At 71.1% G+C, this 57330-nt stretch carries 46 protein-coding genes and 3 pseudogenes (2 of these 49 running past the window's edge); 25 read left to right on the forward strand and 24 right to left on the reverse strand.

The genetic code is table 11. The annotated features are described in order from the left end of the window. Window positions 1-216 carry the 3' end of a CapA family protein gene (locus AB0I83_RS26465; RefSeq protein WP_363306387.1) on the forward strand. Its footprint begins 1005 nt before the window's first position, so only the last 216 of its 1221 coding nucleotides appear in the window; the start codon falls outside the window, past its left edge; its stop codon occupies window positions 214-216. 57 nt (window positions 217-273) lie between these two features. Here the strand turns inward: AB0I83_RS26465 and AB0I83_RS26470 are convergent, their stop codons facing one another. Beyond that, a complete protein-coding gene (locus tag AB0I83_RS26470; RefSeq protein ID WP_356839470.1) occupies window positions 274-735 on the reverse strand; it encodes a universal stress protein in 462 nt (153 codons plus the stop codon). A 165-nt stretch (window positions 736-900) separates the two neighbouring features. On the opposite strand from AB0I83_RS26470, the gene AB0I83_RS26475 reads away from it, so the two are divergent. Continuing rightward, window positions 901-1749: a polysaccharide deacetylase family protein gene (locus AB0I83_RS26475; protein WP_356529545.1), complete on the forward strand. Its 849-nt coding sequence runs from the start codon at window positions 901-903 to the stop codon at window positions 1747-1749. A 163-nt stretch (window positions 1750-1912) separates the two neighbouring features. On the opposite strand, the gene AB0I83_RS26480 is transcribed toward AB0I83_RS26475, so the two are convergent. Continuing rightward, the gene (locus AB0I83_RS26480) at window positions 1913-2575 is read right to left on the reverse strand and encodes a class F sortase (RefSeq protein ID WP_363306388.1); all 663 of its coding nucleotides are present in this window, start codon (window positions 2573-2575) and stop codon (window positions 1913-1915) included. Window positions 2576-2900: 325 nt separating this feature from the next. Here AB0I83_RS26480 and AB0I83_RS26485 point away from each other — a divergent pair, with 325 nt between their 5' ends. Continuing rightward, complete coding sequence (locus AB0I83_RS26485; protein ID WP_363306389.1) at window positions 2901-3569, forward strand: hypothetical protein; 669 nt, start codon at window positions 2901-2903, stop codon at window positions 3567-3569. A 98-nt stretch (window positions 3570-3667) separates the two neighbouring features. Here the strand turns inward: AB0I83_RS26485 and AB0I83_RS26490 are convergent, their stop codons facing one another. Together AB0I83_RS26490 and AB0I83_RS26495 are read right to left on the reverse strand one after the other, a co-directional pair. Beyond that, on the reverse strand, window positions 3668-4216 hold the full coding sequence (locus AB0I83_RS26490; RefSeq protein WP_356529548.1) for a hypothetical protein: 549 nt from the start codon (window positions 4214-4216) through the stop codon (window positions 3668-3670). Window positions 4217-4391: 175 nt separating this feature from the next. Then, on the reverse strand, window positions 4392-5159 hold the full coding sequence (locus AB0I83_RS26495) for a hypothetical protein (protein WP_356839468.1): 768 nt from the start codon (window positions 5157-5159) through the stop codon (window positions 4392-4394). 762 nt (window positions 5160-5921) lie between these two features. Between AB0I83_RS26495 and AB0I83_RS26500 the strand changes: the two genes are divergently transcribed. From AB0I83_RS26500 to AB0I83_RS26510, 3 genes are all read left to right on the forward strand, one after another. Further along, window positions 5922-6878 (forward strand): SCO0930 family lipoprotein, encoded by a 957-nt coding sequence (locus AB0I83_RS26500; RefSeq protein WP_363306390.1) that lies wholly within the window; start codon window positions 5922-5924, stop codon window positions 6876-6878. 204 nt (window positions 6879-7082) lie between these two features. Continuing rightward, window positions 7083-7901, forward strand: coding sequence for an SAM-dependent methyltransferase (locus AB0I83_RS26505; RefSeq protein ID WP_363306391.1), 819 nt, complete (start codon window positions 7083-7085; stop codon window positions 7899-7901). Continuing rightward, on the forward strand, window positions 7898-10072 hold the full coding sequence (locus AB0I83_RS26510; RefSeq protein WP_363306392.1) for an EAL domain-containing protein: 2175 nt from the start codon (window positions 7898-7900) through the stop codon (window positions 10070-10072). The genes AB0I83_RS26505 and AB0I83_RS26510 overlap by 4 nt, the downstream gene beginning before the upstream one ends. An 11-nt stretch (window positions 10073-10083) precedes the next feature. Here AB0I83_RS26510 and AB0I83_RS26515 read toward each other — a convergent pair whose 3' ends face one another. After that, window positions 10084-11016, reverse strand: coding sequence for a LysR substrate-binding domain-containing protein (locus AB0I83_RS26515; RefSeq protein ID WP_356529554.1), 933 nt, complete (start codon window positions 11014-11016; stop codon window positions 10084-10086). A 96-nt stretch (window positions 11017-11112) separates the two neighbouring features. On the opposite strand from AB0I83_RS26515, the gene AB0I83_RS26520 reads away from it, so the two are divergent. Genes AB0I83_RS26520 through AB0I83_RS26530 form a run of 3 tightly spaced genes read left to right on the forward strand, consistent with a single transcriptional unit; the run spans window position 11113 to window position 14514 of the window. Continuing rightward, complete coding sequence (locus AB0I83_RS26520) at window positions 11113-11820, forward strand: succinate dehydrogenase (protein ID WP_356529556.1); 708 nt, start codon at window positions 11113-11115, stop codon at window positions 11818-11820. 1 nt (window position 11821) lies between these two features. Then, window positions 11822-13771 carry a fumarate reductase/succinate dehydrogenase flavoprotein subunit gene (locus AB0I83_RS26525; protein WP_363306393.1) on the forward strand — a complete coding sequence of 650 codons (1950 nt, stop codon included), beginning with the start codon at window positions 11822-11824 and terminating at the stop codon, window positions 13769-13771. Then, window positions 13768-14514 (forward strand): succinate dehydrogenase/fumarate reductase iron-sulfur subunit, encoded by a 747-nt coding sequence (locus AB0I83_RS26530; RefSeq protein ID WP_356529559.1) that lies wholly within the window; start codon window positions 13768-13770, stop codon window positions 14512-14514. Before AB0I83_RS26525 ends, AB0I83_RS26530 begins: the two co-directional genes overlap by 4 nt. On the opposite strand, the gene AB0I83_RS26535 is transcribed toward AB0I83_RS26530, so the two are convergent. The 4 genes from AB0I83_RS26535 to AB0I83_RS26550 form a co-directional block, all read right to left on the reverse strand. Next, the gene (locus tag AB0I83_RS26535) at window positions 14485-16980 is read right to left on the reverse strand and encodes an excinuclease ABC subunit UvrA (protein WP_363306394.1); all 2496 of its coding nucleotides are present in this window, start codon (window positions 16978-16980) and stop codon (window positions 14485-14487) included. The two genes, AB0I83_RS26530 and AB0I83_RS26535, sit on opposite strands and share 30 nt — an antisense overlap. 144 nt (window positions 16981-17124) lie before the next feature. Next, entirely contained in the window at window positions 17125-17316 is a 192-nt protein-coding gene (locus tag AB0I83_RS26540) for a DUF6381 family protein (RefSeq protein ID WP_356529563.1), read from the reverse strand. Window positions 17317-17440: 124 nt separating this feature from the next. Beyond that, window positions 17441-18010, reverse strand: coding sequence for a type 1 glutamine amidotransferase domain-containing protein (locus tag AB0I83_RS26545; protein ID WP_356529564.1), 570 nt, complete (start codon window positions 18008-18010; stop codon window positions 17441-17443). A gap of 14 nt (window positions 18011-18024) precedes the next feature. Then, a complete protein-coding gene (locus AB0I83_RS26550) occupies window positions 18025-18240 on the reverse strand; it encodes a dodecin (RefSeq protein WP_356529565.1) in 216 nt (71 codons plus the stop codon). A 201-nt stretch (window positions 18241-18441) separates the two neighbouring features. On the opposite strand from AB0I83_RS26550, the gene AB0I83_RS26555 reads away from it, so the two are divergent. From AB0I83_RS26555 to AB0I83_RS26565, 3 genes are all read left to right on the forward strand, one after another. Then, complete coding sequence (locus tag AB0I83_RS26555; protein ID WP_363306395.1) at window positions 18442-19695, forward strand: extracellular solute-binding protein; 1254 nt, start codon at window positions 18442-18444, stop codon at window positions 19693-19695. Window positions 19696-19873: 178 nt separating this feature from the next. Next, on the forward strand, window positions 19874-20686 hold the full coding sequence (locus AB0I83_RS26560; protein ID WP_363306396.1) for a GNAT family N-acyltransferase: 813 nt from the start codon (window positions 19874-19876) through the stop codon (window positions 20684-20686). Continuing rightward, on the forward strand, window positions 20683-21522 hold the full coding sequence (locus tag AB0I83_RS26565; RefSeq protein ID WP_363306397.1) for a lysophospholipid acyltransferase family protein: 840 nt from the start codon (window positions 20683-20685) through the stop codon (window positions 21520-21522). The genes AB0I83_RS26560 and AB0I83_RS26565 overlap by 4 nt, the downstream gene beginning before the upstream one ends. Here AB0I83_RS26565 and egtD read toward each other — a convergent pair. Genes egtD through egtA form a run of 4 tightly spaced genes read right to left on the reverse strand, consistent with a single transcriptional unit; the run spans window position 21465 to window position 25814 of the window. Next, on the reverse strand, window positions 21465-22427 hold the full coding sequence (gene egtD / locus AB0I83_RS26570) for an L-histidine N(alpha)-methyltransferase (protein ID WP_363306398.1): 963 nt from the start codon (window positions 22425-22427) through the stop codon (window positions 21465-21467). The two genes, AB0I83_RS26565 and egtD, sit on opposite strands and share 58 nt — an antisense overlap. Next, the gene (gene egtC / locus AB0I83_RS26575; RefSeq protein ID WP_363306399.1) at window positions 22424-23179 is read right to left on the reverse strand and encodes an ergothioneine biosynthesis protein EgtC; all 756 of its coding nucleotides are present in this window, start codon (window positions 23177-23179) and stop codon (window positions 22424-22426) included. The genes egtD and egtC overlap by 4 nt, the downstream gene beginning before the upstream one ends. Beyond that, complete coding sequence (gene egtB / locus AB0I83_RS26580; RefSeq protein WP_363306400.1) at window positions 23179-24519, reverse strand: ergothioneine biosynthesis protein EgtB; 1341 nt, start codon at window positions 24517-24519, stop codon at window positions 23179-23181. Before egtB ends, egtC begins: the two co-directional genes overlap by 1 nt. After that, window positions 24516-25814: an ergothioneine biosynthesis glutamate--cysteine ligase EgtA gene (gene egtA / locus AB0I83_RS26585; protein WP_356529576.1), complete on the reverse strand. Its 1299-nt coding sequence runs from the start codon at window positions 25812-25814 to the stop codon at window positions 24516-24518. Before egtA ends, egtB begins: the two co-directional genes overlap by 4 nt. On the opposite strand from egtA, the pseudogene AB0I83_RS26590 reads away from it, so the two are divergent. Next, a pseudogene (locus AB0I83_RS26590) lies at window positions 25813-26336 on the forward strand (TIGR02452 family protein); the annotation flags it as partial. The gene egtA and the pseudogene AB0I83_RS26590 sit on opposite strands and share 2 nt — an antisense overlap. Window positions 26337-26374: 38 nt before the next feature. Here the strand turns inward: AB0I83_RS26590 and AB0I83_RS26595 are convergent. Next, complete coding sequence (locus tag AB0I83_RS26595) at window positions 26375-26845, reverse strand: type II toxin-antitoxin system PemK/MazF family toxin (protein WP_363306401.1); 471 nt, start codon at window positions 26843-26845, stop codon at window positions 26375-26377. A 408-nt stretch (window positions 26846-27253) separates the two neighbouring features. On the opposite strand from AB0I83_RS26595, the gene AB0I83_RS26600 reads away from it, so the two are divergent. Then, on the forward strand, window positions 27254-28282 hold the full coding sequence (locus tag AB0I83_RS26600; protein WP_363306403.1) for a LacI family DNA-binding transcriptional regulator: 1029 nt from the start codon (window positions 27254-27256) through the stop codon (window positions 28280-28282). A gap of 82 nt (window positions 28283-28364) precedes the next feature. After that, the gene (locus AB0I83_RS26605; RefSeq protein ID WP_356529582.1) at window positions 28365-28754 is read left to right on the forward strand and encodes a hypothetical protein; all 390 of its coding nucleotides are present in this window, start codon (window positions 28365-28367) and stop codon (window positions 28752-28754) included. 131 nt (window positions 28755-28885) lie between these two features. Here the strand turns inward: AB0I83_RS26605 and trxA are convergent, their stop codons facing one another. Beyond that, entirely contained in the window at window positions 28886-29278 is a 393-nt protein-coding gene (gene trxA / locus AB0I83_RS26610) for a thioredoxin (RefSeq protein ID WP_356529583.1), read from the reverse strand. A gap of 115 nt (window positions 29279-29393) precedes the next feature. Between trxA and AB0I83_RS26615 the strand changes: the two genes are divergently transcribed. After that, entirely contained in the window at window positions 29394-30851 is a 1458-nt protein-coding gene (locus tag AB0I83_RS26615; RefSeq protein WP_363306404.1) for an NAD(P)/FAD-dependent oxidoreductase, read from the forward strand. 815 nt (window positions 30852-31666) lie between these two features. Here AB0I83_RS26615 and AB0I83_RS26620 read toward each other — a convergent pair. Then, window positions 31667-31834 (reverse strand): annotated as a pseudogene (locus AB0I83_RS26620) (transposase family protein); the annotation flags it as partial. 80 nt (window positions 31835-31914) lie between these two features. Between AB0I83_RS26620 and AB0I83_RS26625 the strand changes: the two are divergent. Further along, the gene (locus tag AB0I83_RS26625) at window positions 31915-32784 is read left to right on the forward strand and encodes an aminoglycoside 3'-phosphotransferase (protein ID WP_363306405.1); all 870 of its coding nucleotides are present in this window, start codon (window positions 31915-31917) and stop codon (window positions 32782-32784) included. A 25-nt stretch (window positions 32785-32809) separates the two neighbouring features. On the opposite strand, the pseudogene AB0I83_RS26630 reads toward AB0I83_RS26625, so the two are convergent. The 5 genes and pseudogenes from AB0I83_RS26630 to AB0I83_RS26650 all read right to left on the reverse strand — a co-directional run. Next, window positions 32810-33564 (reverse strand): annotated as a pseudogene (locus tag AB0I83_RS26630) (transposase); the annotation flags it as partial. A gap of 384 nt (window positions 33565-33948) precedes the next feature. Then, window positions 33949-35181, reverse strand: a complete 1233-nt coding sequence (locus tag AB0I83_RS26635; protein WP_363306406.1) for a glycoside hydrolase family 64 protein — start codon at window positions 35179-35181, stop codon at window positions 33949-33951. Between the two features lie 322 nt (window positions 35182-35503). Further along, window positions 35504-36313: an SAM-dependent methyltransferase gene (locus AB0I83_RS26640; protein WP_363306407.1), complete on the reverse strand. Its 810-nt coding sequence runs from the start codon at window positions 36311-36313 to the stop codon at window positions 35504-35506. 140 nt (window positions 36314-36453) lie between these two features. Next, a complete protein-coding gene (locus AB0I83_RS26645; protein WP_363306408.1) occupies window positions 36454-38067 on the reverse strand; it encodes a SpoIIE family protein phosphatase in 1614 nt (537 codons plus the stop codon). A 777-nt stretch (window positions 38068-38844) separates the two neighbouring features. Continuing rightward, window positions 38845-39258, reverse strand: a complete 414-nt coding sequence (locus AB0I83_RS26650; RefSeq protein WP_363306409.1) for a MerR family transcriptional regulator — start codon at window positions 39256-39258, stop codon at window positions 38845-38847. 398 nt (window positions 39259-39656) lie between these two features. Between AB0I83_RS26650 and AB0I83_RS26655 the strand changes: the two genes are divergently transcribed. Further along, window positions 39657-41162 (forward strand): SulP family inorganic anion transporter, encoded by a 1506-nt coding sequence (locus tag AB0I83_RS26655; protein ID WP_363306410.1) that lies wholly within the window; start codon window positions 39657-39659, stop codon window positions 41160-41162. 127 nt (window positions 41163-41289) lie between these two features. On the opposite strand, the gene AB0I83_RS26660 is transcribed toward AB0I83_RS26655, so the two are convergent. Further along, complete coding sequence (locus AB0I83_RS26660; RefSeq protein ID WP_363306411.1) at window positions 41290-42720, reverse strand: endo-1,4-beta-xylanase; 1431 nt, start codon at window positions 42718-42720, stop codon at window positions 41290-41292. 960 nt (window positions 42721-43680) lie between these two features. On the opposite strand from AB0I83_RS26660, the gene AB0I83_RS26665 reads away from it, so the two are divergent. The 3 genes from AB0I83_RS26665 (at window position 43681) to AB0I83_RS26675 (ending at window position 48817) form a co-directional block, all read left to right on the forward strand. After that, window positions 43681-45105 carry a non-reducing end alpha-L-arabinofuranosidase family hydrolase gene (locus AB0I83_RS26665; RefSeq protein ID WP_363306412.1) on the forward strand — a complete coding sequence of 475 codons (1425 nt, stop codon included), beginning with the start codon at window positions 43681-43683 and terminating at the stop codon, window positions 45103-45105. A gap of 134 nt (window positions 45106-45239) precedes the next feature. Then, on the forward strand, window positions 45240-45629 hold the full coding sequence (locus AB0I83_RS26670; RefSeq protein ID WP_363306413.1) for a cupin domain-containing protein: 390 nt from the start codon (window positions 45240-45242) through the stop codon (window positions 45627-45629). Between the two features lie 119 nt (window positions 45630-45748). After that, a complete protein-coding gene (locus AB0I83_RS26675) occupies window positions 45749-48817 on the forward strand; it encodes an endo-alpha-N-acetylgalactosaminidase family protein (RefSeq protein ID WP_363306414.1) in 3069 nt (1022 codons plus the stop codon). A gap of 140 nt (window positions 48818-48957) precedes the next feature. Here AB0I83_RS26675 and AB0I83_RS26680 read toward each other — a convergent pair whose 3' ends face one another. Together AB0I83_RS26680 and AB0I83_RS26685 are read right to left on the reverse strand one after the other, a co-directional pair. Further along, window positions 48958-50187, reverse strand: coding sequence for a PP2C family protein-serine/threonine phosphatase (locus AB0I83_RS26680; protein ID WP_363306415.1), 1230 nt, complete (start codon window positions 50185-50187; stop codon window positions 48958-48960). A 654-nt stretch (window positions 50188-50841) separates the two neighbouring features. After that, a complete protein-coding gene (locus AB0I83_RS26685; protein WP_363306416.1) occupies window positions 50842-52608 on the reverse strand; it encodes a glycoside hydrolase family 35 protein in 1767 nt (588 codons plus the stop codon). 127 nt (window positions 52609-52735) lie between these two features. Between AB0I83_RS26685 and AB0I83_RS26690 the strand changes: the two genes are divergently transcribed. From AB0I83_RS26690 to AB0I83_RS26705, 4 genes are all read left to right on the forward strand, one after another. Then, window positions 52736-53632, forward strand: a complete 897-nt coding sequence (locus tag AB0I83_RS26690) for an AraC family transcriptional regulator (protein WP_363306417.1) — start codon at window positions 52736-52738, stop codon at window positions 53630-53632. A 425-nt stretch (window positions 53633-54057) separates the two neighbouring features. Further along, complete coding sequence (locus tag AB0I83_RS26695; protein ID WP_363306418.1) at window positions 54058-55431, forward strand: NtaA/DmoA family FMN-dependent monooxygenase; 1374 nt, start codon at window positions 54058-54060, stop codon at window positions 55429-55431. Beyond that, a complete protein-coding gene (locus AB0I83_RS26700) occupies window positions 55428-56666 on the forward strand; it encodes an LLM class flavin-dependent oxidoreductase (RefSeq protein ID WP_363306419.1) in 1239 nt (412 codons plus the stop codon). Before AB0I83_RS26695 ends, AB0I83_RS26700 begins: the two co-directional genes overlap by 4 nt. Window positions 56667-56957: 291 nt before the next feature. Further along, window positions 56958-57330 carry the start of a phosphocholine-specific phospholipase C gene (locus AB0I83_RS26705; protein ID WP_363306420.1) on the forward strand. 1688 nt of this gene lie beyond the right edge of the window, so the window shows 373 of its 2061 coding nt (coding positions 1-373); its start codon is at window positions 56958-56960; its stop codon lies off the right edge, out of view.

The following is a 57330-nucleotide window of genomic DNA, read 5'->3' on the forward strand; positions in this document are numbered from 1 at the left end:
TTCGCGCCCCCGGCGCGCCCCGGGGAGCGCTGGGCCGTGCGGAAGGCCGAGTTCCTGCCGCAGTGGTTCGACACACGGGCCGGCCGGATCGTCGTCCTCGGCCCGGACGGCACACCGGGCGGGAGCGACAGCCGTCCCCCCGGGATCCACGACCGGATCGCCAGGGCGGTCCTCAGCCGCGGCGCAGCCCAGGACGGGCTCGTCGAGGGGAAGTAGCGGGGCGGCCCGCCCAGGGGCCGGGCGGCGGCCCTCGGCGCCGCGCCCGCCGGGGACTTACGGCACCACGGTGACCGGCCAGCGCCCCGCCTTCACCAGGCGCACCGCCACCGAACCGACGAAGCGGTGCCCGGCGGACTCCGAGGCGCCCACCACGACGGCGTCCGCCTTCAGTTCGTCGGCCGCCGTCACGAGCCCGTTGTACGGATCGCCCGGGAACGTGTGGAACTCCCAGCGGACGTTCCAGGTGTCCTTGAGCCGCTCCGTCGCGGTTCTGATCTCGTTCACCAGCCCCTCGGCCACCTCACCCGTCGCTTCGGCGACCGGCGCGCCCATGGCGGCGCCGGCCGACAGCACGGGCTGGACGTAGACCAGGGCGAGCATCGCGTTCTGCCGACGTGCCAGGCCCGCTGCGTACGCCGCGGCCCGCATCGAGGACTCGGAACCGTCGAGGCCCGCGACGATCACCTTGGGGCCGTCCGTACCGCGTTCGAACCGGTGCTCCTGCTGCTCTGTCACGGCCACGAGGTTAGCCGCTCCTCCTTCGCGCACCCCCGCCGGCCTCCACCGGAGCTCGGTGCCCACCGAGGGTCACCGCGTGTGCACTGCATCCATCGGGTGCAATACGTCGTGTCCCCGGTGTCGCCGGTCCACGCGGGCGGAAGTACGTGCGAGCAGTTGGTCATGAAGCATGATCAGATTCCAGCGGACCGCCGCACGCTCCTGCGCCTCGGCCTCGCGCTCGGGGCGGCCACGGCGGTGCACATGATCGCAGCGGATCCGGCGGGTACGCCCGTGCGCCCGGGTGGTGAGCCGGTGCCGACACCGGCCGCAGGGCCCCCGGCGAGCGCCCGGGCGGCTGCCGGCGGCTACCGGCTGCGGCCCATGACCGCCGACACCCCGCCCCGCTTCCGGCCCGCCCCGCCGCCCGTACGCACCCGGCCGTTCGAGGAGCTGCCGGAGCTGGGGGACGACGCCATGGTCCTCAGCTTCGACGACGGACCCGACCCGCGGTACACCCCCGACATCCTGGCCACGCTGCGCAGGTACGACGTCCGGGCGATGTTCTTCGTCTGCGGCGAGATGGCGGCTGACAACCGTGATCTGCTCCGGAGGATGGCGGACGACGGACACGTGATCGGCAACCACTCGTGGTCGCACCCGCTGATCCCGAAGCTCTCCAGGGCCGGTATCCGCGACGAACTCGGCACCACCAGCGAGGTGATCGAGAAGACGCTCGGCGCCCCGCCGCTCTGGTACCGGGCCCCGTACGGCGCCTGGAACCGCAACTCCTTCGAGATCGGGGCCTCCATGGGCATGGAACCCATGGCCTGGACCGTCGACACCCTGGACTGGACCGAGCCGGGCACCGACACCATCGTGCGCAGGGTCAGGAAGGGCGCGGCGCCGGGCGTCGTGGTCCTCTCGCACGACGCGGGCGGCAACCGGTCCCAGAGTGTGGCCGCCCTGCGGCGGTACCTGCCCGCGCTCATCAGGAGGGGCTACCGGCCGACGGTCCCGCGTCGGGCCTGACCACGCCCGGGCGCGCCGGTGCGGGGACGCTGCGGCCGGTCGCAGCGTCCTACGGCGGTGGGGTGCGAGCGGCGGTACGGGCCTCGGGCCCGCTTACGTGCCGCACGCCCGGCGGCGGTGGTGCGGTCGGTGGCGGGCGTGTGCGGTCCCCTCCCGCCGCTGCTCAACGCGTCTCGACGAGCCTGGCGAAGACGACCACGTTGCCGTCGTACCCGTCGGTCCTGGTGTAGCCACCGCCGCAGGTGATGACCCGCAGCTCGGCGTGCCCGGTGTCGCCGTACACCCGGGCCCCGGGGAAGTCGTTCTTCGAGAACACCTCGACGCCGTAGATCTCGAACACCGCGGTCCGGCCGTCGTAGCGGGACACCTCGATGTGCTGGCCCTTGCTGAGCGAACCGAGCCCGTAGAAGACTGCCGGACCGGCCAGGTTGTCCACGTGGCCGACCATCACCGAGGTGCCGCGCTGGCCGGGGGCGATGCCGTTCTGGTACCAGCCGGCCAGATTCGGGTCCTGGGCGGGCGGAGCCTCGATCCAGCCGGCGGGGTCCAGGTTCACGTCCACCACGGGCGCGTCGACCTGGATGGAGGGGATCCGCACACGCTCGGCGGGCGCGTAGGCGAGCGGCTGGACCGGCTCACCCCCGACCGGTGCGGAAGCCGACGTGTCCCGCGGGCCGGCCACCGAGGCCGCCGCGGCGGGCTGCGGTGGTCCGGGCGAGGTCTCCACACCGTTGCGCATCAGTGCGAGCCCCGTGAGCATCACCAGGGCGATCGCTCCCCAAGGTGTGCGTCTCATCCGCTCGCCGCCCCACTGGTCCCGGCCCATGGTTCTCCCTTCGTCGCGACATCGCCACGCTAGGCGGGAGGCCGCTCGGCGGCGATCAGAGAAGGGCGAACGGGTGTCGGCCGACCGGGAGGGGACCCCGCCGTCTTCTCTTCGGAGTAATGAGCGGATAAAAGTTCTGACGGTCCGTGACCTGCGAGTCCGTCAGATCTGGTGCTCGGTGCACGGCGTGTCGGCTCACCGGGGTGGAGCAGCGCCGAAGTGCGGCCCGCGCGGTCTCTGGTGAGGGTTCGTCATGGGATGCGTTCTCTTCGACAGTTCCCGGAGGACAGGACTCCGGGGCGCGCTTCCCGCTGGAGGCTCAAAGATGCGTGCTTCACGCGCTCTCGCGGTGACCGCGACCGCATTCGCGGCGGTCGGACTCGCTGCCCCGCTGGCCGCCGCCGGAGGCGGCCCGGGCAGCAACCCGAGCAACTTCCCGACCAATGTCACCGTCAACCCGTCCTCGGTCCACCAGGGCGCCACGATGCAGGTCAGCGCGGAGGGTTGCGGCCGTTCCGGCGGCAAGGTGTGGTCGAACGCGTTCCCGACGGTGAACCTCTCATCGGGCCGGGTCGGATACGCCACGGCACACATCCGTCACGACGCGACCCCGGGCCAGTACAGCCTGTCCGTCAAGTGCAACGAGAGCGAGAACAACTTCGGCGGCGGCAACGGTGGGAACGGAGGCGACGGCGGGAACGGTGGCAACGGCAACGACCGCGGCAACCCCAACGACCGCGGCAACGGCAACGACCGTGGCAACGGCAACGGCAACGGCAACGGCGGTAACGGCGGCAACCGCGGTGACCAGAACGACCCGGTCGCCACGGCCCGCTTCACCGTGCTCCCGTCCCGGGGCGCGCAGGGCGGCCTCGGCGGCTCGATGGGCCCCAGCTCCGTCGAGATGCAGGTAGGCGGTGGCCTCGTCGCCGCGGCAGCCCTCGGTGGTGCGGCCTTCGTCGTCCGTCGCCGGATGAGCAATGCGGCGATCTGACGCTCCGAACCTCCCGCCCGGCCCGATACGCCCGTCGCCCCGAGTCCTGGACCAGGACCCGGGGCGACTGTCGTGTGTCGGGGAGCGGTGCCGTCCCGTCAGTGCTGACGGCCGGTGCGCCGCCTGCGAAGGACGTAGAAGGCGCCGGCCGAGGCGGCGGCCACCAGTGCCGAACCGCCGGCGATCGCCGCCGGGTCCATGGTGTCGACGCTGCCGCCGAGACCACCCAGGACCCCGCTGGGAGAGGCGGTGGAACTGGTGGTCGGGGCCGTGGTGGGAGAGGTCGTGGGGCTGCCGGTGGCGCCGGCCGCGATGGTCAGGTTCGCCGACCGGGTCGTCGTGCCGCAGCGGAAGGTCACCTCGTAGACCGCGCCTCGCCTCGCGTCCCAGTCGACCGTGGCGGTCGCCGACCTCCCCGTCGGGATGGTGGTTGTGTCGAACACGCCCGAGAACGCGGTCGCCTCGCTGGTGCAGCCCATGGCGCCGAGGGTGACCTGACCTCCCGGGGCGACCGTGGACGGGGTGATGGTCGGGGTGAACGAGGTGGACGTGCCGCCGGTGAGCGTGTGGGCCGAGGCGGCCGGTGCCAGCAGAAGGCAGGCGGCGGCGCCCAGCAGGGCGACGGGTGCGACACGTATCGAGCGCATGGTGAATCCTCCGGGTCCCGAGGAGCAGCCGCGGAACGGGTTTCCGCGAGGTATGGGAAATGCACCTCGATGTCCGGAACGCTAGAAGTGCCGCATACCACCCGCGATCGGGGTAAGGCGAATGGGGCAGCCATGTCCCCCGGCCGGCGGACCGGCCGGGGGACACGGGCTGCTCCTATCCCCCCGTGGCGTGGGGGAACAGATCGACGAACGGAGCCGTCGTCGCCGAGATGCCCCGGCCGAACGGGGCGTCGAAGTCCCAGATCAGGAAGAGCAGGAAGGCGATCAGGACGCTGAAGAGGCCCGCCAGCAGCAGTTCACGGAAGGTTCTGCGGATCTGGAGCGTGAAGATCAGGCCCACGGTGACCAGTGCCCCGGTGATCAGGCCGAACCAGACCACTCCCGGCATGGTCGCGCCCGCGTTCTGCCCCCGGGAGCCCCGCGCGTCGTCGACGGCGGCCACCTGGTCCACCAGCGGCTGGTAGGCCTGCCCCTCGTGGTCCGTCCGTGGTTCGTACTCCGTGACGTCGGCCCGCACCCGGTCGAGCAGTCTGGTGCCCTCCGCGGTGAGCGCCCCGTGATCGGTCATCGACCTCCACTCGTCGCCCACGACATGTGCCACGTAGGCGTCGACGTCACCGCGGATGCGGTCGCGCACCTCGGCCGGGTAGACGGCCGAGCGGGCGCTGACCTCGTGCAGCGCCTGGGCCTCGAGGCGTACGGACTCCTGGGCGGCGCTGCGGCCCTCCCAGACGCCGGCGATGGCGAGGCCGAGCACGATCGCGTAGACCACGCCGATCATCATCGTCATGTACTCGATGACGTCGGGTGTCTCGGAGGGGTCGTCGTCCTCGGCGAGGCGCCGGTTGCTGAGAACGGCGATGGTCAGGACGACGGCACAGGCCGAGGCCATGGCAATGGTCAGAACAAGCCATTCCGACATGGGGTCCCTTCATGGGTCAGCGGGAGGAGCGGGGCCGCAGAACGGCTACGGCGAAGACTGCGGGCGCGGTGATCAGAAGGGTGAGGGAGACCAGCGAGGGTCCCGACCGGGGTGTCTTGCGAGGTGGCTTGCGGTAGGTGGGCAGCGCGACAGGTGCCGGGCGCGGTGGGGTCGGACGTGCGCTCGGCGGCGGGGGAGCGGGTTCCGGTTCCGGAGGCTCCGGTACGGGCGGTGGCGGTGGCGGCGGCGGCGGTGCGGGCAGTACGGGAGGTGCCGGTGCCGGCACCGGTGGCTGGGGCGGTGGGGGTGGAGGCGGCGGCGGTGGCGGAGGTTCTGGTGGAGGGGGCGGCGGAGGTGGAGGCGGGGGCGCCGGTTCCGGCTCGGGCTCGGCGATCACCGCCGTGCACCGGCCCTCGCCCGAGACGGCGATGGACGAGCCGTCCTCCCCCTGCCCGATCGAGGCCACCGCGCAGTCGTCGCCGAACGCGGGCGGCGGAACGGCGAGCAGCACGAGCAGGGCGGCGGCTGTCAGCCGCCATATGCGTGATCCGTACACGCCGGGGAGCATGTTCCCCTCAGACGTCGTACACGCGGAGAGCGCGGATGATTCGCCTGATGGTGGGGACATCGGGCGATTCACGTTTGCGCCCGGCGAAACTTTCTCGGCGATGAGTTGAACACCTGCGCGCCACCCGCCCGTACCTAGGGCCACGAAAGGCGCGGACTCGCGTCCCGAACGGCAGAAGGACAACGGGAGTCGACATGGATACCTGGCGGAACGCCTCACTCGCGATGACGGCGGTGGCCCTGCTGGCGCTGACGACGGCGTGCGGTCAGGAGAAGGGCACCGCGTCTCCCGACGGCCAGGCCGTGGGGAACGCCGCCGCACAACAGCCGGCGGGCAGCGGATACGGCTCCGACGGCGGCTACGGATCCGACGCCGCAGCGGGCGGCGCACCCGAGGAGGCGGGCCAGCTCGCGGTGTGGGACAGCAAGAAGCTGGGCGAGGTGCTGACCGACAGCGAGGGCTTCACGCTCTACCGGTTCGACAAGGACACCGCCGAACCGCCCAGGTCGAATTGCGAGGGCGACTGTGCGAAGACGTGGCCCGTGGTGTCCGCGGAGAACGCCACGGCCGCCGCGGGAACCGACGCCGCGCTCATCGGGGAGGTCACGCGCGCCGACGGCACCAAGCAACTGACCGTCGGCGGCTGGCCGATGTACCGCTACGCGAAGGACACCGGGCCTGGAGAGGCCGACGGACAGGGCGTCGGCGGGACATGGTTCGCCTCGGCTCCGGACGGAAAGAAGGCGGTGGCCGACGCGGACGGAGCCTCCGCCGACCAGCCGGCGGACCTCGCCGGACTTTCGGTCCGGAAGGATCCGGAACTCGGAGACATCGTCGTCGACAAGCGCGGCATGACGGTTTACCGCTTCAAGAAGGACTCGGCGTGGCCGATGAAGTCCGCGTGCACGGGAGACTGCCTCAAGAAGTGGCCGGTGGTCAGCCCCGTGTCGAAGAATGACGTCGACGGTGTCACCACGAAGGGATTCGTCACCTTCGACCGTCCCGACGGCATCGAGCAGCAGTCGATCGACTGCTGGCCCGTCTACACCTTCTCCGGTGACGCGAAGCCGGGGGACACCAACGGCCAAGGTGTCGGGGGGACATGGTACGCGGTCTCGCCCGAGGCGAAGCTCGTCGGAGCGTCCAAGTAGGAGCCGGAAGTCCTTCCCGGTGCCGGTCCGTCGCCGAATGCGCACGCGCAGCGACGGACCGGCCGTACATGCCTGCGGTGTGTGACCAATAACGGATCTCTAATTTCCGTTTCCACTCGCTCTCCTGGCGGTCGATCAGTAGCCTCTGGTCAACACTGACCATGAACATGGCCGGATCGCCGTTGCGACTTGTTGGAGACATCGATGGAGCGTCCCTCCTGGGCACCGCAGGGCATTGACATCTCGGTGCCGAGCGTGTCTCGCATGTACGACTTCTATCTGGGCGGTTCGCACAATTTCGAGGTGGACAGGGAAGCGGCCCGCAAGGCCATGGAGTTCATGCCGGGTCTGCCCAAGGTCATGCAGGCGAATCGCGCCTTTATGCGGCGGGCCGTGCAGTTCGCCACGGCTTCGGGTGTGAACCAGTTCCTGGACATCGGCTCCGGTATCCCGACCTTCGGCAACGTGCACGAAGTCGCCCAGGCCAACGACCCGGAGGCCCGGGTCGTGTACGTCGACCACGATCCGGTCGCGGTCGCACACAGCCAGGCGGTCCTCGAGGGCAACGATCGGGCCGTGGTCGCGGCCGCGGACCTCCGCAAGCCCAGGGAGATCCTGGAGAACCCCGAGATCAACGCCCTCCTCGACCTGGACAGGCCGGTGGCACTGCTCCTGGTGGCGGTGCTCCACTTCATCGAGGACGCCGACGACCCGTACGGGGCGGTCGCGGAGCTGAGCGAGGCGCTCGCCCCCGGCAGCCTGCTCGTCCTGACCCACGCCTCGTACGAGGGGATCCCGCTCTCCGAGGAGGAGGCCGGCGGGACGGTCGGGGTCTACCGCAACATCCGCAGCCCGCTGATCATGCGGACCCGTCAGGAGGGCAGCCGCTTCTTCGACGGGTACGAGCTGGTCGAGCCCGGGCTGGTGTCCATGCCCGACTGGCGCCCCGAGTCCCCGGAGGCCCGCGGACAGGAGGACCCCTTCGCCTTCTCGGGCTTCGCCGGGGTTGGGCGCAAGGCGTGAGCATTCCCGCCCAGTCGTCCGGCGTGCCGGGCGCGGAACCCGACGGCCCCGAGGGCCGGCTCCGGAGATTCGCCACCATCTGGAGCCGGGCGATCTTCCCGTCCACGGCCACCTCCCTGACCCGGCCGGAGTTCGAGGAACACCTGCTGCCGATGGCCCGTCGGCTCAACGAGATCCTGCACGCACGCGTCTTCGACGCGGCGCCCGCGAACGGTGTCGGGGCCTCGCTGGTCGCCGCGCACTGCACGGACCCCGACGCCCTGAGCTCCACGCTCGGCGTGGTCGACTCCTACCTGGTCCTCTACTGCGGTGGCAACGGGCCGGTCGAACTGTCCACGGAGGACAGCCGGGCCCGCTGCGCCCGGATCCAGCACGCGCTCGCCGGCGGGTTCACCCAGGCGCTGCGCGAGCGGACGCTCGCCGAGCAGGAGGCCATCGCCCGCTCGGCCCTCACCGCCCGCTCGCACGCCGAACAGGCCCTGCACGCGACGGAGGCCCGCTTCCGCGCCGTGTTCAAGGACGCCGCCGTCGGGATCGGCATCGCCGACCTCGACGGGAACATCCTTGAGATCAACGACACGCTCACCAAGATGTTCGGCGGCCTCGAGAACCACGTCCGCAGCCACAAGGTGAACGAGTGGGTCCACCCCGAGGACTCGCCGCACGTCTGGAAGTACTACGACGAGCTGGTGCGCGGCGAGCGCGAGCACTACAGCGTGGAGAAGCCGTTCTACCGCAACGACGGCACGGTGCTGTGGACCAACCTCGCGGTCTCCCTGCTGAGGGACACCGAGGGGCGGCCCGAGTACCAGCTGGCCCTCATGGAGGACACCACCGAGCGGCGGCTGCTCAACCTGCGGCTGCGGTACGAGGCCACCCACGACGCGCTCACCGGTCTGCCCAACCGGACCCTCTTCTTCGAGCGGCTGGAGAAGGCCCTCGCGCCCAGGGAGGGCATGCGTTTCGGGCTCTGCTACCTGGACCTGGACGGCTTCAAGGCGATCAACGACAGTCTGGGCCACGCCGCGGGGGACCGGCTCCTGGTCGAGGTCGCCGACCGGCTGCAGAGCTGTGCGACCGCTCCCGGCGAGATGGTGGCCCGGCTCGGCGGTGACGAGTTCGTCGCCCTCACGACCGGGCCGGACACCGAGGACGAGGTCCACGAGCTCGCCGGACGCATCCTCCTGGCGCTGGCCACGCCCATCCGTCTCGACGGCCGGGAGCTGACCGTGCGCGGATCGATAGGCGTGGTCGAAGGTCCGTCGGGTGAACGCACCGGTGCCGAGGTGCTGCGGAGCGCCGACATCACGATGTACCGGGCCAAGGCGGCGGGCGGGAACCGTTTCGCGCTCGCCGACGCCGAGGCCGACGCCCGCGCCATCACGCGGCACGGACTCACCACCGCACTGCCCGCCGCGCTCGACCGCGGCGAGTTCTTCATCGAGTACCAGCCGCTGGTGCACCTGGGTGACGGGAGCGTGCACGGTGCCGAGGCGCTGGTCCGCTGGTGCCACCCGCAGCACGGGGTGCTCGGGCCCGACCGGTTCATTCCGCTCGCCGAGCACACCGGGCTGATCGTGCCGCTCGGGCGCTGGGTGCTGGAGGAGTCCGTACGGCAGGCGAACTTCTGGCAGGAACGTCACACCGACGGCGGTCCCCTGCGGATCAACGTCAACCTCTCGCCGACCCAGTTGCACCACCCGAGTCTGGTCGCCGAGACCGTCGACGTGCTGGAGCGGTCCGGTCTGGAGCCCGGAGCCCTCTGCCTGGAGGTCACCGAGTCCGCGCTGATCGGCGCCGACGACGACCTGCTCAAGCCGCTGCGCCAGCTGGCCGAGATGGGTGTCGACATCGCGCTGGACGACTTCGGCACCGGCTACTCGAACCTGGCGAATCTGCGCCGACTGCCGGTGAGCGTGCTGAAGCTGGACCGCTCCTTCACGCAGGGCATGCAGCACCACCCCGCCGATCCCGTCGACCTCAAGATCGTCGAAGGCATCGTCTCGCTCGCCCACAGCCTGGATCTCGCGGTCACGGTCGAGGGCGTGGAGACCCGGGCGCAGGCGGAGCAGCTGCGACAGCTCGGCTGCGACACCGCACAGGGCTGGTACTACGCGCGGCCGGGTGCCCCGGACCGGATCCACTCACTGCTGCTGGCGGACGCCGTCTGACAGCTCGGCTCTCAGCTGCCGGCCGGGTCCGGCCCGCCGGCGGCCGGGAGTACGACGGGCGGCCCCGACCCCAGCAGCATGCGCTGCAACTCGCGTGCGGCACGCGGCGGTTCGACATCGCTGCGGTGCGCGAGCGCGATCGTGCGCCGCAGTCCGGGCGAGGCCAGCGGCGTCGTCCGCAGGTCCTGGCCCGCCCGGACGGCGACCATGCGGGGCACCACGGCGATGCCGAGGCCCGCCCGTACGAAGCCGAGTACCGCGTCCATCTCGCCGCCCTCGACGGTGAACGTGGGCTCGAAGCCCTCGGCGCGGCACGCGGCGACCGTGAGCTCCCGCAGGTCGTATCCGTGCCGGAACATCACCAGCGGCTCGTTCTCCAGGTCGGCGACCGTCACGGAGCCCTTGCGTCCGGGAGCCGGCCGTGAGGCCGACGACACCACCACGAGGTCCTCGTGCAGCAGCTCGACGGTGGTCAGGGCGGGGGAGCCGGCGGGCAGGGGCAGGACGAGCAGTGCGAGGTCCAGAGCGCCCCGGGCGAGCTGCCGTACGAGGTCGTGGGAGCCCCCCTCCTCGATCAGGAGCTGGATCCCGGGGTGCGCGCCGTGGAAGGCGCGCAGGACGTCAGGCAGCAGCCCGGTGCAGACACTCGGGGTGGCGCCGAGCCTGATCCTGCCGCGGCGCAGCTGCACGAGTTCCTGCACCTCGTGGCGCGCGGTGTCCGCGTCCGCGAGGATCCTGCGGGCCAGCGGCAGCAGAGCCTCGCCCGCGTCGGTCAGTCCGATGTTGCCCCGCGCGCGGCTGAAGAGCTCGGCGCCCAGTTCGCTCTCCAGCGCCCTGATCTGCTGGGAGAGCGAGGGCTGTGACACGTGCACCTCCTCGGCGGCCCTGGTGAAGTGCCTGGCCTCGGCGACGGCCACGAAGTACGTGAGCTGCTGGAAGTGCATGGATCCGAGGATAACGGGAATCATAGACATTGCCTATGGACATGACTCGTTTCATGTCTTGGACTGATGGTGCCTCTCGCCTCTAGCGTCGTGTCCATGGCATTGGCAACACGGACGGACCGACGGTCGTCCATGACGCGCACGCTCTGGGACTCGTCCGTCGGCAAGAAGACGATCATGGCTGTGAGCGGCCTGGTCATGCTCGGCTACCTGGTCGTCCACATGCTGGGCAACCTGAAGATCTTCTTCGGACCCGACGAGTTCAACCACTACGCGCACTGGCTCAGGACCATCGGTGAGCCCTTCCTGCACTACGAGTGGGCGCTGTGGATCATCCGCGTGGTGCTCGTCGCCGCCGTCGTCCTGCACGCCGTGTCCGCGTACCAGCTGAGCCGCCGTGACCTCAGGGCGCGCCCGACCGCGTACGTCCACAGGAAGGCGCGCACGAGCTACGCCACACGCACCATGCGCTACGGCGGTGTCATCCTCGGCCTCTTCATCGTCTGGCACATCCTGGACCTGACGACCGGCACCGTGCACCCGGGCGGATTCCAGCCCGGGCACCCCTACCAGAACGTGCTGGACACCTTCTCCACCTGGTACGGCGACGTCGTCTACATCGTCGCCGTACTCGCCCTGGGCCTTCACGTCCGCCACGGGTTCTGGAGCGCTGCCCAGACGCTCGGGGTGGGCAACGCCACCCGGGACCGCGTCCTGAAGACCCTCGCGAACGTACTCGCAGTGCTGCTGACGGCCGGCTTCGTGTCCGTGCCCGTCGCCGTGATGACCGGAGTGGTGAGCTGACATGAGCGACTACACGAACTACGGCACGGGCGAACCCGCCGTCGACTCCAAAGCCCCCGGGGGCCCCGTCGCCGACCGCTGGGACACCCGCCGCTTCCAGGCGAAGCTCGTGAACCCGGCCAACCGCCGCAAGCACACCGTCATCGTCGTCGGCACCGGGCTGGCAGGCGGCTCGGCCGGTGCGACCCTCGCCGAACAGGGCTACCACGTCGTCCAGTTCTGCTTCCAGGACTCACCCCGGCGCGCCCACTCCGTCGCCGCGCAGGGCGGCATCAACGCGGCCAAGAACTACCGCAACGACGGCGACTCGGTGCACCGGCTCTTCTACGACACGGTCAAGGGCGGCGACTTCCGCGCCCGCGAGTCCAACGTCCACCGCCTCGCGGAGATCTCCGTGGAGATCATCGACCAGTGCGTCGCCCAAGGCGTCCCCTTCGCCCGCGAGTACGGCGGCCTCCTCGACAACCGCTCCTTCGGCGGCGTCCAGGTCTCCCGCACCTTCTACGCCCGGGGCCAGACGGGCCAGCAGCTCCTCCTCGGCGCCTACCAGGCGCTCTCCCGCCAGATCGCCGCGGGCAACGTCGAACTGCACGCCCGCACCGAGATGCTCGACCTGGTCGTCGTCGACGGCAAGGCGCGCGGCATCGTGGCCCGTGACCTCGTCACCGGGAAGATCGAAACCCACTTCGCCGACGCGGTCGTCCTGGCCACCGGCGGCTACGGCAACGTCTTCTACCTGTCGACGAACGCCATGAACTCCAACGCCACCGCGATCTGGCGCGCCCACCGCCGCGGCGCCCACTTCGCCAACCCCTGCTTCACCCAGATCCACCCCACCTGCATCCCGCGCACCGGCGACCACCAGTCCAAGCTGACGCTGATGAGCGAGTCGCTGCGCAACGACGGCCGCATCTGGGTGCCGAAGGCCAAGGGCGACGACCGTCCGCCGAACCTGATCCCCGAGGACGAGCGGGACTACTACCTGGAGCGCGCCTACCCTGCCTTCGGCAACCTCGTGCCCCGCGACATCGCCTCCCGCGCAGCCAAGAACGTCTGCGACGAGGGCCGGGGCGTCGGGCCCGGCGGCCAGGGCGTCTACCTCGACTTCGCCGAGGCCATCGCGCGCATGGGCAGGAAGAAGGTCGAGGAGCAGTACGGCAACCTCTTCGACATGTACGCCCGCATCACCGCGGAGAACCCCTACGAGACGCCGATGCGCATCTACCCCGCCGTGCACTACACGATGGGCGGGCTCTGGGTCGACTACGACCTCCAGACCACGATCCCGGGCCTCTTCGCCATCGGCGAGGCCAACTTCTCCGACCACGGGGCCAACCGCCTCGGCGCCTCGGCGCTGATGCAGGGACTCGCCGACGGCTACTTCGTGCTCCCTGCGACCATCAACGACTACCTTGCGCGCAACCCCCGCACCGAGGAGATCGACGCCGGCCACCCAGCGGTCACCGAGGTCGTCGCCGAGACCGAGGACAGGCTCAACCTGCTCCTCGCGGTCGACGGGGACCGGACCCCCGACTCCTTCCACCGCGAGATCGGCGAACTCATGTGGGAGTTCTGCGGAATGGCGAGGACCGAGGAAGGGCTCCGCGAGGCGCTGGACCGGATTCCGCGGATCCGCGAGGAGTTCTGGCGCCGCATCAAGGTGCCCGGCATCGGCGGGCAGTTCAACCAGTCGCTGGAGAAGGCCAACCGCGTCGTCGACTACCTCGAGCTCGCAGAGCTGATGTGCCTCGACGCCCTGCACCGGGCCGAGTCCTGCGGCGGCCACTTCCGTGAGGAGTCGCAGACCCCCGACGGCGAGGCCGCCCGCCGGGACGAGGAGTTCTCCTACGCCGCGGCCTGGGAGTTCAGCGGCACCGGCGAGGCCCCCGTCCTGCACAAGGAAGACCTCGTCTTCGAGTACGTCCACCCCACCCAGCGGAGCTACGCATGAAGCTCACCCTGCGCGTCTGGCGCCAGCCCGACGCCGAGGCGCCCGGCGCCATGGCCACCTACCAGGTCGACGGCATCTCCCCGGACATGTCGTTCCTGGAGATGCTCGACACCCTCAACGAGGAACTCATCCTCGGCGGGGAAGAGCCGGTCGCCTTCGACCACGACTGCCGCGAGGGCATCTGCGGCGCGTGCAGCCTCGTCATCAACGGCGACGCCCACGGCCCGGAGCGGACCACCACCTGCCAGCTCCACATGCGGTCCTTCGACGACGGCGACACGATCGACGTCGAACCCTGGCGCGCCTCGGCCTTCCCCGTCGTCAAGGACCTGGTCGTGGACCGGTCCTCCTTCGACCGGATCATCCAGGCCGGTGGATACATCTCCGCGCCCACCGGCACGGCACCCGACGCGCACGCCACCCCGGTGCCCAAGCCGGACGCCGACTCCGCCTTCGAGCACGCCGAGTGCATCGGCTGCGGCGCCTGTGTGGCGGCCTGCCCGAACGGTTCGGCGATGCTCTTCACCTCGGCGAAGATCAACCACCTCAACGTCCTCCCGCAGGGCGCCCCCGAGCGTGCGACCCGGGTCCTCGACATGGTCGCCACCATGGACGACGAGGGCTTCGGCGGCTGCACCCTCGCCGGTGAATGCGCCACGGCCTGTCCCAAGGGCATCCCGCTGCCGTCGATCGCCGCGATGAACAAGGAGTGGCTACGGGCCAACCGCACCGTGCGCCGCTGAGCCTGCCCGGTCCGACGAGTCCTCGGGCCCGGCGGGCAGCCGGTCCGTCCGCAGCGCCTTCGCCAGGTAGGCGGCGGTCCGGCTCCCCTCGGCGCGGGCGACCTCCCGAGGGGTGCCGGTGGCGACGATCCGGCCGCCCCGGTCGCCGCCGCCGGGCCCCAGGTCGATCACCTGGTCCGCACCGGCCACCACGGCCATGTCGTGCTCCACCACCACCACGGTGCTGCCCGCGTCCACGAGCCCGTGCAACTGCCGCATCAGCACCTCCACATCGGCGGGATGCAGCCCCGTCGTCGGCTCGTCCAGCAGATACAGGGTGTGTCCACGCCGGGCGCGCTGGAGCTCCGTGGCGAGCTTGATCCGCTGGGCCTCGCCGCCGGACAGCTCCGTCGCCGGCTGCCCCAGCCGCAGATAGCCGAGACCCACGTCCAGCAGTGCCCGCAGACTGCGCTCGGCCGCCGGTGTCCCGGCGAGGAACGCGGCCGCCGCCTCCACCGTCAGATCGAGCACCTCGGCGATCGTCAGATTCCGCAGGGTCACCTCGAGGGTCCGCGGGTTGTAGCGCGCGCCGTGGCAGTCCGGGCAGGGGGCGTACGTGCTGGGCAGGAAGAGCAGCTCGACCGAGACGAATCCCTCGCCCTGGCACGTCTCGCACCGCCCCCCGGCCACGTTGAACGAGAACCGGCCCGCACGGTAGCCGCGGGCCCGTGCCGTCTCCGTGTCCGCGAACAGTTTCCGCACCACGTCGAACAGCCCGGTGTACGTGGCCAGGTTGGACCTCGGCGTACGTCCGATGGGCCGCTGGTCGACCTGCACCAGCCGGTCCACCGCGTCCAGCCCCTCGGCCGACGCACAGCCCCGGACGACCGGAGCGGCGCTCTCCTCCGCCGCTTCCGCCGACCGCCGGTCGGCGAGCACGCCCGCCAGGACCTGACCGACCAGGGTCGACTTGCCCGACCCCGACACCCCGGTGACCGCCGTCAGGACCCCGAGGGGGAACACGACGTCCACCCCGCGCACGTTGTTGAGGTCCACCCCGCGCAGCGTGATCCGCCCGGACGGGACGCGCGGCTCCCTCACCGGCGCCGGGTCCTCGCCGAAGAGGAACCGCCGCGTCGCGGAACCGGCGACCCCCGCGAGTTCCGCCGGAGGGCCGCTGTGCAGCACCCGGCCCCCGTGTTCGCCCGCCAGCGGGCCCACGTCCACCAGCCAGTCGGCCTGGCGCACCACGTCCATCTGGTGCTCCACCACGAAGACGGAGTTGCCCGCTTCCCGGAGTCGTCCGAGCACGCCGAGCAGGGACTCCGTGTCGGCGGGATGGAGGCCCGCCGACGGCTCGTCCAGTACGTAGACGACGCCGAACAGCCCCGACCGCAGCTGGGTGGCGAGCCGCAGCCGCTGCAACTCGCCCGAGGACAGGGTCGGCGCCGTACGGTCGAGGCTGAGATAGCCGAGGCCCAGTTCCGTGACGGGTTCGATCCGGCCCAGCAGGTCGGCGGTCAGCAGCCGTGCCGCCTCGTTCGCGCCGCCCGCCTCCAGCAGCACCTCGGTGAGGGCCGTCAGGGGGAGTGCCACGAGGTCCGCGATCGTCCGGCCCGCGAAGGTGACGGCCATGGCCTCCGCCCGCAGCCGCCCGCCCCCGCACACCGGACAGGGGGCGCTGGTCAGGAAGCGCTCCGCCTTAGCCCGCAGAGTCCGGCTGCGGGAGTCCGCGAAGGTGTGCATCACATAGCGCCGTGCGCTCATGTACGTACCTTGGTAGGGGCGTTGGATGCGGCCCGCGTCGCGCACCGGATGGACCGTCACCACCGGTTGCTCGTCGGTGAACAGGATCCACTCGCGGTCGGCCGGCTCCAGCTCCTGCCAGGGCCGGTCGACGTCGTACCCGAGGGCGTCCAGCACATCGCGCAGGTTCTTGCCCTGCCACGCTCCCGGCCAGGCGGCGATCGCTCCCTCGCGGATCGACAGCGACGGCTCGGGTACGAGAAGCCGCTCCGTGGTCCGGTGGATCCGGCCCAGGCCGTGGCACTCGGGGCACGCGCCGGCCGCCGTGTTCGGGGAGAAGGCGTCGGAGTCGAGCCGCTCGGCGCCACGCGGATAGTCGCCCGCCCGGGAGAACAGCATGCGGAGCGAGTTGGACAGCGTGGTGACCGTGCCCACCGACGAGCGGGAGCCGGGCGCGGACCTGCGCTGCTCCAGCGAGACCGCGGGCGGCAGGCCGGTGATCTCACCGACATCGGGGGCCCCGACCTGGTGGATCAGCCGGCGGGCGTACGGGGCGACCGACTCGAAGTAGCGGCGCTGGGCCTCCGCGTAAATGGTGCCGAACGCCAGGGAGGACTTTCCCGAGCCCGAGACGCCCGTGAACACCGCGAGGACGTCGCGCGGGATGTCGACGTCCACGTCGCGGAGATTGTGCTCGCGCGCGCCGCGCACCCGGACGTACGGATCGTGATGGGTGGACATCGGCGGTACGACTCCGTCGGTTCGATGGGGCGGACATGACTCTGCCGGTGATCCTTCCGCACGACGCGTCCGCATCCGACGCCGAGGCGGCCGGCAAGGACGGCGAGCACGCGGAGGACCACCGGCGGGGGGCGGCCGCCGTGCCTAGACCATCGGGTCCATGTCCCGGTCGGTCATGGCGCTCTCCCGCTCGCCCTGCTCGCGCAGCCGGCGGGACTTGTCCTTGAGGCGCTGCCGCTGTTCCGGATCGGTGGCGCGGTCCGCGGCCTCCTCCAGTTCCCTCGCCTTCGTACGCAGCTGCTGTGCACGGCCACCGGACTCACCTGCAACGCTCATGATCACTCCTGGATCTCTGGGGGGAGCGGACACGACCAGCGAATCAGCGCGGGCGCCCGCATGCATCTCGAGCGGCCGCTTCCGACGAGGCGTACCCGGGCGCGAGTCCCTCGGGCGCCGGCGGTCAGGAACCCGCCGCGGCGAGCCGGTCGCCCACCGCGCCGACGAAGTCCGCCAGGTCGTCGGGCGTACGCGAGGTGATCAGCGTCCAGCCCCCGGTCTCGTCCGTGACGACGGACTCGTCCACCCAGGTGCCACCCGCGTTTCGGATGTCGGTCCGGAGCGAGGGGTACGAGGTGAGGGTCTTCCCCCTGACGACGTCGGCCTCGACGAGCACCCAGGGGCCGTGGCAGATTGCCGCCACCGGCCGGCCCGTCGTCGTGAACGAGCGGACGATCCCGGTGGTGGCGTCCTGTGTCCTGAGGGTGTCCGCGTTGAGGGTTCCGCCGGGCACGAGCAGCAGGTCGTAGTCGGAGGGGTCCGCGTCGGACAGGGTGAACGAGGGCCGCACCGTCTCCCCGGGGTCCTTGTCGCCCACGAGTGTCCGCACGGGGTCGGTGGACAGCGCCGCGATGTCCACGGTGGCTCCCGCGTCGCGGAGCCGCCGTACCGGCAGCACCAGTTCGTCCTGTTCCACGCCGTAGTTGGTCACGATCACCAGGACACGTCGTCCGCCGAGGTAGTGGTCAGCCATTCGCCGGTCCCTCCTCAGGTGTTCTCGTCGAGCCGGAAACCGACCTTGAGCCCCACCTGGTAGTGGGCGACGCGGCCGTCCTCGATGTGGCCGCGGACCTGCGTCATCTCGAACCAGTCGAGATTGTGCAAAGTTTCGGAAGCTCTCGCGACGCCGTTCCGGATCGCCGCGTCCAGGCCCTCCTCGGAGGTTCCTACGATCTCGGTGACCCGGTAGGTGTGATTCGACATCTAATGTCTCCTTTCCTGGTTCCACGGTGCCTCACTCCGCCGTGGTGCGCGAGGTGTCGGCACGCCGACCGGTACCGGTCCGGGGCTTGACCTGTCGATTGGTACATACCAAACTCCGCTCCACGCCCGTGCGAGCGCCGCCCGCAGTCCCCCACCCGGGTCCTGTCGAGCTGTCGTGCCGTTTCGCAGAAGGTGACCCCCGTGAAGATCCGCATACTGGCCGGAGCCGTCGCGCTCGTCTCGTCCGTCGCCCTGGGCGGCTGCGGTTACCTCCCCGGAACCGGTGACGACAGCACCACGGTGACGGTGTGGCTGATGAAGGGCAGCGCCTCCCAGGGCTTCCTGGACAGCTTCGAGAAGTCGTACGAGGCCGAGCATCCCTCGGTCCAGCTGGACTTCGTCCTCCAGGAGTGGGGCGGTATCGGCCCCAAGGTCCTGAAGGCGCTCCGGGGCGACGACGCCCCCGACGTCATCGAGGTCGGCAACACCCAGGTAGCCCAGTACGCGGAGACCGGTGAACTGCGCGACCTCACCCTGGAGTCCATGCGCGACCTGGGAGGGGAGGACTGGCTGCCCGGACTCGCGGATCCCGGCAAGGTCAGCGGCGGACAGTACGGAATCCCCTGGTACGCCGCCAACCGCGTCGTGATCTACAACAAGGACCTCTTCGCTCAGGCGGGGATCACCACCCTCCCCAGGACCCGCGAGGAGTGGTTGGACGTCAGCGAGCAGCTGGACACCGCGAGCGGACAGGGCATCTACCTCGCAGGGCAGAACTGGTACGTCCTCGCCGGGTTCATCTGGGACGAGGGCGGGGAACTGGCCGACGACAGCGGAGGCGACTGGCAGGGGAGCCTGGACTCGCCCGCCGCCCTTCGGGGCATGGACTTCTACAAACGGCTCCAGGCCCTCGGCGACGGGCCTAAGGACGCCGACGAGCAGACGCCCCCGGAGACCGACGTGTTCGCCGAGGGCGACGTCGCCCAGATCGTCTCCGTGCCCGGCAGCGCCGCCCTCATCGAGCAGCAGAACCCCGAACTCAAGGGCAAGCTCGGCTACTTCCCCATCCCCGGGAAGAGCGCGGGGAAGCCGGGCGCCGTCTTCACCGGGGGCTCCGACCTCATCGTGCCGGAGGGCGCCGACCAGCGCGGCGAGGGCATCGAGGTGGTCAAGGCGCTCGCCGGGGAGAAGTGGCAGACAGAGCTCGCCCGCGCCATGAGCTACGTGCCCAACAAGCCCTCGCTCGCCCGAGCCGTCGCCGGGCAGGAAGGGACGTCGGTGATGGCCGAGGGCGCGGCCCAGGGCCGGGCCACCCCCAACTCGCCCTACTGGGCGGCCGTGGAGGCGGACAACCCGATCAAGCCCTACATGACCGCGGTGCTGGAGGGCGGCGACCCGGCGGAGGAGGCCAAGAAGGCGTCGGACCGCATCACGTCCAAGTTGATCACCGGCTGACCGCCCGCCGGCCACGGGGGACCCCGGGCCACCCGGGGATTCAGCCGTCGCACATCCCGGATCCCCGCAGCGGTCACGTCGAATCCAGCCGGTCACGGAAGAAGTAGGGGGGCCGGGCCGTCGCACTCCCCGCGACGGTCCGGCGGCCCCTCTCGCCGATCCGTCCCCGGAGACCGCCATGACCGTGCTGCCCCTCGCCATCCCCGCTCCCGTGTCCGCCGTACGCGCGCCCCGGCGGGCCGCCCCCGACGCCCCCTCCGGCTACCGGGTCTCGCTCGCCACCTCCCTGGAGGACGTACGGGCCGCCCAGCGCCTGCGCCACCTCGTGTTCGCCGGAGAGCTCGGCGCCAGGCTGGACAGCCCGCAGCCGGGTCTGGACGTCGACGCCTTCGACGAGCACTGCGACCACCTGCTGGTGCGCGAGACGGCGACCGGGGAAGTCGTCGCCACCTACCGGCTGCTGCCGCCCGAAGGCGCCCGGCGGGCCGGCGCCCTCTACGCCGAGAGCGAGTTCGACCTCGGCCGGCTCGCGCCGATCCGCGACGACCTCGTCGAGGTCGGCAGGTCCTGTGTCCACCCCGCCCACCGGGACGGCGCCGTCATCGCCCTCATCTGGGCCGGACTCGCCCGCTACATGGAACGCACCGGCCACGAATGGGTGGCCGGCTGCTGCTGCCTGCCGCTCGCCGACGGAGGCGCGCTCGCCGCCAAAAGCTGGGACACCGTACGGACCCACAACCTGGCGCCCGAGGAGTACCGGGTCACGCCCCACCGCCTCTGGGACGCCTCCGCTCACCCCGGCGGCGCCCCGGCCGCCCGCGCGGAGCTCCCGCCACTGCTGCGCGGCTACCTCCGCCTCGGCGCATGGGTCTGCGGAGCCCCCGCGCACGACCCCGAATTCGGCGTGGCCGACCTCTACGTCCTGCTCTCGATGCGCCGAATCGCCCCGCGCTACCTGCGCCACTTCCTCTCGCTCGCCCCGCTGCGATGAGCGCCTGGCTGCCCGTGGCCACCTGCACCCCACACGCCTGCGCGCGGCACGAGGGCGCCGTGCGGGCGCCGCTCCCCGCCGCGGCCCTGCTGGTCGCCGGGTGCGCCCTCACCCTCCTCGGGGCGATCTGCTCGCCCGCCGTGCTGCTCCTGGGCCCTTCGCGCCGCGACCGGCTCGTCCGCCGCTGGGCCCGCGCGGTCGTGCGGTCCTTCGGCGTACGCGTACGCGTCACCGGGAGCCCGGTGGAGGCCGATCGGCCGGCGACGGGCGAGCTCGTGGTCGCCAACCACGTCTCGTGGCTGGACGTCCCACTGGTCGCGGCGGCCCTCCCCGCCCGGATGCTGGCGAAGAGCGAGATACGGTCCTGGCCGCTGCTCGGTCCGCTCGCCGCACTCGGCGGCACCCTCTTCATCGACCGGGACCGGCTGCGCGCCCTGCCGGAGGCGGTACACGCGCTCGCCGGAGCGCTGCGCGCGGGATCACGGGTGGTGGTGTTCCCGCAGGGCAGCACCTGGTGCGGCCGGAGCGGCGGCGGCCGGTTCCGGCACGCCGCCTTCCAGGCCGCGATCGACGCCGGCGCCGCGGTCCGCCCCGTCCGCATCGGTTACCGGACGACCCGGTCGGACGCGGCGGGTGCCGCCGCGTTCGTCGGGGACGATCCGCTCGCCGCATCGCTGTGGCGGGTGGTGACCGCCGCCGGGCTCACCGCCGAGATCCGTGTCCTGCCGCGCATCCCGGTGTGCGAGGAGCCCGGCAGGCGGGCGCTGGCGAGGGCCGCTCAGTGCGCCGTGGCCAACGACAGCGCGAAACGGCCGGCCTCGTCCGTCCACCACTGATCCAGCCGCAGCCCCGCCGCGGCCAGCTCGCCGCGCACGCCCTCCTCGCGGAACTTCGCCGAGACCTCCGTACGCAGGTCCTCGCCCTCCTCGAACTGCACCAGCAGGTCCAGTTCCCGGATCTTCACCGTCAGCGCCCGGCGCGCGCGCAGCCGCATCTCGATCCACTCGCGGTCCGGGTCCCACAGGGCGACATGGTCGAAGTCCTCGGGCGGGAAGTCGGCCCCGAGCTCACGGTTCACCACCGTCAGCACGTTCTTGTTGAACGCCGCCGTCACACCGGCCGCGTCGTCGTACGCCGTGACGAGGGTCGCCTCGTCCTTGACCAGGTCCGTACCGAGCAGCAGCCCGTCCCCCGGGGCTAGGCGCGCCGCCACCGACTTCAGGAACCCGGCTCGTTCGCCGGGCAGCAGATTGCCGAGTGTCCCGCCGAGGAACACGACCAGGCGCGGACCCGGGGAGTCGGGCAGGTCGAGGGCACGGGTGAAATCGGCGACCAGGGCGTGCACGGAGAGCCCGGGGCGCTCGGCCAGCAGCGCCTCGGCCGCGCCCGCGAGGGCGCTCTCGCTCACATCGACGGGCACGTAGGTGTGGAGACCGGGCAACGCGTCCAGCAGGTGCCTGGTCTTGTCCGATGACCCCGAGCCCAGCTCGATCAGGGTGCGGGCGCCGGAGGCCGCGGCGATCTCCCCGGCACGGGCGATCAGGATCTCCCGTTCGCAGCGCGTCGGGTAGTACTCGGCCAGCCGGGTGATCTCCTCGAACAGGTCGCTGCCGTGCGCGTCGTAGAACCACTTGGGCGGCAGCGTCTTCGGGTGTCCGGTCAGGCCGGTCAGCACATCGGCGCGCAGCGCCGCGTCCGTCGCGTCCGCCGGCAGGGTGCGGGTCAGCAGGAAGGGACTCACGCAGAGGGCTCCTTGAGCGGGGTCATGAGGACATCGGTACGTGTCGCGGCCAGCAGGGTGCGGTCCGGGACCTCGCGCCAGCAGGGGTCGTCGTCGTACGGCTCCGAGGCGACGACCGTGCGGCGGCCCGGCTCGTGGAGATACCAGAGCGAGTCGCCCCATGTGGTCGCCACGATGGTGGAACCGTCGGTGAGCAGCAGATTGAGGCGTGAACCGGGAGCGGCGGCGGCGACTTCGACAACCGTGTCGGCGACCGCCTGCCCTATCTCGTCGCCTCCGGCCACCCGGTCGAGCACGAGCGCCCAGACCAGCGCCGAGTCGCTCCGGGCGGCCAGCGCGAGCAGCCTCTCGGGCGGCAGGGTCCCGGCCAGCGGCGCCAGCGAGCCCGGCCAGCCCCGCACCGCGCCGTTGTGGCTGAAGAGGAGTCGGCCGTCGGCGAACGGAGCCGCCGCGGCCTCCCCGTCGGCACCGGCGAACGTCGCGTCACGGACCGCGGCGAGCAGCGCCGTGCTGCGCACCACGCGGGCCAGGTCGGCGAACGTCTCGTCGCCCCAGACGGGTCCGGCGCGCCGGTAGCGTCCGGGAACCGGGTCCCCCTCCGCGTACCAGCCGACCCCGAAGCCGTCCGCGTTGACCGTGCCGGACCGCTGACGCCTTGGTTCCCACGACTGGCGTACGAGCCCGTGCACCGGCGCCACGAGCACCTCGCCCAGGGCCGCCCGCGGCCCCAGATAAGCAATGTGACGGCACATCAGGCATCCCTCGCGGTACGGAATCCGGAGAAGATCTGGCGCCGCACGGGCAGGTCCCAGTTGCGGAACGTGCCGCGGCAGGCCACCGCGTCCACGGCGAACGAACCACCGCGCAGCACCTTGTGCCCGGGCCCGAAGAACACCTCGGAGTACTCCCGGTACGGGAACGCCACGAATCCCGGGTAGGGCAGGAAGTCGCTCGACGTCCATTCCCACACGTCCCCGATCAGCTGGCCCGCTCCGGCCGGGGACCGGCCGGCCGTGTACGCCCCCGCGGCGGCGGGCCGCAGGTGGCGCTGGCCGAGATTGGCCCGTTCCGGGGTCGGGTCCTCGTCGCCCCAGGGGTAGCGCAGCGAACGACCCGAGGCCGGGTCGTGCCGCGCCGCCTTCTCCCACTCCGGCTCGGTCGGCAGACGCCGGCCCGCCCAGCGGGCGTAGGCGTCCGCCTCGTACCAGCTGACATGGAGGACCGGCTCGTCCGCGGGTACGGGCTCGGTGACCCCGAAGCGCCTGCGCAGCCACTGCCCTGCGTCCCGGTGCCAGAACAGCGGTGCCGCCAGGTCGTGTTCGCGGACCATGTCCCAGCCCTCGGGCGCCCACCAGCGGGCATCGGTGTACCCGCCGTCATCGATGAAGCGCCGGTACGCGCCACAGGTGACCGGGGCGGTGTCGATGTGGAACGCCGCCACCTCCCGCCGGTGCGCCGGCCGTTCGTTGTCCAGGGCCCATGGCTCAGTGGAGGTGCCCATGGTGAACGGGCCCCCGGGGACGAGGACTTCGGCCGGCAGCGACACGGAGTCGGTGGGCGCCGGGGGCTCGGGCGCGCTGAGCGCGGCCGGCCCGCTTCGAAGCTGATGAGTAATCAGCATGGTTTCGTCGTGCTGCTGTTCGTGCTGAGCGACCATCCCGAAGGCGAAGCCCGCCCGCTCCAGGGAGCGGCCCGCGCCGTGCAGTGGGGCGGAGCCGAGGATGTCCAGGGCCCGGCCGCGCACATCGGCGGCGTAGGTCCTGGCCTCGGCCGGTGCCAGCAGGGGCAGGGAGGGGCGGCTGGCCCGGGAGTGCTCGAAGGCGTCGTACAGCCCGTCGATCTCCGGGCGCAGGGCGTCGCGCCCGCCCACCGCCCGCAGCAGCCACAGCTCCTCCTGGTTGCCGATGTGCGCCAGGTCCCAGACCAGTGGCGACATCAGCGGGGAGTGCTGTGCGGTCAGCTCGGCGTCGTCGACGCTGTCGGTGAGCAGTGCGGTGCGCTCGCGTGCGGCGAGAAGCGCCGCCAGGGCGCGCACGCGCAGCTTCTCCGGGTCGAACTCCTGGCCGGTGGACTGAGCGGAGGTGTCGGTCATCGGACCAGGCCCTTTCCGTGCGGTGCGTGTGACGGGTCGGGGAGATCGTCGGCCGGACATCGGCCACGCGCTGTATAGCGGTCGTTGAAGGCGGCGACCGTGTCGAGGACGTGGTCGCCGGCCCCGATCCTGGGGAGCGCCTCCAAGGCGATCGTGAAGCATGCGGCAGCAGCCGCCGCCAGCTCCGGATCGCCCAATCCGTCGCGCGCCGCGGCCGTCCAGAGCGGATTGCGCGGCGCCGCGGACGCACCCGCCGTCTCGGCCAGGGGCTTCACGGTGCGGTACACGGTCTCCGCCGCCTCCGGGTCGTCGAACAGCGCCGTGGTGACGGCGAGCGGCACCAGCCACCCGTCGGTGCCGGACTGGGCGTCGATCATGCGCAGCTCCAGGTGCCCGCGCGGGCGCACCGGTGGGAACAGAGTCGTCAGGTGGTAGTCGAGGTCCGCCCGCACCGGTGGCCTGGGCCCGCCGCCGCGGATCCACTCCCGGAACGTCAGCCCGACCGGCACGCCCCATGGGGCGTCGCCGTCGCGGATGCACATCACGGACGTGTCCAGGGCGTAGTCGGACCAGGCGCGGCGGGGCCCGAGACGGCCCTGCGGAGCCAGCGACCTGGCCGGATCGAGATCCGTCCACAGCGCCTGCCGGGTCGAGCGCCAACCGGTGCGCCGCCCCTCACGGAACGGCGAGTTCGCGAACGCGGCCACCAGCACCGCACCCAGCAGATGCGCGAGCTGCCAGCGCCGCCCGTAACCGAGTGGCCCCGGCTCCTCCTCACCGGCGTCCAGGCAGACCTGGACCGAGGCGGAGGTGCACATCATGGCGCGGCCGGAAGGCCCCGACCGGTCGAGCGCGGCCTCCATGGCGGCGTAACGCGGCTCCTGGAGCAGACGTCGCGGAGGGTGCCACGGGTCGACGCCGAGGCCGGAGAGGACCAGCCCGGTCCGGCCGAGGGTGTCGCGTACGGAGACGAGGTCCGCGGCCATGGCGTCCACGCACGCCGTCAGGGAGCCGGCGGGCTGTGAGCTCAGCTCCAGCTGGCCGCCCGGCTCGAAGGTCAGAGCGGCGTCCAGCGGGGTCGCGCGGACGGCGTCGGCGGCTGCGCGGAGTCGCTCGTGGGGGACGGCGACCTCGGGGTGTTCACGGTCGTGAATGAGCCATTCCAACTCGACGCCGACCGTCCGGGGAGGTCCCGTCTTGAAACATATGCCGCGGAGCAGGTCCTCTGCCTCGTCCTCGCCCAAGGGCGCCGCGTCGACGGGCGGACCTGTCTGACCAAGTGTGTCCGGGGGCATGCCGGCCTCCTTCTCGGGTGCTTCCTTCCACCCAAACCCTTACCCGGGGATCGCACAAGGGTGCCCCCGCGCCACCGAAAACCGCTTGCGTCCATGCCGCCGTCGCGTCCAGCATGCCCCGTATGCACCACACGGGGGAGCGGCCACGAGCGCACGGCTGCGCGGGCTCGCGGGTGACAAGGAGGCCGTCGTCGCGGCCGGGGATACCGCACCGCCGTGGGCCGTGAGGTGCCGATCGGGCGCGCCCTGTCCGCAGGACTCTCCGGCACCCGGCTCCACGGCCCCGAACCGGTACCCGTGGCGGTCCTGGACACCGACCGCGGCCCCGGTCTTCGAGGTGACGGACGAGACCGGCCTGCGGGCGGCACGCCGGATGACCGCCGGGCCGGCGGCCAGGTTCGCGGTGCCGAACCACGCCTCGGCCCGTAATCCCGGCGTCGGCCACCTGAACGGCGCGCGGGCCAGGAGGAGTCCCCGTGCCGGGGCTCCGCCCTTCACACCACGCTGCTCCGCGCCCCCGACTCCGCCGTCCGGGCCGCCTTCGGCCGCGTCTGCGCCGGTCAGCTCCAGCCGTAGCGCTCCCGAAGCCGCTCCGCGACCAGGTCGAACCTGTCCCGGTCGAGGGCACACGCCTCGCGCCGCATCCCGTCCTCGTGCACCCGCAGCACCCGGTCCAGATCCGCCCAGGAGGGCCGCCCGGAGCTGTCCCACGGGCCCGCGCCCAGCGCGACCCAATCGTCCTGGTCCCGGTCGTGCTGCTTGCTCGACAGCTGTACGGCGAGCACCGTGCCCGCCGCCTCCCGCGCCACGACGAGGACCGGCCGGTCCTTGCCGCGGCCGTCGTTCTCCTCGAACGGCACCCAGGTCCAGACGATCTCCCCGGGGTCCGGATCGCCGTCACGGTCGGGGGCGTACGAGGTGCGTACGGGGCCGGCCTCACGCGGGTCCGCCTCCGCGGTCGCGGCCGGGCCGCTGCGGCCGGGGAAGTCCGTCGAGCTGTCGCTGCTGTGGTTGGCCTGCTGGAACGTCATCGCAACACCGTAGGACCTGGACTGCCCGGTCCGTGGAGCGGGTCCGCGAAACACGCCTCAGGTTCTACCTCATGATCACCCCCGTCGGCCTCCCCACCCGGCCCGCGCCGTGCTCCTCACAGCGACCCTGCTGCGGACGGCCCCTGTCGCGGCGTCGGTCCCCGGACACGGCAGCCCCCTCGGTCCCGGCCGCCTCGACCTCGGGTACAGCTTCAGCGACAGGACGCACGCGGGATCGCCACCCGTCCGCCGGTGCCGCGCGAGCACGGCGTGACCGGCACCGCGCCGTGGGCGCTCAACTTCGAGGACCCGGGCATCCGGCCGGTACCCGCGCTCCGCTGACGCCCCCGCGTTACGGTGCCCCGGCCCGTCACCGGCGCGAACGGGTCTGGAAGACTTCCGGACTCCATGAGCCAGTTACCCGAGCAGCCCGCCGGCACCTCCGTCCCGACCAGCGCCGACGTGGCGCGACTCGCCGGAGTCTCCCGGGCCACCGTGTCCTACGTACTGAACAACAACACGACCGTGCGCATCAGCGAGGCCACCCGCCGCCGGGTCAGGGAGGCCGCAGCCGATCTCGGTCACGTCCCGCACGCGGCGGCCCGGAGTCTGCGCGCCGGGCACACCAGAACGGTGCTGCTGCCCGCGGTCCGGGCCGCGGCCGGTCACCTCTACCAGCGCCTCCTCACCGGGCTTGAATCGGACCTTCGCCGCCTCGACTACACCGTCGTGCAGTTCGGTGGCGCCGGCCTCGACGCCGACGAGGCGGTCCAGGCGTGGGCCGAGCTCCGCCCCGTCGCCGTGGTGGCGCCCGGCGGGATCGACCTCACCCCGTACGGCATAGGCGTGCTCACCCGGTCCGGGGCCAAGGCCGTGATCACACTCGGTCCGCAGCCCGTGGAGGGCGCCCACGCCCTCGTGATGGACCAGGCGGAGGTCGGCGGCTGCGCGGCCCGGCACCTGCTCGCCCGGGGACGGCGCCGCATCGGGGTGGTCGTGCCCCAGGAACCCGGCCTCGCCGCGTTCGCGGAGGCACGCCTGGCCGGTGCGGTGCGCGCCGTGCGGGAATCGGGCGTGGGCGACCGCGTCCGGCCGCTGCCCCTGCGGTACGAGGAGGCGTCGGCCGCCGACCTCGCCTCCCGCTGGCGGGCCCTGGGCCTGGACGCCGTGTTCGCGTACGACGACGAGTACGCCATGCTGCTGATGAGAGCGCTCCAGGACGCGGGCATCCGGATCCCCTCCGAGACCGCCGTGATCGGCGCCGACGACCTGATGCTCGGCAGGCTCCTGCGACCGAGGCTCAGCAGCGTCAGGTCGGAACTGGCGACCGCGCAGCCACCGGCGGAGATGATCGACCGGCTGGTGCGGAACCCCGGCGGCACCCCGGAGCGCCATTACCTGCTGAGGGCCGCGGCCGTGCCACGGGAGTCCACCTGACCGGGAGGGCGGCGGCCTCCCGGCGGACGGGGACGTGCCTCACGACGTGCGGGCACGGGCCCGGATGTCTAGCGTCGACGGCATGAGCCATCCGCAGAGCTACGAGATCCTGCTGTTCCCGGAACCCGAGGAGTCCGCCGTCGGCGCCCCCGAGCCAGGCACCGCCATCCGCTCCGCGGTCGTGGACGCCACGGGGGACAACGGGAGGTCGGGATATCCGCGCTACGAGGGCGGGGGTCTGGAGGCGGACATCGACCCCGCGTCACACACCGTCGAGGCACTGCTGGTGGACGGCGCGGAACTCGACTACGGGCTCACGGTGAGGATCGCCGAGCGGATCCGCGGTACGGGAGGGGCACCGGAGGCAGCCGCGCCGGAATCGCCGGAACCCGGCGGGGAGGACGGCGACGCGGGCACGCGCGACCCTGCCGGGAAGGACGCCCCGCCACCGGGGCGGCCGGGGACCGGCTGACGTACGCCCGGCTTCGCCCCGCGCTCCGTCACCGGGGCGCCCGTACACGTGCTCCCCCGCGCTCGCTGCCACGACGAAGGCCCGGCCGTCCCGGCCGGGCCTTCCTCACGTGTGCCGTACGCGCGCATGGACTACGGCTGCTCCTGCTGCGGTGCCTGCTGCGTCTGCTTCTCCTGCTCGACCGACTTGCGCACCTCGTCCATGTCGAGGTTGCGCGCCTGCCCGATGACATCCTCCAGCGCCGCCTCCGGAAGCGCCCCGGGCTGCGAGAAGACCGCGACATTGTCACGGACGATCATCAGCGTGGGAATGGACCGGATCTCGAAGGCAGCCGCCAGCTCCTGCTGCGCCTCCGTGTCGACCTTGGCGAAGACCAGGTCGGGGTGGCGTTCGGACGCCGAGTCGTAGACCGGAGCGAACTGCCGACACGGACCGCACCAGGAAGCCCAGAAGTCGATCAGCAGGAACTCGTTGTCGCTCACGACCTGATCGAAGTTTTCCTTGGTGAGCTCTACGGTGGTCATACTCAGATACCTCTTCCTGGGACCGTTCGGACCTGTCCGGCACAACGGTGACGTCAGTTGCGCTATTCCGCCTGCCCATGTGGCCGCGACGCACACCCATGACCACACTGATCCCATGACTGATGCTGATGTTTCGAAGGATGCTTCGAGGAACACCGAATACGACGTCGTGGTCATCGGGGCGGGGCCCGTGGGCGAGAACGTCGCCGACCGTGCCAGGGCCGCCGGGCTGCGCACCGCCGTCGTCGAGTCGGAACTGATCGGCGGCGAGTGTTCGTACTGGGCGTGCATGCCCAGCAAGGCCCTGCTCCGGCCGGTCGTGGCACGCGCCGAAGCGCGCCGGGTCCCGGGGCTGGGCGAAGCGGTGCGCGGGCCGCTGGACGCGGACGCCGTCCTCGCCCGACGTGACGAGATGGCGGCGCACTGGAAGGACGACGGCCAGCTCGCCTGGCTGGACGCCATCGGCGCCGATGTCCACCGGGGCGTGGGCAGGCTGAGCGGAACCCGCCAGGTGTCCGTCACCGCAGCCGACGGTACGGTGCGGCACCTCACGGCGCGGCACGCCGTCGCCGTCTGTACCGGCAGCCGGGCCGTCGTCCCAGGCCTGGCCGGAATCGAGGACGTACGCCCCTGGACCAGCCGCGAGGCGACCAGCGCCAAGGATGTGCCCGGCCGGCTCGTGGTGGTGGGCGGGGGAGTGGTCGGTGTCGAGATGGCCACCGCCTGGCGGGGACTCGGCGCCGAGGTCACGATGCTGATCCGTGGTGAACGACTGCTCCCGAAGATGGAGCCCTTCGCCGGTGAGCTCGTCGCCGACGCCCTGACCGAGGCGGGCGTCCGCATCCTGACCGGGGTGTCCGCCACCGGTGTGCGACGGGCCGGCCAGGACGGCCCGGTCACCGTCGAACTCGACCACGGTGAACCGCTGGAGACCGACGAGATCCTCTTCGCCACGGGGCGGGCCCCCCGCACCGACGACCTCGGCCTCGACACGGTGGGTATCGAGCCCGGCTCCTGGCTCACGGTCGACGACAGCTGCCGGGTGGAGGGCAGCGACTGGCTCTACGCGGTCGGCGACGTCAACCACCGGGCCCTGCTCACCCATCAGGGCAAGTACCAGGCACGTATCGCGGGAGCGGCCATCGCCGCCCGCGCGCAGGACACACCTCTGCTGGAGACGGACCGCTGGGGTGCGCACGCGGCCACCGCGGACCACGCGGCCGTACCCCAGGTCGTGTTCACGGACCCGGAGGCCGCCTCGGTCGGTCTCACACTCGCGGAGGCGCAGGCCGCGGGCCACCGGGTGCGCGCCGTCGACCACGACCTGGCCGCTGTCGCCGGATCGGGCCTGTACGCCGAGGGATACAAGGGGCAGGCGAGGATGATCGTCGACCTGGACCGCGAGATCCTCCTGGGTGTCACCTTCGTCGGACCGGGCGTCGGCGAGCTGCTGCACTCCGCGACCGTGGCCGTCGCGGGCGAGGTGCCCATCGACCGCCTCTGGCACGCGGTCCCCGCCTATCCGACGATCAGTGAGGTCTGGCTGAGGCTGCTGGAGTCGTTTCGCGGTTAGGAACCGCCGTTGAGTACACACAGCGGGAGGGGTCACGATCCGCTGTGTGGCTGGCGCTCGTCGGCGGGCATGCGTCCTGTGCTCCTTTTCGGGGTGCCGTTGACGAGTGGCGAACCAGGTGACAAGTAACCCGCCAGTAGCTTTTGGATCGAAGGCGCTCCGTATGCGCGTATGTCAGAGGACCCCGGCCGCGGCCGGGGTCCTCTGAGGTTCTGGGGGCGGGCTACGCGGCGGCCCACTCGGGGTCTGGCTCCTGCGGGACGGGCCGGGCGAGCTGAAGACGGCGGCCCGTATTCCGCCGTACCTCGCCGTAGGGCTGAATGTGCATCCAGAACAGCGGGGTCAGGGCGCGTTTGTCCTCGTCGGTGAGGAGGTCTGCCCACTCCGGATCGGGCGGGCATGTCTTGGATCATAGTCGTCTCAGGCACCCGGTATGTCAGCCAAGTTGACAACGCCCACTGAACCGCTCCGGATCGATGGAGGCCCGGGTGAGGCTTCGCACTGACAGCTGTGGGTACATCCGCAAGCATGGATGCCGGCGCGTGGATATCGCTGATCGCTACGGGGATCGTCTTGCTCTTCGGGGCGGGGCTCATCTGCTACGAGCATTGGGGATCCGGCGCGAACCAGAGCCGGAATGACCTCGGTCCGGACAACACCAGCGGCGGAGGCGGAGGCGGCTGACGCTGACGGTTCGGCCGAACCGCTTCAGCCCGAACCTCCCGTCGATCTCACGACCGCGCTGCAGCAGAGCATCGAACAACGGCTTGGATCTCGTCGGACTTCCATCGCGATAGATCGGTGCCTTGGGTTCGGCGCTGCCGCTCCAAGGTGAGGACGGCTACAGCGGCTGACGACATTCGATTCGGACTGCACCGGGCCTTGCGGAAGATCTGCCACGACTTCAGCCGTGCGACGCCACGCTCGACCGGAGCCCGTGCCGCGGACAGCACGCGGTTGACGGTCTGTTGGGTCGGAGTGAGGCCACGGCCCGGTGCCCGTGCTACGGCGATTTATGTCCACCTCGGGAGGAATCGCTAAATTCTGTGGATCGGCTGGTCGGATGGGCGACTGGCCGATGTGCCCAAAAGTGATTGGCCTTGGCGGCCGCTCTGGTGAGAATGAGCGGATGATCGCCACTTCGCCCCAGGGGCCTGTCGAGCCTCCACGTATCGTTGCCGAGCTCGCTGCGGGGCGGCCGGTACGGGCCGTGTGGGAGAACGAGCTCGGCGGGTTGACGTTCCAGGTCGGCTTGGGCGATACACGGCAGTTTATTAAGTGGACGCCGGTCGGCAGCGGTATCGACCTTGCGGCTGAGGTGGCACGCCTGCGGTGGGCGGCGGGGTTCACCGTGGTGCCGCGGGTACTCGGTGAGGGCGCGGACGAAACGGGGTCCTGGATCATCACCCATGGCTTGCCCGGACGTACGGCGGTGGACGACCACTGGAAGCGCGACCCCGGCAGCGCGGTACGCGCGATCGGCTCGGGGCTGCGGGCGGTCCATGACGCGCTGCCCATCGCGGACTGCCCGTTCGACTGGTCAGCCGAAATGCGCCTGGAAGGTGCACGGTCACGAGCGGTGGCGGGACGGATCAGTCCAGCGGACTGGCCTCAAGAGCTTCGGCACTTCGGCACTGTCGAACGCGCGCTCGATGCGCTCGCTGACATCCCGCCCATCGACCGGCTCGTCGTCTGCCATGGTGACGCCTGCGCTCCCAACACCCTGGTCGGTGACGACGGCACGTGGACCGGGCACGTCGATCTCGGCACGCTCGGTGTCGCGGACCGCTGGGCCGACCTCGCGGTTGCCACGTGGAGCACACAGTGGAACTACGGTCCGGGATGGGAAGAGCCACTGCTCGAAGCTTACGGAGTCGAGCCGGACCTGGAACGGATCATGTACTACCGGCTGCTGTGGGAACTGTCGGACTGAGCATCGCAAGCCGCGGTGACGTGAGTCAGGCCGCCTGAGCCTCGGAGCGTTCGACGAGGTGGCCGCGTTCAAAGCCTGCTCCGGCCCGGCCAAGGCAACGAGGTAGGGTGCGTTCACGGGCCGCCACCGGGCCTGGGCGGACTCGACGAGTTCGAACGCCATCGCGAGTGCGGCGGCCGCACTGCCAGCCCCCTTGGTGACCTTCGTCCTGAGCCTCACCGTGGCAAAGGTCGACTCGATCGGGTGCGTCGTGTGCAGGTGGATCCAGTGCTCGGCGGGGAGGTCGTAGAACGCCAGCAGCTCGTGGACGTGGTCGGTGACCTTCCTGACGGCCTTGGGGAACTTCACCACGCTGTACGTTTTCTCGAACGCCGCGACGGCCTTCAGCGCGCGCTCACGGTCCTCGGCGTTGCAGATCTCCTTTCGGGCAAGAACATTTGAGGTCTTGTGAACCCAGCACCGCTGGTGCCGGGCCTCGGGAAACACCTCGGCGATAGCCCTCCGGAATCCCAAGGCGCCGACGGCCAAGACGGGGGATCGCATGCCCCTGAGCCGGCTGTCGCGCAGGAGGTCAGCCCAGGACTCGGCCGATTTGCGGGAGCCGTCGCTCATGGCGATCAGCTCGTTCGTGCCCTCGGCAGGGACGCCCATCAGCACCAGCACGCAGGACTTCGCCTGGGCAGGGCGTATGCGCAGGTGGATGCCGTCAGCCCACACGTAGACGTAGTCGGTGGCGAACAGATCCCGCTTGCCGAACGCCTGGTGGTCGGCCTGCCACTGCCGGGCCGTCCTTCTGGGGCCCGAAGGGACCCGGTGGGGCGGCAAAGTCCTCCGGGAGCGTCGGCGTGAAGACGTGCTCGCCGCGGTCCAAGTTGTGGCGGGCACGTCTTCACGCGGGCGGACGACGGGGAGGCATCGGGCGCTGCCGACCCCCGATGACGCGACCGGGACCGAGGCCGCCCGTACAGACGGCGACTTCACCGTTCGGCCGCACGTAGGGTGGCTCAACCGACCGCCTGCGGATACCCCGTCATGCTCGTCCAACCCGAGGCCCCGCCGGGCTTCGGCGGGCGTTGGCCGGGGCGGGCGGATCCCACTCCGCCCCCTGCCCGCGGGAACGACTCGGCACGGAGGGGTCCATGAGCAATCGGACACGGACAGGTCCTAGTTGAACGAGTCCAGCGTGATGTACGCCTGCTGCGGGTCGCCGTCGTGCACGAGCGATTCGTGCGCGCCCACGTCGTCGAAGGCGAAGCCGTAGGCCTTGCCGTCGGCCATCTGGGCGTGGATCTTGGCGGAGTAGTGGTTGGTGACCGCGTCCTTGTAGAAGTTCGCGTTGCTCGCGTCGGGCTGGTTGGGGTTGGTCAGCAGTGTCGACCGGTTGTAGCCGGCGCACAGTGTGCGGGAGATGGGCCCCCGCACCAGGTCGTTGGGCGCGTCAAGGAGTTTGTAGCAGCCGAAGATGCTGTCGGAGTCAGGCTTCTGGAAGCTGGTGACGACCGCTCCCGAACTGTTGGTGAAGTTCATGGTGTTGCCCTGAACTCGTCCGAAGTACTTCGTGTTCGGCTGGTCCTTGAACGGCTGGACGGTCAGCGTCTGCGAGGAGTACTTGCTCCACACCCGGTTGACGTAGTCGTTCATGACGGAGGCCGGTAGCGCCCCGGCCTCGATGCCGTGGCCGGGGGCGAGCGCCCGCAGGATCGTACCGTCGGAGCGGGTCCTGATGAGCCCGCCCCAGCCGCCGGGCTGGCTGCGCAGGGAGTCGAAGAACGCTTTGTAGCCGCCGGACTTGAGGTGCCCGGTGTTGAGGGTGGTGCCGTTCGCCCGCTTCACTCCGACCGCGTAAGGGGCGGAGAACATGTCGACCTGCGTGCTGTTGATCCACAGGCCGGCGTCGTTGAGCGTGTACTCGGTCCAGTTGAAGAGGATGTTGGCGTTCGGGTCGCTCGGGTTCTGCACCGCGGGCTGCACCAGGCCGCCGGTGGTGAGCTTGAAGACGAGCTTCTGCCCGTAGGAGAAGTAGACCCGGCCGGAGAACTTCGGCATCCGGATCGTCTTCGACTGCCCGTTGGCCGGGCCTGCGATGGACGCGTCGGGAGCGGGCGTCGGGGGGTTGCCGCCGACGGGCCACGGATGGAAGGCGCCGTTCGCGTCTGCCCAGCCCTGGCGCCCGGACGAGAGTTCGGTGCCGATGACGTAGACGTGCACCTGCTCGCCGCGCCCGGAGTTGTTGGCCAGCGTGAGCGGGATGGTCGTGGGGACGGCCGCGGCCTCGGTGGCGGCGGTGACCTGGGTGGCGACGAGACATCCGCCGGCCAGCGCGAGCGCGGCAACCAGGGCGGCGGGCCTGGTGCGGGCCCGGTGCGTGTGCGGGGCGGAACGAAGGTTGGCAGACAAGCTCTACTCCTCATCCGGAAGGCCGTGCTGTGGAGGCAGCCAGTGGGAGACACCCGAGGCGACTCTGAGAGCGCTCTCAGGACACTTCCTGGAGCGTATCGACCGGTCAGGGACGCGTCAATGTTCTGGTCTGGACCAGAATCCGCGGGACGGATCGTGCGGCAGTGGTGGGAGCGGGTACGCCCGGGAGCCTCCCCGGGCGGACGATCAGGTGGCGACCTCGGCGACCTCGGCGACCTCGGCGACCTCGGCGACGTCCTGGGCCCGTTCATCCCGCCGTTCGGTCACCCCGGCGGATCGACGGGCTCGGGGGAGCCGGGCTTCAGGGCTTTCTGGCCACCGCGCCGTACATCGCGATGTCCCGGCCGTCGACGGCATTCTGCTCCGGACCCGGGCGCCAGGCGTGCACCTGGGCGACTCCCGGGTCCTGCAACTCCAGCCCGTCGAAGAACGAGGTGGCCGTCCGGAGGTCGCGCAGGACGAAGGGCATACCTTGCCGGCGGTACTCCTGCGCCACCCGGTTGACCTCCTCCGGTGCGAAGTCCGCGGTGCCGACGGTCATGGCCAGGTAGCTGCCGGACGGCAGAGGATCCAGCAGCCTGGTGATCAGACGCCGGTCGTCGGGCGGCAGGATGAAGTGCATGATGCCGATCACCATCAGACCGACGGGCCGGTTCAGGTCGATCAGGTCCCGGAACTCCTGGCTGCCGAGGATGGCGTCGGGGTCGTGCATGTCGGCGTCCACGTACGCGGTGGCGCCCTCGGTCGAACTCTGGAGCAGGGCACGCGCGTGCGCGAGCACGATGGGATCGTTGTCCACGTAGACCACGTGCGACTCCGGTGCCACCTCCTGCACGACCTGGTGCAGGTTGGGAGGCGTCGGCAGCCCCGTACCGATGTCGAGGAACTGGCGGATGCCGCACTCTTCCGCGAGGAACCGGCCGGCGCGGTGCATGAACCGGCGGTTCTCCATCATGTGGACGGGCAGGGCGGGCCAGTGGCGGCACATCGCGTCGCCGGCTTCGGCATCGACGGGGAAGTGGTCCTTCCCGCCCAGGATGTAGTCGTAGACCCGGGCGGAGTGAGCCCGGGAGGTGGTGAGTCCGCTCTGCCGGTCTTGGGGGGTGCTCATGCGAGGCCTCTTTCGGTCAGGTACGGCTTGTTCGACGGTATATCGCGGTGCCGGGTACACAAACGGGTTCGCCGGGCCGGAGGCTTCCGCCGGCCCGGCCCGGGCGACGCATCCGGGCAACTCCTCCACGCGTCGACGGACTACTGGCCCGCCCGCGCGTGCAGGGCGATGACGGCGATGTCGTCCAGCCGGTCGTGGGCGGGCGGCAGGAGTTTTCGGATCAGTGTCTCCAGGGGTACCCCCGCCCGTACGAGGGCCTCCGTGTGCTCGCGCAGGCGCCGAAGGTTGTCGCCGATGTCCGTGCCAGGTGCTTCCACCAGCCCGTCGGTATAGAGGACCAGGGTGTCGCCTTCCCGGATGACCGTGTGGAGATCGGTGCGGGGCAGGTCATCGGTGACGCACAACGGAGGGTCCGGGGCCGTGAGGCCGTGCAGGTACCGCGGCGGTGCGTCGCGCGGGATCAGCATCGGCGGAGGGTGACCCGCGTTGGACAGGGTGACACGCCAGACGCGAGGGGCCAGCCGACGGATGACCGTGTGCACCGTTGTGACCATCGACGGCCCGTCGAGCGCCTGCACGATTCGGTCGAGCCGGCGCAGGGTGACCGCCGGGCTGGCGGCGGGCCCGCTGTCGTAGGCGAGTCCTCGCAGCAGGCTGTTGACGCGGCCCATCGCGGCGGCAGCGTTCAGGTCATGGCCCGCGATGTCGCCGATGGACAGGGCGAGCGAGTCCGCCGAGAGCCTGACCGCGTCGTACCAGTCCCCACCGACCTCCGCGGCCGAGTCGGCCGGATGGTACAGAGCCGTGATCGAGATGCCGTCGACGACCGGTGGAGGAGTGAGGAAGGACTGCTGCAGGGCCAGAGCCTTGTCGCGGATCGACTGCAGCTCCATGGTTCGACGCAGGGGTCCGCTCATCTGCTGGAAGACGTCCTGCAGCAGGTTCAGATCGGCCTCGTCCGGCGGCGGGTTCCCCCGACAGGTTGTCGTGGCCACAAGGGCCACAGCCCTGCCGTCAACCACGACGGGAACCAGCGCGACACTGGTCGCACCGGATCTGCGCAGCCACCGTACGGAGGCCGTCGAGAGGCTGTCCTCCGGAGGCTCTCCGGGCGGGAAGACCAACAGACGGGCCTCCTGGTTCTCCACGACCTCCCGTGGGGCCACCCCCCGCAGGATGTCGCTGTCCAGCGGGTACAGGGACGGCAGCCCCGGTGCCAGTCCCACGCTCTGCGTCGATGGCGCGTACGCCGCACGCCTCGGCGGCCCGTGACCGGGCCCGCGCTCGCCCCGCAGGTGGAAGACGGCGACGGCGTCCGCGAGTTCGGGGACGACGGCGGCCGCGGTCGTCAGGAACGCCTCGGACAGGTCGTGCGCTGCCGGAACCGCCGCCATGCGAGCCAGTAGTTTCTCCCGTATCCGGACGCGCCAGTGGTCCTCGGCGTCGGCGGCCGTGCCGACCCATTCGGTGTCACCTTCCTCGTCCAGGACGGGCACGGCGATGATCTTGATGTGGCGGAAGCGGTCGGGGGTGTCCTTGAGCCGCACCCGTACAACCGTGTCGAGTGGAGAACTTTCCTCAGTGGTCCTGCGCCAGGCCCGCCGGAACCAGTCCCGGTCCTTCGGATGTACGGCGTCCATCCACGAGGTCCCGTCATCCGGGTGCCACAGCCTCTCCCTCAAGCCGCTTCCCGCCAGGAGAGTGATGACCCCGTCGGCCGACAGCACCCAGACCGACTGAGGCACGGCGCTCATCAGCGCCGCGTAATGCCGGAGGAGACGTTCTTGCTTCACCGACCCCGCCTTCGGTGTCCGCCCGGCGGCGGCACGGCCGCGGACTGCGGCGGAGCCGCTTCGTAGTGCCTCGGCGCGGGATCGTGGCTCGCCGTGCGTCCGACGCGGACCGGGCGGCGCCCGGCCGCCCCCGCCAGCTGCCCCGCGAAGCGGCGCCAGATCGGCGCCGTACGGCACACCAGGTCTCTTTCGCCGCTCATGTCCCGATCATCTCCCGCATCCGTGACGACAGCACGCCCTGACCGGGAGGCCCTGCGTGCCATCCCGCTCAGGAGATCCGGCAGGGAACCGGCCGGCGCTCACCGGCCCTAAGGGCTGTCCCGCGATTCCCGGCGGGCGCGCGACGACAGCTACGGCACCTCGCTGCGTTGTCGGAACATCCATATACGTCCAGTATGCGGACGTCCCTCCGCCTTGCGATGCACCGCATCTGACGCCGCGCGCTGATCCACCGGGAATTGCGGCACAGCCCTTGGCCTCCGGGTCGAAGTGATCGGCAGATCGCGCTTCCGCCCCGTGGGGCGGTCGCGACCTACTCGCGGCATGTACGCCACAGCGCCGGCGTGAGGCGGGGCGACAGAAGCTTGCGGCCGTCGTCGTCACCCTCGCGGGTGCCGGGTCGAATTCCCGTTCCTTCCGCAGGGCGAATCCGGCAAAGTCACACACAGGGCCGCTCTTCTGGGGATTCCCCACCCTCCACCGAATTGCTGACCGGCTCCGTCTCGTGTCGGCTCGGTGCTACAGGCCGGCGGTAGGAGGGTTCTGCTCCGAGCGGGCGCTCAGGGTTGCGGCGAAGTCCTCGGCGCGTTCCAGCTGGATGCGCAGCTTCTCCACCTGCTCGGCAGCGGCCTGTCGGTACGTGCGGACACGCTCCAGCAGGGCCTCGCGTTCGCCGGGCTCGAGAGTGGCGTCGCGGTCCAAGCGGTCGGTGGCGTCCAGAAGGTCGCGCATCTGGTCGAGCGTGAAGCCGAGCGGTTTCATGCGGCGGATGACCATGAGCCGGGAGACGTCGGTCTCGGTGTAGAGGCGGAACCCGCCTTGGGAGCGGGCGGAGGGGATGACCAGGCCGGTCTCCTCGTAGTGCCGGATGGTGCGCAGCGACAGCTCCGTCCGCGCGGCGACCTCGCCGATCTGCATGTGCTTGTCGTCCACGCCTGTGCCCCTGGCCCTTCCTGTCGTGGCGGGCCGCGCCTCGCGCGACCCCGCCGATCTCTACCCTAACGTTAGGGTAGAGTTGCTGACGGCGAGGGCGGTCCGGCTGCCCCGTCACTGCCCTTCCGGGGTCGATGGAGCCCCCGGCGAAGATCCGATTCTTGCAGGAGAGAGCGTGTGCGACCCCATGGCGCCGATCGCCGCCGCCTGCCCGTCGTGATCCTCCGCCTCCGGGCGTGATCCGTCCGGGCGGGCGCCGCCCAGGCTCCGGCTCGCCTCCTCCATGTCCTCCCGGCCCACCTCGGGCCGCCCGCGGGGCGCCGGCCGGTCTCCCGCTCCTCTTCCCTCACGCACGCGGCTGCCCGCGGTGTGCCCGAGCACGACAGGTACGCATCTCCTTGTCTTCTGCAGCTGTGACTCCCGCCGCGCGGTTGCGCGGCCTCAAGCCCGACTGGCTGAACAACCCCAAGGTCTGGCGCACCGAGATCCTGGCCGGACTGGTCGTCGCCCTGGCCCTGATCCCCGAGGCGATCTCCTTCTCGATCATCGCCGGTGTCGACCCCGCGATCGGCCTGTTCGCCTCGTTCACCATGGCCGTGGTCATCTCCGTCGTCGGCGGACGCCGGGCGATGATCTCCGCCGCCACCGGCGCCGTCGCCCTGGTGATCGCCCCTCTGAACCACGAGTACGGCCTGAGCTACCTGATCGCCGCCGTCATCCTCGCCGGGATCATGCAGGTCGCCCTCGGCGCGCTCGGTGTGGCGAAGCTGATGCGGTTCGTGCCGCGCAGCGTGATGGTCGGCTTCGTCAACGCGCTCGCGATCCTGATCTTCGTGGCGCAGGTGCCCGAGATGCGCGACGTGCCATGGGCGGTGTACCCGCTGATCGTCGGCGGGCTGACCCTGATGGTGTTCTTCCCGAAGCTCACCAAGGTGATCCCGGCCCCGCTCGTCTCGATCGTCATCCTGACCGTCATCACCGTCGCGGCCGGGATCGCGGTGCCGACCGTGGGCGACAAGGGCGAGCTGCCGTCCTCGCTGCCGGTGCCTGGCCTGCCCGACGTGCCGTTCACGACTGACACCCTGACGACGATCGCCCCGTACGCGTTCGCGATGGCGCTGGTCGGGCTGATGGAGTCACTGATGACGGCCAAGCTGGTCGACGACATCACCGACACCCACTCCTCCAAGACCCGCGAATCCATCGGCCAGGGCATCGCCAACATCGTCACCGGCTTCTTCGGCGGCATGGGCGGCTGCGCGATGATCGGTCAGACGATGATCAACGTGAAGGTGTCCGGTGCCCGCACCCGCCTGTCCACCTTTCTCGCGGGCTCGTTCCTGATGGTGCTGTGCATCGCCTTCGGCCCGGTCGTGTCCGACATCCCGATGGCCGCGCTGGTGGCCGTCATGGTGATGGTGTCGTTCGCGACGTTCGACTGGCACTCCATCGCCCCGAAGACGCTGAAGCGGATGCCGGCCGGGGAGATCGCCGTCATGGCCGTCACCGTGGTCATGGTCGTCGCGACCGACAACCTGGCTGTTGGCGTCGTCGTCGGCTCGGTCACCGCGATGGTCATCTTCGCCAGGCGCGTCGCCCATCTCGCCCGCGTCCACAGCGTCATCGACCCCGACGGCACGACGGTTGTCCACCGTGTCACCGGCGAGCTGTTCTTCGCCTCCTCCAACGACCTCGTAGGTCAGTTCGACTACGCGGGCGACCCGCAGAAGGTCGTCATCGACTTGTCCGCCGCCCACGTCTGGGACGCCTCCTCCGTGGCCGCTCTGGACGCGATCGAGAACAAGTACGCCCAGCACGGCAAGACCGTGGAGATCACCGGGCTGAACGACCTGAGTGCCGACCTGCACGGCAAGCTCACCGGCGAACTCACCGGCAGCCACTGACCTCCGCGCCGCGCAGCGCAGGACCCCGGCCCGTCGGGCCGGGGTCCTGCCGTCTCCTCCCGGCAGGGCGGGAGAAGCCGCGACGTGCCCCGTCAGCGGTTGGCCGGCACGTCTGCCGCAGGTCCCGTCAGCTGTGGGTCCACCGCTGGTTGCTTCCGTTCGAGCAGGAGTACAGCTGGATCAGGGTGCCGTTGGCGGTGCTCCCCGAGACGGCGTCGAGGCAGAGGCCGGACTGCGTGCCGACGATGGATCCGTTGGAGTCGAGGCGCCATTTCTGGTTGTCGCCACCCCAGCAGCTGTAGATCTGGACTTTGGAGCCGTTGCCGGTGCCGGCGGCGTCCAGGCACTTGTCGCCGTAGACCCTGAGTTCCCCGGCGTCGGTGTACGTCCACTGCTGGTTGACGCCGTCGTGGCAGTCCCACAGCTGGAGCTGGGTGCCGTCGGTGGTGCTGGTGCCCGGTACGTCGAGGCAGCGGCCCGAACCGACGCTCCTGACCGTTCCGGAGTCCGAAGGGGGCGTGGTGGAGCCGCCGTTGAGTGCGCCGAGCACGGCGGTGTACGCGCCCTTCTTGCTGCCGTCGCCGTTGAACAGCAGCGGTGTGTCCTGCGAACGCCAGGAGTCGGTGTCGCGCACGCCCCAGACGGTGATGCCGAGGCAGCGCGGGACCGACAGGCAGTCGTTGGTCACACTGGCGTAGGTCGAGGCCGGAGCGCCCTGGATGTCGAGTTCGGTGATGGCCACGTCGACGCCGAGGGCGGCGAAGCTCTGGAGCGTGGTGCGGAAGTTGCTGTTGTAGGGGCTACCGCTGTTGAAGTGGGACTGGAATCCGACGCAGTCGATCGGCACGCCGCGCTGCTTGAAGTCACGGACCATGTTGTACATGGCCTGGGTTTTCGCCCAGGTCCAGTTCTCGACGTTGTAGTCGTTGTAGCAGAGCTTGGCCGCGGGGTCGGCGGCGCGCGCGGCGCGGAAGGCCACCTCGATCCAGTCGTTGCCGGTGCGCTGCAGGTTGGAGTCCCGCCGAGCTCCCGAACTGCCGTCGGCGAATGCCTCGTTCACGACGTCCCACTGGGCGATCCTGCCCTTGTAGTGGCCCATGACGCCGTTGATGTGGTCGATCATCGCCTGGCGCAGTGTGCCGCCGCTCAGGCTCTGCATCCAACCGGGCTGCTGGGAGTGCCAGGCGAGGGTGTGGCCACGCACCTGTTTGCCGTTCTGCACGGCCCAGTTGTGGACGCGGTCGGCAGCGGTGAAGTTGAACTGGCCCCGCTGCGGTTCGGTGGCGTCGATCTTCATCTCGTTCTCGGCCGTCACCGAGTCGAACTCACGGCCCGCGATCGTCGTGTACGCCGAGTCGCCCAGCTTGCCGGAGGCGATGGCGGTGCCGAAGTAGCGGCCGCTCTGCGCCGCCGCGGCTCCGAGCGTGCCCTCGGCGGCCTGCGCGGTCGGCGGTGCGACCAGTGCGGCGACCGTGCCGAGTAAGCCGACGACCAGCGTCAACAGCAGGCCGCGGGTCTTTCGGCGGACAACGGGTCTGGTGGGGGTGTGCGAGCCCATGGCTGTGCCTCCAAGGTGGAAATCACGGAACGGCCGGAGCGCGGAGTGTGACGCCGCCCGTCCCCGTGCCGCGGACGCGGCACGGAGTCCCCGGACACCGCTGTACCGGGGCTGGATGATCCTCGAGGCGGGCAAGGGGGTACTCCGTCGCCGCTCAGCCGGGGGCCCTTCACGAGGCGTTACGCATGTCTCCCGCTTCGTGAAGAGCCAGGATGTGCTGGTGCCGGTCTCACCGGAACGAACGGGGTGGCGCAGGTGCATCAGGTGCGCGGATCTGGGATGCGGTGGCGCACGAACCTGCCGCGGCTCGCATTCCTCCCCGCCGGCGTGGTGCGAAATGTCGGTCAGTGATCGGCTTCTCAGACAGGAATGATTGAGGCTTGACGATGCATCGTCAAGCCTTTCGGGCGTAGAAAATTTCTGCTCTTCCATCGAAACTTTCGAAACCCTGTGGACCCTGCGGCGGGGCCCCTCGCTGCGGCCGGTGGGCAGGTCTCGTCGGCCAGGTCGGCGCGATGTCCCACTTTCGGGTCTTGGCGTGCGGATTCGAGCTGCACGGCGAGTCCCGATCTTTCGGAATCGAAAGCGATACGTGCGGGAGGTGTTGACGTCGCCCGCCGGGTCCCTATCATTCAAATTGCCCGACACGTCGACCTGCTTTCGATATTTCGAACAGATCAGTTCACTTCGTCGCATGGCAGGGTGTCTCCGGATCGCGCCGCTGAACACGGAGGTGGTTGTCATGAGCGCGTCGGCAATTGGCTCGTCAACCCCGGGCCGTGCCACCCGCGCCTCCGTCTCTGACTCCCATGTCGCCCGAAGCCGGGCGGCGAAGGACCGGAAGTCACAAGCGGCCTGCCGTGGTCCTCGCGCGCCGCTGCACACCGCACTCCACCGACAGTCCGGACGCCTTCTTGCGAGGCCGACCGGAACCGCCCACCCAAGGTTGGGGAAGCGCCCATGTACAGAAGTGGTTTCAGCCGCAGGCATCCCTCCGCGTGGCTCGGCGCGGCGTTCGCGGTGCCGGCCGCGTTGGCGTCCCTGCTCGTCGCCATCCCGGCTCAGGCTGCCTCGACCGGCGCCTTGCGCGGTGCCGGTTCGAACCGGTGTCTCGACGTACCGGGTGCCGAGCAGACCGACGGCACACGCCTGCAGATCCACGACTGCTGGGGCGGGACCAATCAGCAGTGGACGCTGACTGACAGCAGCCAGTTGACCGTGTACGGCAGTAAGTGCCTGGATGTTCCGGGCCATGCCACCACGCCCGGTACCCCGGTGCAGATCTGGACCTGCTCCGGCGGTGCGAACCAGCAGTGGCGGGCGAACGCCGACGGCACGGTCGTCGGGGTGGAGTCCGGGCTGTGCCTGGAAGTCGCGGGCGCCGGTACGGCCAACGGCGCCGCGGTGCGGATCGGGACGTGCAACGGTGCGGACAACCAGAAGTGGGCCGGTCCGACCGGGACGCCGCCGACCGACGGCTCGTGCGCCCTCCCGTCGGCGTACCGGTGGACGTCGACCGGTGTGCTGGCGCAACCGGCGAACGGGTGGGCGGCGGTGAAGGACTTCACCACCGTGACGTACAACGGCAAGCACCTGGTCTACGCATCGAACGTGTCGGGATCGTCGTACGGTTCGATGGTGTTCAGCCCCTTCACGAACTGGTCGGACATGGCATCGGCCGGTCAGACAGGGATGAGCCAGGCCGCGGTGGCGCCCACGCTGTTCTACTTCGCACCCAGGAACATCTGGGTGCTGGCGTACCAGTGGGGCGCGTCGGCCTTCGTGTACCGCACGTCGAGCGACCCCGCCGCCGCCAACGGCTGGTCCTCGCCGCAGCCGCTGTTCACGGGCGGCATCTCCGGGTCGGACACCGGGCCGATCGACCAGACCCTGATCGCCGACGGACAGAACATGTACCTGTTCTTCGCCGGTGACAACGGCAAGATCTACCGGGCGAGCATGCCGATCGGGAACTTCCCGGGGAACTTCGGCTCGTCGTACACGACGATCATGAGCGACACCAAGGCCAACCTGTTCGAGGGAGTACAGGTCTACAAGGTGCAGGGCCAGAACCAGTACCTCATGATCGTCGAGGCCATGGGTGCGAACGGACGCTACTTCCGCTCCTTCACGGCCTCCAGCCTGAGCGGGACCTGGACCCCGCAGGCCGCGAGTGAGAGCAACCCCTTCGCGGGCAAGGCCAACAGCGGTGCCACCTGGACCAACGACATCAGCCACGGTGACCTGGTCCGCGACAACCCCGACCAGACCATGACCGTCGACCCCTGCAACCTGCAGTTCCTCTACCAGGGCAAGTCCCCCACCGCAGGCGGCCCCTACGACCAACTGCCGTGGCGGCCGGGTGTCCTCACCCTGCGGCGCTGACCTGGCGGCTCACGCCGACCGTGCGGTGATGCGGTCCGCGGGCGCGGGGGGCGACGGATCGTCGTCCCCCGCAGGGGCAGGCGCGACACCGTGGTGATGGCGGGGCCGCCGCCGGGTGCCCTAGCGTCGTCGGCATGACCGACTTCACCACCTTCGCCGTGCACGTCCCGGACGCCGACCTCGACCCGGACCCGCTCGACCCCGCGCAGATTCTCGACGGTTCCCCCGAGGTGTCGGGGAAGGTCCTCTGGCAGTCCGAGGACGGCCGGCGGATCCGCGGCATCTGGCAGATCACCCCCGGAGTGGTGACCGACACCGAGGCGGACGAACTCTTCGTCGTCGTCGGCGGACGCGCCACGATCGAGGTGGCCGGTGGGCCGGTCCTCACCGTGGGGCCGGGCGACGTCTGCATCCTGCGCGAGGGCGACCGCACCACCTGGACCGTCCACGAGACCCTCCGCAAGGCGTACGAGATCACGCTCGCCGGGAGCGAGATCCACACCGGGGCCGCCGCGCAGGACTGAACTCCGCACCGGAGCCGGACGCGTTAGTCCAACACCCGCCCCTCCTTTGTCCATGGGCGCGCTCACCCCCGGCGGCGCATCTTGGCGTGCACAGATGCCGTCGAGCGCCAGGAGCGAGCATGCACGCACAGGATCCCGGACCGAGCCGCAGGACCGTGGTGGCCGCCACCGCACTGGCGGGGGCGGGGCTGGCCCTCACGGGACCCGGCGTCGCGCTCGCGGCGCAGCGGGAGGCCGTGCTGCGCTCCCGAGAACTTGAGGTGCGCGTCGACCCGGACTTCCCGCGCATCGTCTCGTACACCGACCGCGCCGGCGGCGCTGTACTGCACGGGCAGGAGGACCCGGTCACCGCCGTGCTGATCGACGGGACCGCCCGTACCCCACGGGTGACCTCACGCATCGGCCGCGACACGGCGTCGTACACCCTCGCCTTCGACGGCGGAACCGAGATCCGTGCAGAGATCCGTGTCACCGGCCACAGGGTCGACTGGCGGCTCACCAGGATCGCCGACACACCTGCTCTGCGCGTCGGCACGCTCGAGATCCCGGCGCTGGCCTTCCTGTCGGTACGCGGCGACCAGCCGGGCGCCGCCCTCCTCGCCGCACGCGTCCAGCTCGACAAGGCCGCGAGCGGCGACACCCTGGTCGAGCTCACGCCGGGCACCGCCTCCGACGCCGCGCCGACGGGCTGCGCGTACGCCGTCGTCGCCCACGACCGGCTCGGCGGGGCCCTGGAGACCAACACGACGTACGACAAACCCGACAGCGTGCCCGGGGCCACCTGGGAGAACGGGCGGCTGTGGCGGCGCACCGTCAGGAAGGAGGGGTACGTCAAGGCACAGCTCACCTGCGGGCAGTGGACCCACCGTGCCGCGACCGCGCCCCCGGACGCCACCGAGCCGCTCCCGTACGCCACCGTGATCATCACCGGTGACCGCAACGGCGACGGGGTGGTGGACTGGCAGGACGCCGCCATCGCCTTCCGCGACATCATGGTCGACCCGCTGGGCGCCGACGAGCAGCACCTGCGGGTCGTCCCGCACATCCCGTTCAACTTCGCCAGCCAGGCCACCAACCCGTTCCTCATGACGCTCGACAACGTCAAGCGCATCTCCCTCGCGACGGACGGGCTGCGCCAGTACACGCTGCTCAAGGGCTACCAGTCGGAGGGCCACGACTCCGCCCACCCCGACTACGCGGGCAACCACAACGAGAGGGCGGGCGGCCTCGCGGACCTCAACACGCTCGTGCGCGAGGGACGCAGGTGGGGAAGCGACTTCGGTGTGCACGTGAACGCCACCGAGTCGTACCCGGTCGCGAACGCGTTCTCCGAGAAGCTCGTCGACAAGAGCGACGAACAGTGGGACTGGCTCGACCAGAGCTACCGCATCGACCAGCGGCGCGATCTCGTCTCCAGCGACATCGTCAAGCGCTTCCAGGACCTCAGGGACGAGACCGACCCGGCCCTGAACATGCTGTACATCGACGTGTTCCGCGAGTCCGGCTGGACCTCCGACCGGCTCCAGCGGGCTCTGCGGGAGCAGGGCTGGCAGGTCACCACCGAGTGGGGCCACGGCCTCGAACGCTCCTCCCTCTGGTCCCACTGGGCCACCGAGACCGACTACGGCGCCGACACGTCCCGGGGCATCAACTCGCAGCTGATCCGCTTCATCCGCAACCACCAGAAGGACGTCTTCGCCGACAAGTGGCCGACGCTCCTGGGTATTCCGCGCACCGGCAACTTCGAGGGCTGGGTGAACAAGACCGACTGGAACACCTTCTACCAGCAGATCTGGACCGACAGCCTGCCCGCCAAGTACCTCCAGGCGTATCCCATCAGGACCTGGGGCGCCCACGAGATCACGTTCTCCGGCCCGACGAGGACCTCCGTGGACGACACCGACGGCACCCGCCGCATCACCACGGACGGCCGGATCGTGTACGAGGCGGGTAGCTATCTGCTGCCCTGGGAGCCGCGCGAAGCCACCGACCCGGACCGGCTCTACCACTACAACCCGGCCGGCGGCAGCAGCACCTGGCGGCTGCCGCGCGGCTGGTCCGGCCGCTCCGAGGTGGCCCTGTACCGCCTCACCGACCAGGGGCGGGTGCACGTCCGAGACCTGCCCGTCCGTTCCGGCCGCGTCACCATCGAGGCCGAGGCGAAGCAGCCGTACGTCGTCCACCGCACCCGGAAACCCGCCGGACGGGCCCCGCAGTGGGGGCAGGCGACACCGCTCCACGACCCGGGCTTCAACTCCGGCTCCCTGGACGGCTGGCACGTCAGCGGCCCGGCGTCGGTGGAGCTGAGCGACCTGGGAGACCACGAACTGGTCGTCGGCGCCGGGGCGGCGGCAGCCGTGAGCCAGCGGCTCGCCCGCCTCGCGCCAGGCACCTACGCCGCGTCCGTACAGGTGGAGGTGGGCAGGAACCCGGGTGAGCGCCGACGAGCCGCGCTCACCGTGCGCACCGCCGACGGAACCACCACCGAGAACTGGACCGACTCCTCCACCGCCGTCAACTTCGTCGCGGCGGACCGCAAGCACGACACCCGATTCCAGCGCATGTTCACCTATTTCACCGTGCCGGACGGCGGAGGCCCCGTGGACCTCACCCTGCGCACCGCGGAAGGGGATGCCAGGGTCCGCTTCGACAACGTGCGGATCGTCGCCGCGCGGCGCACCGCCAGGGCCGGAGCCGTGGCCTTCGAGGACTTCCAGCACGTGCCCCAGGGCTGGGGCCCGTTCGTCAAGGGCGACGCCGGCGGCTCGACGGACCCGCGCACCCATATCGCCCTGCGGCACGCCCCGTTCACCCAGCGCGGCTGGAACGGCAAGGCGATCGACGACGTCGTGGACGGCACCCGGTCGCTCAAGTCGCGCGGAGAGAACGACGGCCTGGTCCACCGCACCGTGCAGCACACCGTCCGCTTCGAGGCGGGCAAGCGCTACCGGGTGACCTTCCGGTACGAGAACGAGAAGGCCGGGCAGTACGCGTGGATCACCGGGGTCGACGCGCCGGCCGCCCGCGAACTCGACCGCAGGGACCTCCCGGTCGCCACCTCACCGGCCGTGCTGAGCTACGAGTTCACCGCACCGTCCGAGGGCGAGACCTGGGTCGGCCTGCGCAGGACGGGCGACGACGGGACGGCGGAGTTCGTGCTCGACTCCTTCGAGGTGCGCGAGGCGTGACGGGCCGCTGAGAGGACCCACGGAGGGGGACGAGGGCTGTCCCGTCATCCGTCGTCGTACGACCGCCGGGGGCAGGGGCCGAAAGCTGTGCGCCCGGCGGCCGTACGACGTCCGAGGCAGCCGGGCGTCAGGCGTCCCGGTCACTGCAGGCGGCTTGCGGAGGCCTGCTGGGTGTCGGCGCCGGAGCTGACATGCCGTTGGGTCTCCTGTGGACCGTGCCAGTCCAGGCAGACCACCGTCGCGTCGTCCTCCAGCCGGCCGTCGGCGGCCGCCCGGATCGCTGACGTCAGCATGAGAGTGGTCTCCCGCGGGTGCAGATCGCGGGTGCGCTCCACCAGCGCGGGCAGGTCCACGTACTTCCCCTGGTGTTCCAGCATGCCGTCGGTGAGCATGAGCAGTCGATCTCCGGGGCGCAGATCGATGTCCTGTACGCGATACGGATGCGGGGCGGACACGGCGAGCCCGAAAGGAGGGTCCACCTCGCAGGGGACCGTCTCCACGGCTCCGTCGCGCATCCGCAGGGGCCAGGGGTGACCCGCGTTGACGAGCTGAGCCCGCCCGGTGCGGAGGCCGACGCGCAGCAGCTGCCCGGTGGCGTGGCCGCGGGCGTGGGCGGCGAGGGCCTCGTCAGCCCTGCGGGCTTGCTCGGCCAGGCCCGTTCCCGCTCGGCGGGCGCCGCGCAGGGCGGCCACCAGGATGGTCGCGGCCAGGGCCGCGTCCAAGTCGTGCCCCATGGGGTCGGTCACCGACACGTGCAGGGTGTCGCGGTCCAGGGCGTAGTCGAAGGTGTCGCCGCTGAGGTCCTCGGAGGGCTCCAGGCTTCCGCACAGCGTGAACTGGGCTGCCTCGCAGGACAGCGACTGGGGCAGCAACTGGTACTGGATCTCTGCGGCCAGGGTGGGAGGTCTGGAACGTTTGCCCCAGGTGTAGAGGTCGGTGAAGCGCCCGTTGGCGATCACGATGTAGGCCAGCATGTGGCCTGCTTCCCCGACCCCGCGCAGGACGTCCTCGTCCGGTGGGCTCGGCAGGATCAGCTCCAGCAGCCCGATCGCGTCGCCGCGGTTGGTGACCGGCACGATCACCCGCTGTTCGTGGCCACTTGTCTCCTGGTACAGGCGCTGGGTACGGATCACCTGCTCGTAGACGGTGCCGGACATCGGGATCCGCTCAGCCGGCCGGCCGCTGCCCGTGTCCGGGGATGTGGACAACCGTGCGACCGCCCTCCCCGTCAGATCCACGATGAGGAACGAGATCTTCGTGGCGCCGAAATGCCGTCGGAGGTCCTCCGCGACCACATCGACGGCACCGACAGGCGCAGCCGTCTCCGCCGCTGTCAGGAGCCGGGGGAGTTCACCGCGCCAATCGCTCATGCGTGCCCCTTTCCTCGGCGGGAAGGACCGTGTCCTCCCCGCTGTCCCGGCTGCCCTCGTCCCGACGGCCACGGGAACTCCGCGTCCCCCGTGTTCCGGCATTCGCCACCACACCACCGCCCGGAGGGGAGCCCGCGCCGCACATCGCCGGGATTCTGCCCGTCACCCGGGCGAGTGCCTCGACGGCCGCCCGCTCGGACCCACGTCACGTCCGACGCGGGCTCATGGCCACGGACATCACGCCTGCATGGCCTCTTCGAAGGCTCTACCACAAGCCTGCACCCAAACAGGGCATTTGTCAGATGGGTGCAGGCGCGGTCGGCGCGCATGGAACGGACGCGTGCCGCTGATTCCCGGGCGTGGGTCCGCGCCGGACCTCACCGGCCCGGACCCACGTGACACGGGCCCGGAAAGGACAGCCGGCCCGCCTCCCTGACTGCTTCGTGAACACGGGAACACGCTCCGGACCGACAGGCGGGGCGGTCGGGTCGAGGCACCGGGGCCCGCCCCCTGGCCATGCCTCCTGGGGCGCGGCAGGACGAGGCGGCGGCGGGCGAACCAGGTCCGGTCCCCCCGGAGCCCCTGCCGGTGCCGTGACGGCGGTCGGCCCGGCAGGGCGGGCGCCTGGCCGTCAGCGGCTTCCGGACACACCCCTCAGCCGAAAGTCAGCAGGTGTCCGCCCGAGTGCTCCAGCTCCAGGACCCACACCTCGTTCGCACCCTCGCGCAGCAGGGTCCCGGGCACGTACAGGGACTCCTGGGGTCCCACGCTCCAGTAGCGCCCCAGGCAGAAACCGTTCACCCACACGAAGCCGCGCCCCCACCCCGGCAGCGAGACCCCGGCGTCACCCGCACCGCGCACGTCGAACGTTCCCCGGAAGAGGCCTGGGGAGGCCGCCTCCGGGGAACGGAACGGAACCCTCCCGAGGGCGTCCTCGCTCTCGAACGCGTCCAGGTCCAGTCCGCGCGCCCGTACACCGTGCAGATACTGCCTTTCGTGCAGGACGCCCCCCGTGATCCCCTTCGGCTCGCCTAGACGCGGGCCGTAGTTGACCCGCCCCAGCGACTCCACCCACAGCTCCACCGCCGCCGGCCCCGCGACCGGCTCGTCCAGCGCCGTGTACGAGCCGGCCTCGGCGGGGCCGCCGCCCAGCACCCCCGCCCGCACCCCGTCGACGTAGACCACCGCCCGGTCGCGGAGCCCGGTCACACCCAGCGGATACGGCCGGCGCGGCCCCGGCACCTCGACGCGGTAGCGGACCACACCCCGCGCCACGCCCAGCGCCTCGAACGTCGGAGGCATCGCCCACTCGGCCTCCGGACCGCCAAGGGTGTCCATCACGTCACTCAGCGGTGCCCACTCCACGAGCTCCGCGCGCACCGGACCGGTCAGCGCGGCGGGTGGGGCAGGTACGTCGGGCAGCGGGGCGCCACCACGGTGGAGCGCGAGGACGTCGCGGAAGAGCCAGAACTTCTCCGTGGGACGGCCGTACTCGTCGACCGGGGCGTCGTAGTCGTACGAGGTCACGGTCGGCCGGAGCTCCCCGTCGTGCAGTTCGCCGGAACGGTTCGCCCCCGACCAGGCGCCGAAGCTCGTACCGCCGTGCGCCATGTAGAGGTTGACGGAGGCGCCGCACCGGAGGATCTCCTCCAACGCCGCAGCGGCGTCGGCGGGATCACGGACCACCGGTTCCGCACCCCAGTGCCCGAACCACCCGCACCAGAACTCCATGCACATCAGGGGTCCGTCCGGACGGTGCCGCCGCAGTGCCTCGAAGCCCTCCCGGGCCCCCGAGCCGAAGTTCGCCGTCGCCAGCACCCCCGGCACCGAACCGCCCGTCAGCATGTGGTCCTCCGGACCGTCGGACGTGAACAGCGGCACCGTCACGCCGATCTCGCGCAGCATCTCCGCGAGACGGCCCAGGTACACCTCGTCGGAGCCGTAACTGCCGTACTCGTTCTCGACCTGCACCATGACGACCGGACCGCCCCGGTCGATCTGGCGACGCACCACCTGCGGCAGCAGAAGCCGGAACCACCGCTCCACCTGCCCGAGGAACGCCGGATCACGGGTCCGCACCCGGGTGCCCGGAGCACCTGTCAGCCAGTGCGGCAGACCGCCGTTCTCCCACTCGGCGCAGATGTACGGTCCCGGCCGCACGAGCGCCCACAGCCCCGCCGCCTGGACTGCGTCCAGGAACCGTCCCAGCGCCTCCACGTCGCGACCACGCCCGGGCTCCGGCTCGTGCAGGTTCCACGGGACGTACGTCTCCACACAGTTCAGCCCCATGGCACCCAGCATCGCCAACCGGTGGGCCCACTGGCCCTCGTGCACCCGGAAGTAGTGCAGAGCACCCGACAGCAGCCGTACCGGCCGCCCGTCCAGCTCGAAATCCTGCCGACCCACCGCGAATTCAGCCACGGTCCCCGCCTCTCGTTCCACCACCCCACCTCACCCCCCTGGCGGGCCGGCCGTCCATGGACAAAGATCAGCTCTGTTTGGACGCAACGGAACGCCGACGAGCCGGGCGGGGAGGAAGCGGAAGCGGATGTACCACACCTGGATGCGCTACTTCACGCCCAGTCCCACCCACCAGCGGCTGGGGCTGGTCTGCCTCGGAGTCGGCCTCCAGCACGGCACACTGCCCGCGGTGGGTCCCCGCACCCTGGACCACCACGTCGCCGTGGTCATCAGCGCCGGCCGGGGCTGGTACCGCCGCCCCGACGGCCGGGACGTCCCGGTGACCGCGCCCGCACTTATCTGGCTCGTCCCGGGCACCCCGCACCACTACGGTCCCGACCCCGCCACCGGGTGGGACGAGAGCTTCGTCGACTTCACCGGCCCGGCCACCGCCCCCTACACCGAACTCGGCTACATCGAACCCGACCGCCCGGTCGTCCCCCTCGCGGACACCGCGTCGGCCCGCGCCGCCGTGAGCCGCATCGCCCGGGCGGCCCGCCTCGGCAATCCCCTCCTGGAGGTCGAGACCGGCGCCGCCGTGCACGAACTGCTCGTCGCGCTGCGCCGCGCCCGCGCCGACGTGGGCGCCGACGGGGACCCCGTGCTCAGCTCCCTCGCCCGCGACGCCTTCCAGCCCATGTCCGTCGCCGAGCACGCCTCCCGCCACGGCATGACCCCCGCCGAACTGCGCACCGCCGTACGCCGCGGTGCCGGATGCAGCCCCAAGGACTACCTCCTCGGCATCCGCCTCGGCCGCGCCAAGGAACTCCTCGCCGCCACCGAACTCCCCGTGGCCGCCGTGGCCCGCCGGGTGGGCTACGACGACCCCGCCTACTTCTCCCGTCTCTTCACCCGCCGGGTCGGCATGGCCCCCGTCCGGTTCCGGGACCAGCAGGGCCGTGCGGTGCCCGGCGGCTGGAGCCATCAGATCCCGGATCCCGAACACCCTCCGACCATCGGCACCCCGCCGGCGCCGGCCTCCTGAGCAGACACTTCGACGACGGCCGTGCCGACCGCCTCCTCGGCGGTCAGTCCTTCCCCTGGACCGTCCTGCTGCTCCTGCTCCCGGTCGTCCTGTACGCCCGCCGGACGGGTTTCCCCGCCCGGCGGCCGGTGGTGGCCGCGACCGAGGCGGTCCGGGGCTCAGGCGCGGACCGGGCGGCCTGACACACCGGAGGGCCGGCGACCGGACGCCGGAGGGGCGTGCGTCGGTGCGGCCGACCCCACCCGGGTCACGCCCTTCGGCCGGTCGGGCCCCGGCCCATGTCGCGGCGGAACCCGTCGCAGCGGCGTGAACGCTCCATGAAGTAAGGCCGGTCGGGCTGTGCGGACAGGGGCCCGCCCGTCACGCTCGGAGAGTCATCCCACCGTCACGTCCCGCTGCCCGACTTCGCAGGAGGAGACCGCACCGTGCCCGCCACCCGTAAGAAGCAGGTGCACCTGGCAGTACAACTGCCCGGCATCAACAACGTGACCGTCTGGTCGGACCCACGCTCCGGGAGCCAGATCTCCGTCGACTCCTTCATCCGGCTGGCCCGGACGGCCGAGCGCGGCAGATTCGACTTCTTCTTCCTTGCCGAGGGACTGCGGGTGCGCGAGCACAAGGGGCGGATCTACGACCTGGACGTCGTGGGACGTCCGGAGAACCTGACCGTGCTGAGCGCCCTGGCCGCCGTCACCACGCACCTCGGCCTCGCCGCCACGGTCAACGCCACCTTCAACGAGCCGTACGAGGTGGCGCGCAGGCTCGCGACCCTGGACCGGCTCAGTGGCGGGCGCGCGGCCTGGAACGTGGTCACCAGTCACGACGCGTTCACCGGCGAGAACTTCCGCCGGGGCGGCTTCCTCCCGGAGGCCGACCGCTACACCCGCGCCGCCGAGTTCCTCACCACGGCGAGGGAGCTGTGGGACAGCTGGGCCGAGGGCGACCTGAGGGCCGACACGGCGACGGGAGAGTTCGTACGCCCCGGGGCCGGGCGCTTCGCCCACCGGGGGCAGCACTTCGACATATCCGGCCGGTTCACCACCCCGTCCGGGCCGCAGGGCCACCCGGTGATCATCCAGGCCGGCGAGTCCGACGCCGGCCGTGAGTTCGCCGCGTCCGACGCGGAGGTCGTCTTCAGCAGGTACAACCGGATCGACGCGGCCCGGCAGTTCTACCGGGACGTCAAACGGCGCCTGGCCCGGTACGGCCGCGGCCCCGACGATCTGCTGATCCTCCCCACCGCCGGCGTGGTCGTCGCCGACACCGACGCGGACGCCGCCGCCCACGCCGAGGAGATCAGCCGTGAGCTGGTGAGCCCGCAGACCGCGATCGCCCACCTGGAAGCGGTATGGGGCCGGGACCTGTCCGCGTACGACCCGGACGGGCCGCTGCCCGACGTCGAGCCGGAGGACGACGCCCACCTCCTCGAGGGGCACTCCGCGTTCCGCAAGGGCCGGGGAGAGACGGCCCGGCGGTGGCGTGAGCTCGCGGCGGAGCGGAACCTGTCGATCCGGGAGCTGGTCATCGAGGTCGGCGGCCGCCGGACGTTCGTCGGCAGCCCGCGTACCGTCGCCGACGCCATCGACCACTTCGTCCGGACCGGGGGCGCGGACGGCTTCGTACTCGTCCCTCACCTCACCCCCGGCGGCCTGGACGACTTCGTGGACCGGGTGGTGCCGCTGCTCCAGGAGAAGGGCGTGCACCGCGACGAATACACCGGCACCACGCTCCGCGACCACCTGGGTCTGCCCGGCCCGCCCGTACGCGACCACCACGACGAAAAGGAGGCCTCCGCATGACCGGCGCCGATGACCGGAAGGGCGCCCCCGGAGCCCCGCTGCGCCTCGCCGTCGCCCTCGACGGAGCGGGCTGGCACCCGGCGGCCTGGCGCGAACAGGGCGCCCGTGCCGGTGAACTGCTCACCCCCGCCTACTGGGCCGACCTGGTCGCGGAGGCCGAGCGGGGCCGGCTCGACTTCGTCACCTTCGAAGACGCGCTCGGGCTCCAGTCCGCCGCCTTCCACCTGCCCGACGACCGTACCGACCAGGTCCGGGGCAGCGTGGACGCGGTGCTCCTCGCGGCCCACCTCGCCCCGCTCACCACGCGTATCGGCCTGGTCCCGACCACGAACGTCACCCACACCGAGCCCTTCCACCTCGCCGTCGGCATCGCCACGCTCGACCACGTGAGCAACGGCCGAGCCGGCTGGCGCCCCCAGATATCGTCGCGCGCGGCCGACGCCGCCCACTTCGGCCGCCGCACCACGCCACAGGTCACCGAGGAGGACGCGACCGACCCGGAACTGATCGCCGAGCGACTGCGCGAACTCTTCGTGGAGGGAGCCGAGGTGGTCGACGCGGCACGCCGGCTCTGGGACAGCTGGGAGGACGACGCTGAGATACGCGACGCAGCGACCGGCCGGTTCATCGACCGCGACAAGGTCCACCACATCGACTTCCAGGGCACGGACTTCAGCGTGAGGGGACCTTCGATCACCCCGCGCACCCCCCAGGGCCAGCCGCTCGTGGTGAGTCTCGCGCACGCCTCCACGCCGTACGAGTTCGCCGCCCTCAGCTCCGACCTCGTCCACATCACGCCGCACGGCCGGGCCGGCACCGTGGCGGTCCTCGCCCAGGTCGACGACGCGGTGAAGCGCACCGGCAGGGACGTGACGAGCCGGCCGCTGATGACCTTCGCCGACCTCCTCGTCCTCCTGGACGAGGAACCGGGTGCCGCCGCCCGCCGCCGGGCACGCCTGGACGAGACCGCCGGTGCCGAACTCGTGTCCGACGCAGAGATATTCACCGGTACGCCCGGCGAACTGGCCGACCTGCTGCTCGACCGGCACTCCGCCGGCCTGGACGGCTTCCGTCTGCGGCCGGGCACCCTGCCGCACGATCTGACGGCGATCACCCGGGGGCTTGTCCCGGAGCTGCAGCGGCGGGGGGTGTTCCGCAGGGAGTACGAATCCACCACGCTGCGCGGCCACTTGGGTCTCCCGCGCCCCGCCGGCCGTTACCCGCGGGCGGGTTGACGAGCCCGCCGGACAGATGGCCCGGCCGCGGACGAACAGGTCTGTGGTCCGCCCTCCCGGCCTCGGGCCGGGAGGGCGGGTCCGTAGCGGTGAGGCGCGGTGGGTGGGCCCCGGACGCCATCACGTGTAACCTCCCACGAGCCGTCGGCGTGGGCAGGTCCGTGCTGCTGGGGAGGGCGTTCGTTCTCCAGGTGTACGGCGTGGTGTCACGGACCCGCCCCCGCCCGGTACCCCGGGACCGCTGTCCTTGGGGCGCCCCTGACACCCCCCATGACCCAGAGGTCGTCACCCATGACAGAGCTCGACCGCCGCAGGTTCCTGCAGATCGCCGGAGGCACCGCGGCCTTCACGATGCTGAACGAGAGCATCGCGAGGGCCGCCGCCATTCCGGCGCAGGGCAGCGCAGGATCGATCCAGGACATCGAGCACGTCGTCGTCCTGATGCAGGAGAACCGTTCCTTCGACCACTACTTCGGTGCGATGAAGGGGGTGCGAGGCCTGGGGGACCCCCGGCCCGCGCTCCAGGACAACGGCAGGTCCGTCTTCCACCAGTCCGACGGGACGAAGGACATCCTGCCCTTCAACCCCCAGGTGGCCGACCTCGGGATGCAGTTCCTGGAAGGGCTGGACCACGACTGGGCCGGTGGCCACCGGGCCTACAACA

Source organism: Streptomyces sp. NPDC049970, from assembly GCF_040660235.1.
In the GTDB taxonomy this organism is placed as follows: domain Bacteria; phylum Actinomycetota; class Actinomycetes; order Streptomycetales; family Streptomycetaceae; genus Streptomyces.

Bases quoted from the DNA above. Each gene is read 5' to 3' on its own strand.
- AB0I83_RS26475 (WP_356529545.1), top strand. From the start codon at position 901: ATGAAGCATGATCAGATTCCAGCGGACCGCCGCACGCTCCTGCGCCTC.
- AB0I83_RS26480 (WP_363306388.1), bottom strand. From the start codon at position 2,575: ATGGGCCGGGACCAGTGGGGCGGCGAGCGGATGAGACGCACACCTTGG.
- AB0I83_RS26485 (WP_363306389.1), top strand. From the start codon at position 2,901: ATGCGTGCTTCACGCGCTCTCGCGGTGACCGCGACCGCATTCGCGGCG.
- AB0I83_RS26490 (WP_356529548.1), bottom strand. From the start codon at position 4,216: ATGCGCTCGATACGTGTCGCACCCGTCGCCCTGCTGGGCGCCGCCGCC.
- AB0I83_RS26495 (WP_356839468.1), bottom strand. From the start codon at position 5,159: ATGTCGGAATGGCTTGTTCTGACCATTGCCATGGCCTCGGCCTGTGCC.
- AB0I83_RS26500 (WP_363306390.1), top strand. From the start codon at position 5,922: ATGGATACCTGGCGGAACGCCTCACTCGCGATGACGGCGGTGGCCCTG.
- AB0I83_RS26505 (WP_363306391.1), top strand. From the start codon at position 7,083: ATGGAGCGTCCCTCCTGGGCACCGCAGGGCATTGACATCTCGGTGCCG.
- AB0I83_RS26515 (WP_356529554.1), bottom strand. From the start codon at position 11,016: ATGCACTTCCAGCAGCTCACGTACTTCGTGGCCGTCGCCGAGGCCAGG.
- AB0I83_RS26520 (WP_356529556.1), top strand. From the start codon at position 11,113: ATGGCATTGGCAACACGGACGGACCGACGGTCGTCCATGACGCGCACG.
- AB0I83_RS26525 (WP_363306393.1), top strand. From the start codon at position 11,822: ATGAGCGACTACACGAACTACGGCACGGGCGAACCCGCCGTCGACTCC.
- AB0I83_RS26530 (WP_356529559.1), top strand. From the start codon at position 13,768: ATGAAGCTCACCCTGCGCGTCTGGCGCCAGCCCGACGCCGAGGCGCCC.
- AB0I83_RS26535 (WP_363306394.1), bottom strand. From the start codon at position 16,980: ATGTCCACCCATCACGATCCGTACGTCCGGGTGCGCGGCGCGCGCGAG.
- AB0I83_RS26540 (WP_356529563.1), bottom strand. From the start codon at position 17,316: ATGAGCGTTGCAGGTGAGTCCGGTGGCCGTGCACAGCAGCTGCGTACG.
- AB0I83_RS26545 (WP_356529564.1), bottom strand. From the start codon at position 18,010: ATGGCTGACCACTACCTCGGCGGACGACGTGTCCTGGTGATCGTGACC.
- AB0I83_RS26550 (WP_356529565.1), bottom strand. From the start codon at position 18,240: ATGTCGAATCACACCTACCGGGTCACCGAGATCGTAGGAACCTCCGAG.
- AB0I83_RS26560 (WP_363306396.1), top strand. From the start codon at position 19,874: ATGACCGTGCTGCCCCTCGCCATCCCCGCTCCCGTGTCCGCCGTACGC.
- AB0I83_RS26565 (WP_363306397.1), top strand. From the start codon at position 20,683: ATGAGCGCCTGGCTGCCCGTGGCCACCTGCACCCCACACGCCTGCGCG.
- egtC (WP_363306399.1), bottom strand. From the start codon at position 23,179: ATGTGCCGTCACATTGCTTATCTGGGGCCGCGGGCGGCCCTGGGCGAG.
- egtB (WP_363306400.1), bottom strand. From the start codon at position 24,519: ATGACCGACACCTCCGCTCAGTCCACCGGCCAGGAGTTCGACCCGGAG.
- egtA (WP_356529576.1), bottom strand. From the start codon at position 25,814: ATGCCCCCGGACACACTTGGTCAGACAGGTCCGCCCGTCGACGCGGCG.
- AB0I83_RS26595 (WP_363306401.1), bottom strand. From the start codon at position 26,845: ATGACGTTCCAGCAGGCCAACCACAGCAGCGACAGCTCGACGGACTTC.
- AB0I83_RS26600 (WP_363306403.1), top strand. From the start codon at position 27,254: ATGAGCCAGTTACCCGAGCAGCCCGCCGGCACCTCCGTCCCGACCAGC.
- AB0I83_RS26605 (WP_356529582.1), top strand. From the start codon at position 28,365: ATGAGCCATCCGCAGAGCTACGAGATCCTGCTGTTCCCGGAACCCGAG.
- trxA (WP_356529583.1), bottom strand. From the start codon at position 29,278: ATGACCACCGTAGAGCTCACCAAGGAAAACTTCGATCAGGTCGTGAGC.
- AB0I83_RS26615 (WP_363306404.1), top strand. From the start codon at position 29,394: ATGACTGATGCTGATGTTTCGAAGGATGCTTCGAGGAACACCGAATAC.
- AB0I83_RS26625 (WP_363306405.1), top strand. From the start codon at position 31,915: ATGGGCGACTGGCCGATGTGCCCAAAAGTGATTGGCCTTGGCGGCCGC.
- AB0I83_RS26640 (WP_363306407.1), bottom strand. From the start codon at position 36,313: ATGAGCACCCCCCAAGACCGGCAGAGCGGACTCACCACCTCCCGGGCT.
- AB0I83_RS26645 (WP_363306408.1), bottom strand. From the start codon at position 38,067: ATGAGCGCCGTGCCTCAGTCGGTCTGGGTGCTGTCGGCCGACGGGGTC.
- AB0I83_RS26660 (WP_363306411.1), bottom strand. From the start codon at position 42,720: ATGGGCTCGCACACCCCCACCAGACCCGTTGTCCGCCGAAAGACCCGC.
- AB0I83_RS26665 (WP_363306412.1), top strand. From the start codon at position 43,681: ATGTACAGAAGTGGTTTCAGCCGCAGGCATCCCTCCGCGTGGCTCGGC.
- AB0I83_RS26670 (WP_363306413.1), top strand. From the start codon at position 45,240: ATGACCGACTTCACCACCTTCGCCGTGCACGTCCCGGACGCCGACCTC.
- AB0I83_RS26675 (WP_363306414.1), top strand. From the start codon at position 45,749: ATGCACGCACAGGATCCCGGACCGAGCCGCAGGACCGTGGTGGCCGCC.
- AB0I83_RS26680 (WP_363306415.1), bottom strand. From the start codon at position 50,187: ATGAGCGATTGGCGCGGTGAACTCCCCCGGCTCCTGACAGCGGCGGAG.
- AB0I83_RS26690 (WP_363306417.1), top strand. From the start codon at position 52,736: ATGTACCACACCTGGATGCGCTACTTCACGCCCAGTCCCACCCACCAG.
- AB0I83_RS26700 (WP_363306419.1), top strand. From the start codon at position 55,428: ATGACCGGCGCCGATGACCGGAAGGGCGCCCCCGGAGCCCCGCTGCGC.